The 43,301-nt window shown below is 67.9% G+C and carries 38 protein-coding genes and 1 riboswitch; of the genes, 26 read left to right on the forward strand and 12 right to left on the reverse strand.

Going from position 1 to position 43,301, the window contains the following annotated elements; genetic code table 11:
* The first annotated feature begins 196 nt into the window (after positions 1–196).
* Positions 197–1,903, forward strand: a complete 1,707-nt coding sequence (ybaL, locus tag ASC92_RS25440) for a YbaL family putative K(+) efflux transporter (RefSeq protein WP_056521393.1) — start codon at positions 197–199, stop codon at positions 1,901–1,903.
* A gap of 14 nt (positions 1,904–1,917) precedes the next feature.
* Here the strand turns inward: ybaL and ASC92_RS25445 are convergent, their stop codons facing one another.
* Positions 1,918–2,322 (reverse strand): hypothetical protein, encoded by a 405-nt coding sequence (locus tag ASC92_RS25445; protein WP_056521396.1) that lies wholly within the window; start codon positions 2,320–2,322, stop codon positions 1,918–1,920.
* Positions 2,323–2,479: 157 nt separating this feature from the next.
* Between ASC92_RS25445 and ASC92_RS25450 the strand changes: the two genes are divergently transcribed.
* The 9 genes from ASC92_RS25450 (at position 2,480) to ASC92_RS25490 (ending at position 14,760) form a co-directional block, all read left to right on the forward strand.
* A complete protein-coding gene (locus ASC92_RS25450) occupies positions 2,480–2,701 on the forward strand; it encodes a hypothetical protein (RefSeq protein ID WP_056521399.1) in 222 nt (73 codons plus the stop codon).
* An 85-nt stretch (positions 2,702–2,786) separates the two neighbouring features.
* Positions 2,787–3,067, forward strand: a riboswitch (cobalamin riboswitch).
* 125 nt (positions 3,068–3,192) lie between these two features.
* Positions 3,193–5,379, forward strand: coding sequence for a TonB-dependent receptor (locus tag ASC92_RS25455; RefSeq protein WP_056521402.1), 2,187 nt, complete (start codon positions 3,193–3,195; stop codon positions 5,377–5,379).
* A gap of 11 nt (positions 5,380–5,390) precedes the next feature.
* Complete coding sequence (locus ASC92_RS25460; protein WP_056521405.1) at positions 5,391–6,911, forward strand: PepSY domain-containing protein; 1,521 nt, start codon at positions 5,391–5,393, stop codon at positions 6,909–6,911.
* Positions 6,912–6,952: 41 nt separating this feature from the next.
* A complete protein-coding gene (locus tag ASC92_RS25465) occupies positions 6,953–7,630 on the forward strand; it encodes an energy-coupling factor ABC transporter permease (protein WP_056521407.1) in 678 nt (225 codons plus the stop codon).
* Positions 7,631–7,764: 134 nt separating this feature from the next.
* On the forward strand, positions 7,765–8,832 hold the full coding sequence (cobW, locus tag ASC92_RS25470) for a cobalamin biosynthesis protein CobW (RefSeq protein ID WP_056521411.1): 1,068 nt from the start codon (positions 7,765–7,767) through the stop codon (positions 8,830–8,832).
* Positions 8,833–8,844: 12 nt separating this feature from the next.
* On the forward strand, positions 8,845–12,666 hold the full coding sequence (gene cobN, locus ASC92_RS25475) for a cobaltochelatase subunit CobN (RefSeq protein ID WP_056521414.1): 3,822 nt from the start codon (positions 8,845–8,847) through the stop codon (positions 12,664–12,666).
* Positions 12,663–13,718, forward strand: a complete 1,056-nt coding sequence (locus tag ASC92_RS25480; protein WP_056521417.1) for an ATP-binding protein — start codon at positions 12,663–12,665, stop codon at positions 13,716–13,718. Before cobN ends, ASC92_RS25480 begins: the two co-directional genes overlap by 4 nt.
* Positions 13,719–13,921: 203 nt before the next feature.
* Positions 13,922–14,368, forward strand: coding sequence for a vWA domain-containing protein (locus ASC92_RS25485; protein ID WP_268810484.1), 447 nt, complete (start codon positions 13,922–13,924; stop codon positions 14,366–14,368).
* Between the two features lie 104 nt (positions 14,369–14,472).
* Positions 14,473–14,760: a DUF1090 family protein gene (locus tag ASC92_RS25490; protein ID WP_082519719.1), complete on the forward strand. Its 288-nt coding sequence runs from the start codon at positions 14,473–14,475 to the stop codon at positions 14,758–14,760.
* Between the two features lie 12 nt (positions 14,761–14,772).
* On the opposite strand, the gene ASC92_RS25495 is transcribed toward ASC92_RS25490, so the two are convergent.
* The 4 genes from ASC92_RS25495 to ASC92_RS25510 form a co-directional block, all read right to left on the reverse strand.
* The gene (locus ASC92_RS25495; protein WP_056521426.1) at positions 14,773–15,306 is read right to left on the reverse strand and encodes an SET domain-containing protein; all 534 of its coding nucleotides are present in this window, start codon (positions 15,304–15,306) and stop codon (positions 14,773–14,775) included.
* 25 nt (positions 15,307–15,331) lie between these two features.
* Entirely contained in the window at positions 15,332–16,267 is a 936-nt protein-coding gene (locus ASC92_RS25500) for an ABC transporter substrate-binding protein (RefSeq protein ID WP_056521429.1), read from the reverse strand.
* A gap of 21 nt (positions 16,268–16,288) precedes the next feature.
* Positions 16,289–17,140, reverse strand: a complete 852-nt coding sequence (locus ASC92_RS25505; protein ID WP_056521432.1) for a PA4780 family RIO1-like protein kinase — start codon at positions 17,138–17,140, stop codon at positions 16,289–16,291.
* A 370-nt stretch (positions 17,141–17,510) separates the two neighbouring features.
* A complete protein-coding gene (locus tag ASC92_RS25510; RefSeq protein WP_056521435.1) occupies positions 17,511–18,947 on the reverse strand; it encodes a PLP-dependent aminotransferase family protein in 1,437 nt (478 codons plus the stop codon).
* Positions 18,948–19,039: 92 nt separating this feature from the next.
* Here ASC92_RS25510 and ASC92_RS25515 point away from each other — a divergent pair, with 92 nt between their 5' ends.
* The 3 genes from ASC92_RS25515 to ASC92_RS25525 all read left to right on the forward strand — a co-directional run bounded on the left by ASC92_RS25515 (position 19,040) and on the right by ASC92_RS25525 (position 20,896).
* Positions 19,040–19,783, forward strand: coding sequence for an NAD-dependent epimerase/dehydratase family protein (locus ASC92_RS25515; protein ID WP_056521439.1), 744 nt, complete (start codon positions 19,040–19,042; stop codon positions 19,781–19,783).
* Complete coding sequence (locus ASC92_RS25520) at positions 19,780–20,310, forward strand: cupin domain-containing protein (RefSeq protein WP_056521441.1); 531 nt, start codon at positions 19,780–19,782, stop codon at positions 20,308–20,310. Before ASC92_RS25515 ends, ASC92_RS25520 begins: the two co-directional genes overlap by 4 nt.
* Positions 20,311–20,425: 115 nt before the next feature.
* Complete coding sequence (locus ASC92_RS25525) at positions 20,426–20,896, forward strand: plastocyanin/azurin family copper-binding protein (protein WP_056521444.1); 471 nt, start codon at positions 20,426–20,428, stop codon at positions 20,894–20,896.
* Positions 20,897–20,921: 25 nt separating this feature from the next.
* Here ASC92_RS25525 and ASC92_RS25530 read toward each other — a convergent pair whose 3' ends face one another.
* A complete protein-coding gene (locus tag ASC92_RS25530) occupies positions 20,922–21,311 on the reverse strand; it encodes a DUF427 domain-containing protein (RefSeq protein WP_056521448.1) in 390 nt (129 codons plus the stop codon).
* Between the two features lie 292 nt (positions 21,312–21,603).
* On the opposite strand from ASC92_RS25530, the gene ASC92_RS25535 reads away from it, so the two are divergent.
* Together ASC92_RS25535 and ASC92_RS25540 are read left to right on the forward strand one after the other, a co-directional pair.
* Positions 21,604–22,575 carry a Bug family tripartite tricarboxylate transporter substrate binding protein gene (locus ASC92_RS25535; RefSeq protein WP_056521450.1) on the forward strand — a complete coding sequence of 324 codons (972 nt, stop codon included), beginning with the start codon at positions 21,604–21,606 and terminating at the stop codon, positions 22,573–22,575.
* Positions 22,576–22,617: 42 nt separating this feature from the next.
* Positions 22,618–23,268 carry an FABP family protein gene (locus tag ASC92_RS25540; RefSeq protein ID WP_056521454.1) on the forward strand — a complete coding sequence of 217 codons (651 nt, stop codon included), beginning with the start codon at positions 22,618–22,620 and terminating at the stop codon, positions 23,266–23,268.
* Positions 23,269–23,312: 44 nt separating this feature from the next.
* Here ASC92_RS25540 and ASC92_RS25545 read toward each other — a convergent pair whose 3' ends face one another.
* Positions 23,313–24,230 (reverse strand): LysR family transcriptional regulator, encoded by a 918-nt coding sequence (locus ASC92_RS25545; protein WP_056521456.1) that lies wholly within the window; start codon positions 24,228–24,230, stop codon positions 23,313–23,315.
* A 100-nt stretch (positions 24,231–24,330) separates the two neighbouring features.
* Here ASC92_RS25545 and ASC92_RS25550 point away from each other — a divergent pair, with 100 nt between their 5' ends.
* From ASC92_RS25550 to ASC92_RS25570, 6 genes are all read left to right on the forward strand, one after another.
* The gene (locus ASC92_RS25550; protein ID WP_056521459.1) at positions 24,331–25,722 is read left to right on the forward strand and encodes an acyclic terpene utilization AtuA family protein; all 1,392 of its coding nucleotides are present in this window, start codon (positions 24,331–24,333) and stop codon (positions 25,720–25,722) included.
* Positions 25,719–26,081: a hypothetical protein gene (locus tag ASC92_RS25555; protein ID WP_056521461.1), complete on the forward strand. Its 363-nt coding sequence runs from the start codon at positions 25,719–25,721 to the stop codon at positions 26,079–26,081. The genes ASC92_RS25550 and ASC92_RS25555 overlap by 4 nt, the downstream gene beginning before the upstream one ends.
* Positions 26,082–26,128: 47 nt before the next feature.
* Positions 26,129–27,094: a Bug family tripartite tricarboxylate transporter substrate binding protein gene (locus ASC92_RS25560; RefSeq protein WP_056521465.1), complete on the forward strand. Its 966-nt coding sequence runs from the start codon at positions 26,129–26,131 to the stop codon at positions 27,092–27,094.
* Between the two features lie 59 nt (positions 27,095–27,153).
* Positions 27,154–29,241 (forward strand): alpha/beta hydrolase domain-containing protein, encoded by a 2,088-nt coding sequence (locus ASC92_RS25565; RefSeq protein ID WP_056521468.1) that lies wholly within the window; start codon positions 27,154–27,156, stop codon positions 29,239–29,241.
* Positions 29,242–29,418: 177 nt separating this feature from the next.
* On the forward strand, positions 29,419–29,580 hold the full coding sequence (locus ASC92_RS28775; protein WP_157609132.1) for a hypothetical protein: 162 nt from the start codon (positions 29,419–29,421) through the stop codon (positions 29,578–29,580).
* Entirely contained in the window at positions 29,577–30,839 is a 1,263-nt protein-coding gene (locus ASC92_RS25570) for an MFS transporter (RefSeq protein WP_056521470.1), read from the forward strand. The genes ASC92_RS28775 and ASC92_RS25570 overlap by 4 nt, the downstream gene beginning before the upstream one ends.
* A 17-nt stretch (positions 30,840–30,856) precedes the next feature.
* Here ASC92_RS25570 and ASC92_RS25575 read toward each other — a convergent pair whose 3' ends face one another.
* The gene (locus tag ASC92_RS25575) at positions 30,857–31,903 is read right to left on the reverse strand and encodes a DMT family transporter (RefSeq protein WP_056522155.1); all 1,047 of its coding nucleotides are present in this window, start codon (positions 31,901–31,903) and stop codon (positions 30,857–30,859) included.
* 86 nt (positions 31,904–31,989) lie between these two features.
* Positions 31,990–32,766: an NAD(P)H-dependent oxidoreductase gene (locus ASC92_RS25580; protein ID WP_056521473.1), complete on the reverse strand. Its 777-nt coding sequence runs from the start codon at positions 32,764–32,766 to the stop codon at positions 31,990–31,992.
* 89 nt (positions 32,767–32,855) lie between these two features.
* Here ASC92_RS25580 and ASC92_RS25585 point away from each other — a divergent pair, with 89 nt between their 5' ends.
* Positions 32,856–33,749, forward strand: coding sequence for a LysR family transcriptional regulator (locus ASC92_RS25585; protein WP_056521475.1), 894 nt, complete (start codon positions 32,856–32,858; stop codon positions 33,747–33,749).
* A gap of 12 nt (positions 33,750–33,761) precedes the next feature.
* Here the strand turns inward: ASC92_RS25585 and ASC92_RS25590 are convergent, their stop codons facing one another.
* Together ASC92_RS25590 and ASC92_RS25595 are read right to left on the reverse strand one after the other, a co-directional pair.
* Positions 33,762–35,744: an ATP-binding protein gene (locus ASC92_RS25590; protein ID WP_056521480.1), complete on the reverse strand. Its 1,983-nt coding sequence runs from the start codon at positions 35,742–35,744 to the stop codon at positions 33,762–33,764.
* Between the two features lie 163 nt (positions 35,745–35,907).
* Positions 35,908–36,402: an Lrp/AsnC family transcriptional regulator gene (locus tag ASC92_RS25595; RefSeq protein WP_200936034.1), complete on the reverse strand. Its 495-nt coding sequence runs from the start codon at positions 36,400–36,402 to the stop codon at positions 35,908–35,910.
* A gap of 65 nt (positions 36,403–36,467) precedes the next feature.
* Here ASC92_RS25595 and ilvB point away from each other — a divergent pair, with 65 nt between their 5' ends.
* Entirely contained in the window at positions 36,468–38,255 is a 1,788-nt protein-coding gene (ilvB, locus tag ASC92_RS25600; RefSeq protein ID WP_056521482.1) for a biosynthetic-type acetolactate synthase large subunit, read from the forward strand.
* A gap of 44 nt (positions 38,256–38,299) precedes the next feature.
* Here the strand turns inward: ilvB and ASC92_RS25605 are convergent, their stop codons facing one another.
* Positions 38,300–38,683, reverse strand: coding sequence for a response regulator (locus tag ASC92_RS25605; RefSeq protein WP_056521485.1), 384 nt, complete (start codon positions 38,681–38,683; stop codon positions 38,300–38,302).
* A 183-nt stretch (positions 38,684–38,866) separates the two neighbouring features.
* Here ASC92_RS25605 and panD point away from each other — a divergent pair, with 183 nt between their 5' ends.
* From panD to ASC92_RS25615, 3 genes are all read left to right on the forward strand, one after another.
* The gene (gene panD, locus ASC92_RS25610; protein ID WP_007839165.1) at positions 38,867–39,268 is read left to right on the forward strand and encodes an aspartate 1-decarboxylase; all 402 of its coding nucleotides are present in this window, start codon (positions 38,867–38,869) and stop codon (positions 39,266–39,268) included.
* A 67-nt stretch (positions 39,269–39,335) separates the two neighbouring features.
* Positions 39,336–39,482 carry a hypothetical protein gene (locus ASC92_RS28780; protein ID WP_157609133.1) on the forward strand — a complete coding sequence of 49 codons (147 nt, stop codon included), beginning with the start codon at positions 39,336–39,338 and terminating at the stop codon, positions 39,480–39,482.
* 233 nt (positions 39,483–39,715) lie between these two features.
* The coding region (locus ASC92_RS25615; RefSeq protein ID WP_200936035.1) for a beta strand repeat-containing protein at positions 39,716–43,301 on the forward strand (3,586 nt) is incomplete at its 3' end.

A 43,301-nucleotide genomic window follows, 5' to 3' on the forward strand; every position in this document is an offset into this window, starting at 1 on the left:
AACGACAGCCGCGCCCATCGTGCACAGGGCACCGGGTGCTCCCCGCAGCGAAATAAAGGAGGAGCGAAGCGGGGGACATTCGCGGAGGGGAGTACCCGGTGGCCTGCGCACGCGCCCCGAACAAGAGCGCCGAAACGCAAACACCAGAAGGCCGTGTGAAATAAAAGGGCAGACATCGTTCCTGCAGAATGCAGCGATGCCCCACAGCGTCTCCCTTATCAACACGATCGCCGCCGGCCTGGGGCTGGCGCTCGTGCTCGGGTTCCTGGCGGCCAGGCTGCGGCTGCCGGCGCTGGTCGGCTACCTGCTGGCCGGCGTGATCATCGGCCCGTTCACACCGGGCTTCGTGGCCGATGCAGGCATTGCCGCGCAGCTCGCCGAAATCGGCGTGATGCTGCTGATGTTCGGCGTCGGCCTTCATTTTTCCCTCGACGACCTGCTCGCCGTGCGCAAGATCGCGCTGCCCGGTGCGCTCGCGCAGATCGCCGTGGCCACGCTGCTCGGCGGCGGCCTCGCCCTATGGTGGGGCTGGAGCCTCGGCGCGGCGCTGGTGTTCGGGCTGGCGCTGTCGGTGGCCAGCACCGTTGTGCTGCTGCGCGCACTCGAAAGCCTGGGCATCCTCGATTCCTTCACCGGCCGCATCGCCGTCGGCTGGCTCGTCGTCGAAGACCTGGCCATGGTGCTGGTGCTCGTGCTGCTGCCGCCGCTGGCGGGTGCGCTGGGCGGCCAGAGTGCGCAGGCCGGGCCGGGCGATCCGCTGTGGCAGACGCTGGGCCTTACGCTGCTGCAGGTCGGCGGCTTCGTCGCTCTGATGCTGGTGGTCGGGCGGCGCGTGTTCCCGTGGATCCTCTGGCAGGTCGCGCGCACCGGCTCGCGCGAACTGTTCACGCTGTGCGTGGTGGCGGCCGCCGTGAGCATCGCCTTCGCCTCGGCGGCGCTGTTCGGCGTGTCGTTCGCGCTGGGCGCATTCTTCGCCGGCATGGTGATGCGCGAGTCGCAGTTCGCCCACCGCGCGGCGCAGGAATCGCTGCCGCTGCGCGACGCCTTCGCGGTGCTGTTCTTCGTGTCGGTCGGCATGCTGTTCGATCCCTCGGTGCTGATCGACCGGCCATTGCAGGTGCTGGCCGTGGTGCTCGTCATCGTACTGGGCAAGTCGCTCGCGGCCTGCGCGCTGGTGCTGGTGTTCCGCTACCCGCTGGGCACCGCGCTGACCGTCAGCGCCAGCCTCGCGCAGATTGGCGAGTTCTCGTTCATCCTGGCCGGGCTGGGCGTGTCGCTGGGCCTGCTGCCGGTGGAAGGACAGAGCCTGGTGCTGGCGGGCGCGCTGATCTCCATTGCCACCAACCCGCTGTGGTTCAGCCTGATCGTGCCGATGCAGAAATGGCTGCATGCCCGTTCGTCCTTCGCGCGCGGGCTCGAATCTCGCGACGACCCGCTGGCCGAACTGCCCACCACCACCGACGCGAAATACCTCTCGCGGCAGGTGGTGCTCGTGGGCTACGGCCGCGTCGGGCGCCGCATAGCCGCCGAACTCGACGCGCATGACATCCCGTATGTGGTGGCCGAGCAAAACCGCGAACTGGTCGAGAAGCTGCGCGAGGCCGGCACGCCGGCCGTGTGGGGCGACGCGGCCGATCCGGCCGTGCTGATCCAGGCGCACATCGCGCGCGCCCGCGTGCTGGTGGTGGCCACGCCCGACGCCATGAACGTGCGCCAGATGATGGAGACGGCACGCACCCTCAACCCCTCCATCCAGACCGTGATCCGCAGCCACAACGAGCAGGAGGCCCGGCTGCTCACGCAGGAAACCTCCGCCACCGTGTTCCTGGGCGAACAGGAACTGGCCCAGGCCATGGCGCGCGACGTGGTCCAGCGCGCCGTGTCGATGGCCGTGCCCGCTTGACGCCCGCCATGCCGTCAGAGGTCTTCGATGACCAGCGTGCGGTAGCGCTGGGCGATGGAATAGGGCACCGTGCGCACCTGCTCCATCAGGCGTTCGGCCGTCGCGCTGTCGCGGGTCCTGACCAGCAGGCCCGTGTGGCCTTCGTTCGCCAGCTTGGTATAGGCGCGTACGGTCGCGGCATCGGTGCCGGCGGACGGCAACGGATCCTCGGAGCTTTTCACGGTCGGCGTGATCTCGGCCAGCACCGTTTGCGCGGGAAGCAGGTAGACCTCGTCCCCGCTCATGCCTTTTTCGATCAGGCGGTGACCGATGCGGTTGGCATCTTCTGCGCTCGGAAACATCACCATCGAGTAGCCGGTCGGGTAAAAGGCGCCGCCGATGCTCGATCGCATGTTCGGTTCAAGGGTGAAATGCTTCATGATGCCTCCTGGCTCTTTTTGAAGGTTCTTCGAAGATCCCTGACTACAACATTAGGCCGCGCACGGGCCGGGCTCTGTAGGAGAACCCCGAAAGCACTGTCAACCGCATGGGTTCGCCGGCCATTCAGAACAGACCATCCCTGTCACGCCCACTTCCATGTCCTCATCAAGAAACGTCGCACTCACCGTCCATGAACTGGAAGCGGGCGAGTTCTATTGGGTGCTGATGGAGGCGGTCGACGACACGCCGGGCGAAACTTCCCACGTCTACATGCCGCTGGAGGCCGCCCAGGACCCCTACGCCACCTACTCGAATGCGCTGGTGGCGGGCGTGGCCGTGCTGCGGCGGCTGTTCGGGCCCGACGGGAAGCCCGCCTGACGTTCTCGGCGCGGCGCGGTGCCGCAGGCCGCTCTCTATAATTCCGCCCGCCCTGGTGTGTCAGTTCTTATTAACTGACTTGCGCCGGGCAACACGGTTCGAAGGTGCCCCGCACGCCATGTGATGGCCACGGGGTTAAACGGGAAGCAGGTGCGCCGCGTCGATCTTGACGCGTCAATTCCTGCGCTGCCCCCGCAACGGTCGGCGGATCTGGAAACCCTCACGCCCATGTCTGCTTCCACGCAGGCACGGGCAGCCACTGCGCATCGGCGTGGGAAGGCGAGGGTTTCGGCCGCGGTGTGCCATCCAACAGCACACCGCGGCGCTCCGCGAGCCCGGATACCGGCCTTCGCAACCGCCTTCGGACGCTGCGGGAGTGCGTGTCCGGGCCTGCCGCTTCGCGCCCGCGCGGACCACAGCAGTCCCTTCGCCTCTTCCGCGTCCTCTATCGGTCGGGAGCCTGCGGGGACGCGGGCCGGAGGAGAAGTCAAATGGGTCAGCAAGCATCGCCGGCGCGCGATGGCATGGGTACGCCGCTGCGTTGGGCGCGCCTTTCGGGTCTCTCATTGGGGTTAGGGCTGGCTTTCGGGCCTTCCGCAGTCTTCGCACAGTCGCCGGATGAAGCGGCCGGCGGGGGCCAGAGCCTGAAGCCGGTGCAGGTCGAAGCCGAGCGGCACACGCCGCTGGCCATCGACGAGCCCTCGCAGACCGGCAGCCGCCTCGGCCTCACACCGCTGGAAACGCCGGCCAGCATCGAGGTGCTGACGGGCGACACCATCCGCGCGCGCGGCGACGTCTCGGTGATCGACGCCGCCACCCGCGCCACCGGCATCACTGGCTCGCCCGGCCCCGGCAACGGCGGCACAGCCATGGCCGCGCGCGGCTTCTCGGGCCACGGCTCGGTGATGCAGCTGTTCGACGGCACACGCCTGTACGCGGGTGCAGGCACTGTCACTTTTCCGTTCGACACCTGGTCGGTCGACCGCGTCGAGGTGCTGCGCGGCGCGGCCTCGGTGATGTACGGCGAGGGCGCCATCGGCGGCGCGATCAACGTGGTGCCGAAGAAGCCCACGCGCGGCCCGATCCGGAATGAGGCGCTCATTACGCTCGGTTCCGACGCCACCCGCCAGGTGGCCTTCGGCAGCGGCGGGGCGATCAATGACAGGCTCTCTTACCGCTTCGACATCAGCCACCGCGCCACCGACGGTTTCATGCAGCGCGGGGAGGCCGAGAGCCTGGCCGTGGGCGCGGCCGTGCGGCTCGACGTGTCGCCGCAGCTGCAGTTCACGCTGTCGCACGACGAGGGCAGCCAGTCGCCGCAGCGCTACTACGGCGTGCCGCTGATCGACGGCCGCCTGGGCAGCCAGACGCTGCGCCAGAACTACAACGTGGACGACGCCGAGATCAAGTACCGCGACAAGTGGACCCGGCTCGACGCGCAGTGGGCGCCCAACGACGCCGTCACCGTGCGCAACCAGCTCTACCGGTTGGAGAGCAAGCGCCACTGGCGCAACAGCGAGACCTACACCTACAACGCCACCACGCGGCGCGTGACGCGCGGCGACTACCTGGAAATCGGCCACGACCAGGAGCAGATCGGCAACCGCACCGACGCCACCTTCAGGCATGGTCTGTTCGGCCTGGCCAACCAGGTGCTGGTGGGCTTCGACGTGAATCGCATCGACTTTCTAAGGTCGAGTGACGCGCCCTATGGCGGCCGCTCGGTGGTCGATCCCTTCGTCTTCAACCCCGGTTACTACGCCTCGCCCGTGGCCTATTTGTCGGACTATGAGACAAAGACCAGCACTCATGCCGTCTTCGCCGAGGACAAGCTGGCTTTCAACGAGCAGTGGTCGGTGGTGGGCAGCCTGCGTTGGGACCACGCGAAGATCGCGCGCACCGACCTACGGAATGCGGCGAACAACTTCAACAGGACCTTCGTCTACGCCACCGGCCGACTCGGCGTGGTGTATGCGCCCGATGCGTCGCAGTCTTTCTATGCGCAGGTGGCGCGCGCGGCCGATCCGCTGGGCTCGCTGGTGACCACTTCGGCCTCGCAAGCGGCCTTCGACCTCAGCACCGGCAGGCAGGTCGAGGTCGGCTACAAGCGCCAGCTGGCAGACAACCGCGGTGCCTGGACCGTGGCGGCCTATCGCATCGAGAAGAGCAAGCTGCTCTCGCGCGACGCGACCGACCCGACCCTCACCCAGCAGATCGGCAAGCAGTCGTCCGAAGGCATCGAGGCCACGCTCGACCTGGCGTTGACATCCACGCTGCGGCTCGAAGCCAACATCGCCAAGCTGCGTGCGCGCTACGACGACTTCAATGAGCTGGTTGGCCAGTCGCTGGTCTCGCGCGCGGGCAACACGCCCACGGGCGTACCGGAGGAGGCGGCCAACCTGTGGCTCGACTGGCGCTTCCTGCCGCATTGGGAGGCCGGGTTCGGCGTGCGCTACGTCGGCCCGCGCCAAGCCGACTCGGCCAACTCGCGCAAGATCGGCTCCTATACCGTGGCCGACGCCTCGGTGAGCTGGCAGGCGAACCCATCGTTGAAGCTCGCACTGCGTGCCTACAACCTGGCTGACCGGCGCTACCCGGTGTCGTTCTCGAACGGCGGCAACCAGTGGCTATTGGGCCGTCCGCGCTCGTTCGAGCTGTCGGCGCTGGTCAACTTCTGAGCGGCGCCCTCATGACTTCCGCATGGCGCCGCGCCTGGCCGCGCATCCGGCACTGGCTCTACTGGACGCACCGGTGGCTGGGCATCGGCGGCTGCCTGCTGTTCGTCATGTGGTTCGGCTCGGGCGTGGTGATGATGTACGTGGGGTATCCCCACCTCACGGACGAAGAGCGGCTGGTGGGGCTCGCGCCGCTGCGCTTCGAGCAGGCGGTGGTGTCGCCCATTGCCGCACTCGATGGACTGCTGCAGCCGCCGCAGCGCGTGGTGCTGGAGATGCAGGGCGGCAACAACCCCGAACCCGTGTGGCGCATCGTCGATGCGCGCGGCGGCCGGCACACAGTCTCGGCGCGCGACAACCATGTGCCCGGCCCGGTCGATGCTCCGGAGGCCGAGGCCATCGCGCGGGCTTTCTCGGGCCATGCCCGTGCGCATTGGGCCGAGACGCTGGAGCGCGACCAGTGGACCGTGCCGCAGGGCCTGGACCCGCTGCGCCCGTTGCACCGCATCGAGGTTGGCGACGCGGCCGGCACCGAGCTGTATGTGTCCTCGCGCAACGGCGAGGTGGTGCGCGACACCACGCGCCCGGAGCGCTTCTGGAACTGGCTGGGCTCCGTGCCGCACTGGATCTACTTCACGCCGCTGCGTGCCGATCCGCCGCTGTGGCACGACGTGGTGGTGTGGCTGTCGGCGGCGTGCATCGTCTCTGCCGTGACGGGCATCGTCATCGGCATCCTGCGGGTGCGCTTGCGGCGGCGGTTCCGCAACGGCGCGGTCACGCCTTACTCCGGCTGGATGGCGTGGCACCACATTGCGGGGCTGATCGGCGGTTTCTTCGTGCTGACGTGGATCGTGAGCGGCTGGCTGTCGATGAACCCCAACGGCTGGTTCCAACGCGGGCCGGTCGATGCGGCGGCGACGGCGCGCTACACGGGCGCCGGCACATCGCCGTTCCCGTGGCCGCCGGCTTTGCTTCCGACCGGCGAGGGCGCTGCCGCACCGCGCGAAGCCGTGCTGCTGTGGTTCGATGGCAAGCCGCTGCTGCAGCTGCGCGATGCGCAGGCCCACGTTCGCGTGATCGACGCCGCCACCGGCGCGATTGCATCGATAAGCCGCGAAGAGGTCCTGCGCGCGGCCCCGCACCTGCGGCCCGGATCGGCCGTCACGCAGGCCACGCTCCAGACCCACGAAGACTTCCATTGGTACGGCCATCACCGCGAGCGCATCGTGCCCGTATGGCGGCTTCAGTTCGACGACCCCGCGCGCAGCTGGATCTACATCGACCCCGCCAGCGGGCAGGTCGTCGGCAGCAACGACAGCAACTCGCGCCTGCGCCGCTGGCTCTTCAACGCGGCGCACAGCCTGGACTTTCCCTGGCTCATCCAGTACCGGCCGGCGTGGGATTTCGTGATGTGGCTGCTGTCGATCGTCGGCGCCGTGGCTTCTGCCAGCGGCGTGGTGATCGGCTGGCGCCGGTTGCGGCGCGCGCCTCGGCGTTCAGAACGAGGGCTTGCGCAAGCAAAGCCCATAGCCTAACAATCAACTTTCGCACTGCGGTGCATTTCAGGAGGTGCTCGATGCACATCGAACCAGGTCTCGTCGACGGATCCAAGATTTTCCTCAGCTACGCGACGGCGGCAGCCGCTCTTGCCTACACCGGCAAGGTCGCGTTCCAGATGCTCGTGAAGGACGGGCCCGCCGCGCTGGTGCTGCGCTCCGCCATCGCGGTGGCGCTGGTGTTCTGCTTCTTCGAGGTGTTCCCGCACCATCCGGTGGGCGTGTCCGAGGTGCACCTGATCCTGGGCACCACGCTGCTGTTGGTGTTCGGGCTGGCGCCCGCGGCCATCGGGCTGGCGGGCGGGCTGCTCGTGCAGGGCCTGTTCTTCGAGCCGCAGGACCTGCCGCAGTACGGCATGAACGTCACCACGCTGCTGGTGCCGCTGTTCGCAACTTCCGCGCTGGCACGGCGGATCGTTCCCGAAAAGCTGGCCTACGTGGACATCGGCTACCAGCAGGCCTTCAAGCTGTCGGTGGCCTACCAGGGCGGCATCGTGGTGTGGGTCGGCTTCTGGGCGCTGTACGGACGCGGTACCGGGCTCGAGAATCTGGGCCAGATCGCCAGTTTTGGCGCCGCCTACATGACCGTTGTGCTTGTCGAACCGCTGGTCGACCTGGGCGTGCTGGCTGCGGCCAAGGCCTGGCGCCGGCTGCAGGGCACCGCCTTCGTCGAGCGTCGCCTGTACGGCGGCGTCTGATCCGCGCTCCTCGCACGCGCTTTCTCTTCCCCGAGGGCGTCGCGGCCCACTTCGACGGTGCGCCGCCGGGCGCCCGTCTGCCGCTCATCCATCGCGCCGCCGTCATCGCCGGCGGCGTCTGAAAGATCCTTTCCATGACACAAGCAAACAACGCCAAGATCCCCGTCACCATCGTCACGGGCTTCCTCGGCAGCGGCAAGACCACGCTGCTGCGCCACATCCTCGGCAACGCGGAAGGCCGCCGCATCGCGGTGATCGTCAACGAGTTCGGCGAGCTCGGCATCGACGGCGAGATTCTTCGCGGCTGCGGAATCGGCTGCGACGACGAAGGCAACGAGCGTGCGGGCGCGCTCTACGAACTGGCCAACGGCTGCGTCTGCTGCACCGTGCAGGAAGAGTTCCTGCCCGTGATGCTGCAGCTGGCCGAGCGGCGCGGCGAGCTTGACGCGGTGCTCATCGAGACCTCCGGCCTCGCGCTGCCCAAGCCGCTGGTGCAGGCCTTCCAGTGGCCCGACATCGCCAACATCTTCACCGTGGATTCGGTGGTCACGGTGGTGGACGGCCCGGCCGCCGCCTCGGGCCAGTTCGCCGAAAACCCGCAGGCCGTCGACGAAGCACGCCGCGCCGATCCCAACCTCGACCACGAATCGCCGCTGCACGAGCTGTTCGAAGACCAGCTCTCGGCCGCCGACCTCGTGGTGCTCAACAAGACCGACCTGATGGACGACGCCACGCGCGCGAAGGTCGAGGCACTGGTGCGCGAAGAGTTGCCGCCCGAAGTGAAGATCGTCGCCGCCACCGAGGGCAGGCTGCCGCTCGCGCTGCTGCTGGGCCAGGGCCGTGAGGCCGAAGCCACCATCCACCTGCGCGAGAGCCACCACGACCACGAGGAAGACCACGACCACGACGAGTTCGACTCGCTCGTGATCGAGCTGCCGCCCGTGGACCGCGACAGCCTGCTGGCCGTGCTGGGCCAGCTGGTCGAGCAGCACACCATCTACCGCGTGAAGGGCTTCGTCGCCATTCCGGGCAAGCCGATGCGCCTGCTGGTGCAGGGCGTGGGCCGCCGCTTCGACCACCACTTCGACCGCCGCTGGCGCGATGGCGAGGCGCAGCGCACGCGCCTCGTGTTCATCGGCGAAGACCTTGACGAAGCCGCGCTGCGCAAGGCGCTGGAAGAGGTGAGTGCGGTCGCGGCCTGACCACCTGAACCGATGCACCTGCTGAGCACCCAGCCCGGACGTTTCGTCGAGGACGACAGCGTCGTCACCCGGCTCGATCAGACGCCGGGCGAGATCGTGGTGCTCAGCTCGGCCGACACCACGCTCGCGCTGCTCGCTGCCGCGCGCACGGCGCTGGGGGTCACCGACCCGAGCTATCCGTCGCTGCGGCTGGCCAACCTGATGCACCTGCGCCAGCCGGCCTCGCTCGATCTGTACATCGACGAGGTGCTGCAGCATGCGCGCGTGGTGGTGGTCGACCACCTGGGCGCGGAATCGGCCTGGGCCTACGGAATCCAGCAGCTCGAGAAGCTCGCCAAGCGCAAAGGCCAGCAACTCGCCATGTTTTCCGGCGACCTGCAGGAAGACGAAGACCTGCTCGCGCGCAGCACGGCGCCGCGTGCTGTGAGCCGCCAGCTTTGGCAGTACATGCGCAGCGGCGGCGCTGGCAATGCGATGCAGTTCCTGCGTGCGGTGGCTTTCCACGGCCTCGGCCATGGCGAAGCGCCGCTGCCGCCGCGCAGCCTGCCGCAGGTCGCGCTGCATGTGCCGCAAGGCATGGGCACGGCGCATGCCGTCGCCGGCATCGACGACCTGCGCGCCGGCTGGCGTGCGGGCGCGCCGGTGGTGGCGCTGGTGTTCTATCGCTCGCACCTGCTGTCGGGCAACACGGCGGCCTTCGATGCGCTCGCCGCGGCGCTGAGCGCCGAGGGGCTCAACCCGCTGCCGGTGGCGCTCGATTCGCTGAAAGACCCGCTGTGCCTGTCCACGCTGCGTGCGCTGTGCATCGAGCACGACGTGCAACTGGTGCTCAACACCACGGCCTTTGCGGCGCTGGGGCAGGGCGCGCAGAACGAAGAGGGTGAAGCGCTCGCGCTGGCCGGCGACGCACCCGTGCTGCAGGTGATCGTGAGTGGCGGCAACCGCGAGGACTGGCTGGCCGACAGCCAGGGCCTGCGCCCGCGCGACATCGCCATGCAGATCGCGCTGCCCGAGATGGACGGCCGCATCATCACGCGCGCCGTGAGCTTCAAGGGCCTGTCGCACCGCTGTGAACTCACGCAAACCGAGGTGGTCAGCTACCAGCCCGAGCCGGACCGCATCGCCTTCGTGGCCGAGCTGGCGCGGCGCTGGTGCCGGTTGCGCAGCCTGCGCGCCAACGAGAAGTGCATCGCGCTGATCCTTGCGAACTATCCGGGCAGCGAGGGCCGCATCGGCAGCGGCGTGGGGCTCGATACGCCCGCTTCGGTGATGGCGATCCTGCAGGCGATGGCGGCCGAGGGCTATGCGCTGGGCGAACCCGGCGCGATGCCTGCCGACGGCAATGCGCTGATGCGCAAGCTGCAGGAAGGCATTGCGAACGATCCCGTTCAGTGGGCCGCGCGGCCGGCGTGGCAGAGCTACGGGCTGGCCGAGTACCGCGTGCGGCTCGCGTCGCTGCCCGAAGGCATGGCCGACGCCATCGCCGCACGCTGGGGCCCGCCCGAGCAAGACCCGATGCTGCGGCGCGACCGCTTCATGATCGCCGGCCTGCGGCTGGGCCGCGTGTTCGTCGGCATCCAGCCCGCGCGTGCACTGGGCACTTTGGACATGGCCGACTATGCGAGCTACCACGACGCCGAACTGGTGCCGCCGCACAGCTACCTCGCGTTCTATTTCTGGCTGCGCGATGCATTTGCCATCGACGCGGTCGTGCACGTCGGCAAGCACGGCAACCTCGAATGGCTGCCGGGCAAGAGCATCGCGCTGTCGCAGGCCTGCTGGCCCGACGCGATCCTCGGGCCGCTGCCCAATGTGTACCCCTTCATCGTCAACGACCCGGGCGAGGGCGCGCAGGCCAAGCGGCGCACGCAGGCGGTCATCGTCGACCACCTGATGCCGCCGCTCACGCGTGCCGAGAACCATGGCCCGATGCAGGACCTGGAACGGCAGGTCGACGAGTACTACGACGCGCTGCTGGTCGACGCGCGACGCGCGAAGGTGCTGCGCGCGCAGATCCTGGCGGCGGTGCGGGCGCAGCATCTGGTCGAAGAGTTGGGCAGCCTGCCGGGCGCGCAAGACGATGCGGTGCTCGCGCGCGTGGATGCCTACCTGTGCGAGCTGAAGGAAACGCAGATCCGCGACGGGCTGCATGTGTTCGGCGCCTCGCCGCGCGAGCGGCTGCGGCGCGACACGCTGCTGGCGCTTGCGCGCTATCCGGCTGCGGACGGTGCGGGCGCCAATGCCGGACTGCTCGGCGCGTTGTCGCAAGACCTGCTGCCGGGCGAGGCGTTCGACCCGCTCGACATCGACGCGGCACGACCGTGGCAGGGCGCGCGTCCCGCGCTGCTGCAATCGGTGAGCACCGATGCGTGGCGGCATCAGGGCGATACGCGCGAGCGGCTGGAGCTGCTGGCGCAGCGCCTGCTGGAGCACAACACCTGTCCGTCCGGCATGCCGCATACCGCTGCGGTGATGGGCCGCGTCGAACAAGACCTCGCCCCCGCGCTTGACGCCTGCGGCACGCAGGAGCTGCTGCAGCTTTCACGCGCCCTGCAAGGCCGCTTCGTTCCGCCGGGGCCGAGCGGCTCGCCGTCGCGCGGCCGGCCCGACGTGCTGCCCACCGGGCGCAACTTCTACGCGGTCGATACCCGTGCCATTCCCACGCCCACCGCCTGGATGCTCGGCCTCAAGTCCGCCGCGCAGCTGGTCGAGCGGCACCTGCAGGAGCACGGCGACTATCCCGTGGCGCTGGGCCTCTCGGTCTGGGGCACGGCCACCATGCGCACCGGTGGCGACGATCTGGCGCAGGCCTTCGCGCTCATCGGCGTGCGGCCCAAGTGGGCGCCGGGCAGCCAGCGCGTGGTCGATTTCGAGGTGCTGCCCACGGTCGGCCTCGGTCGTCCGCGCATCGACGTGACGCTGCGCATCTCGGGCTTCTTCCGCGACGCGTTTCCCAATGCCGTGCAGATGTTCGACGCAGCCGTGCAGGCCGTCGCCGCGCAGGAAGACGAAGACGCCGAGCGCAACCCGATCCGCGCTCGCATCCTCAGCGAGGCCGTAGCGCTCGAAGCGAAGGGCGTGGCGCCCGAGGCCGCCCGCACGCAGGCGGGCTGGCGCGTGTTCGGCTCCGCGCCCGGCAGCTACGGCTCCGGCCTGCAACGGCTGTTCGATCATGGCGACTGGCAGACCGACGACGACCTGTCGAAGGCGTATGTCGGTGGCAGCGCCCACGCCTACGGCCAGGGCAGCGACGGCGTGCCCGCCACCGGCGCGCTGGTGCTCCGCCTGCGCGCGATGAACGTCGTGCTGCAGAACCAGGACAGCCGCGAGCACGACCTGCTCGACTCCAACGACTACTACCAGTTCCAGGGCGGCATGGCCGCCGCCGTGCGCCACCTGAGCGGCCGGCAGCCGGCCATGTACCACGGGGACCACGGCAACCCGCAGGCGCCGCGCGTGCGCACGCTGAAGGAAGAAATCAGCCGCGTCATCCGCGCGCGCGTGGTCAACCCGAAGTGGATCGATGGCGTGAAGCGCCACGGCTACAAGGGCGCCTTCGAGATGGCCGCGACGGTGGACTACCTGTTCGGCTTCGACGCCACCGCGCGCGTGGTCGGCGACCACCAGTACGCGATGGTCGCCGACGCCTACGTGCTCGACGAAGCCACCCGCGACTTCGTGAACGCGCACAATCCGCGCGCGCTGCACGACATGCTCAGTCGCCTGCTCGAGGCCATGCAGCGCGGCCTGTGGCAATCGCCCGGCGACTACAAGGATCAATTGGAAAACCTGCTGCTCGGCCACGAACAGCGGATGGAAGGACTATCGCTATGACCACTGCCGCCCCGATGCCGGTGCCTTTTCCCTTTGCCGCGATCGCGGGCCAACCGCAGCTGCGCCAGGCACTGCTGCTGGCCGCTGTCGATCCGGGCCTTGGCGGCGTGTTGATCGAAGGGCCGCGCGGCACCGCCAAGACCACGGCGGCGCGCGCGCTGGCCGAGCTGCTGCCGGGCGCACCTTTCGTCACGTTGCCGCTGGGCGCCAGCCTCGAAAGCCTCGTGGGCACGCTCGACCTCGGGCAGGCGCTGGCCGGCCACGAACTGAAGTTCGCGCCCGGCCTGCTGGCGCGCGCGCACGGCGGCGTGCTGTACGTGGACGAGATCAACCTGCTGCCCGATGCGCTGATCGACTCGCTGCTCGACGCGGCGGCCAGCGGCGTCAACGTGGTGGAGCGCGACGGCATCTCGCATCGGCATGCCGCGCGCTTCGTGCTGGTGGGCACGATGAACCCGGAGGAGGGCACGCTGCGCCCGCAGCTGCTCGACCGCTTCGGCCTGTGCGTGCAGCTGCGCAACATCGGCGATGCGGCCGAGCGGCAGGCCATCGTGCGTGCGCGGCTGGCTTTCGATGCCGATCCGCAGGGCTTTCGCGCGACGCATGCGCAGGCGCAAGCCGAATTGGCGGCCGCGCTGGTCCGTGCGCGTGCGCTCGTGGCCGATGCGTCGGCGCTGCCGTATGGCGACGCGGTGCATGAGGCGGTCGGTGCGCTGTGCATCGAAGCCGACGTCGATGGCTTGCGCGCCGATCTCGTGATGCTGCGCTCCGCTCGCGCGCTCGCGGCCTGGGACGGTGCGGGCGCCATCACCACCGGCCACGTGCAGCGCGTGGCCGAAGCCGTGCTGCTGCACCGGCGCAAGCCCGAAGCCGAGGCTGCGCCATCGGCAGCCCATCGCGCCGCAACGCCTGACGCGAATCCGAACGGCACCACGAACAACGCGGGAGACGAGGACTGGGGCGCCATGCCGCCTGAGCCCATTGGCATCGAGCGCGTGAAGCCGCTGCGCCCGTTGATCGCTCCCGCACAGGCCGTGCCAAAAAAAGCCTGAGCCTCCGGGACGCCGCACCCGCTGGCGCACGCCAGGGTGACCGGAGGCAGGGCTCGCAAAGGGATGCATGGCATGGCCTCGCCGCGCAGGGCGCGGCCTTCGACTGGCCGCGCACCTTTGCAGCGCGCGGTGCCGGCCATCTGCGCCCGGAGCACCTGCGCCACCGCCCGCAGCAGGCGCGCAGCGGCGCGCTGCATTGCTTCCTGCTCGACTGCTCGGCCTCGATGCGCAACGACGGCAACCTTGCGCGCGCCAAAGGCCTGCTGCTCTCGCTGATGCAGGAGGCCTACCAGCGCCGCGACCACGTGGCGCTGCTGTGCTTTGCCGGCGAGATGGTCGAACTGCGCCTGCCACCGCGCCGCGCCAGTGCCTGGAACGACGACTGGGTCGCGCCGATTGCCACCGGCGGCGGCACGCCGCTCGCATTGGGCGTGCACCGCGCTGGGCAATTGCTGGAGAAGAGCGAGTCGCGCCAACGCTGGCTGTGGCTGCTGACCGATGGCCGCAGCAGCGAGAGCCCCGCAAGGCCCGAGGCCGCGGACGTCGCCTGCGTGGTCGATTTCGAAGCGGCGCGCGTGCTCCTGCACCGTGCGCAGCAACTCGCCACGCGGTGGCAGGCGGGCTACCTCACCGCGGAACGGGCTGCCTGAATCGCCAGAACCACCACGGCCGACGAGTCTCTCGCAGGGAAGTTCGGGTACCGTACGGCATGCGTCTGAAACCCTGCTTCCTGGCCCTTGCCTCGACCCTGACAATGTCTGCCTTCGCGCAACCCGCGGAGCCATCGAACGGCGGGAATTGCAAGGCGCAGGAGGCAGCGCTCGAGCGTGACATGGCCCTCGCCCGCTCCAGGGGCCAGATGCTGCGCCGCCGGGAACTTGCCGAAACATTGAACGCACTGCAGATGCGCTGCAAGACGCCGGCGGCCGCGCAGAGCCGCGAAGTGCGCATCGAAAAGCTGGAGCAGGAAATTCGCACGCTCCGCTCGGAGCTCAGTCACGCCGAAGAGCAACTGCGCGGCCTGAAGAGCGAGTCGCCTTGACCGCTGCCCGCGTCACCACGGCAGGCCGCTGAACGGCGTCGTCGGGTCGGTTGTCGCAGCCGGGCCGTCCTGCTCCGCCACAGTCTCCGCGGGTGCCAGCATCGTCCCGCGGCAATTGGGCGAGCCGCAATGGCAGGGGTATTTCGACGGCGGCGAGCCGTCATCCGCCGTCAGCGAATAGTCGATGAACAGCTCGTCACCCGAGTCCACGGCCACCAGCGTCTGGAACTTCAGCACCATTTCGCCGCCCTCGTCGTATTCCTCGACGGCCTCGCAATTCGGCTCGCACGAGTGGTTCAGGTGGCGCGTGGCATTGCCGCCCTTGGCGCCGTCGATGGTCTCGTGGTTCGACAGCGTGAACAGGTAGGTGAGCTGGTCGTCCCAGACCTTGGTGGCGATCTCGGCCTTGGTGTAGCGGCGGCCTTCGTAGAGGCCGAGGAAGGCTTCGGGCGGCAGGTCGCGCGTGGCGAATGCGCCGAGGCCGTGCACGCCGCTGGGGCCTACCCGGACGAAAGGGGTGGAGGAGGTTTGCTTGCGATGCTTCATGGCGGAAGGGATGAGTCGTCGGGTGTCAGGGCTTCGGCTCGCCCAGCGAGGCCAGGCAGCCCACGATGGCGTCGGCCGCTTCGTCCAGCCGCGGGCCGGGGCGCATCATCAGGTCGAAGCGCGCCAAGGCGAAGCTGCACACGCGCCCGCGCTGGATGGCCGACATGGCCGACCAGCCGGGCCGCGAAGCCATGGCAGAGATTTCGCCGAGGGCCGACACCATCAGCACGTCGGGATTGGCGCGCACCACGAACTCGGGGCTCATCTTCGGGAACGGGCCGAGCGTGCCCGGCACGGCGTTGCCGAGTCCGAGGCGGGCCAGGGTCTCTCCGATGAAGGAACTCTCGCTGGCCGCGGCCATGCCGCCGTGCACTTCGAAGTACACGCGACGGCCCTGCCAGCCGGCCGGCACGCGGGCCTTGGCCGCGTCCAGCCCGGCGTCGAGCCTGCGCCAGAAGGCTTCGCCCGCGCCCGGGCGGCCGGTGGCGCGGGCCACGGTTTCCATCACGCGGCGCATGTCGGCGTGGGTCTTGGCGTCGAGCGCCAGCACCTTGATGCCCAGGCGCTCCAGCGGCTCGGCGGCGCGGCTGCGCGGACGCAGCAGCACCAGGTCGGGCTTGAGCGCGACGATGCGCTCGACGTTCGCGTCGTCGATGCCGCCGACCTGCGGCAGGCCCTTCACCGACACCGGCCAGTTGGCATGGCGGTCGATGCCCACGAGCCGGTCGCAGGCGTCGAGCGCGCAGACGGTTTCGGTCAGCGACGGCATCAGCGACACGATGCGCCTTGCCGGCGCCTGCAGCTCGAGCGTGGTGCCGCGGTCGTCTTCGAGGCGGATGCCCGCCGCGTGCGCCACCGAACCGACGCCCAGGGCCACGAAGGCCGCGGCCTTCGCGATCTGGCGGGCGGCGGAGGAAAACGGCGGGCGCGGGGCGGGGGGCGGCGGGGCGGTGGAGTTCATCGAGGCGGGCGTTGTGGGTCGCTATTGTCGCGTTGCCTGCATGCGCAGGCGCCGCGCCGCTTCTTCCTCGCGTGCGTCGTCCACCTCGCGCATCACGTTGCGCAGGTCGACCGGACCGGTCTCGCGCACGAACGTGCCCGTCAGCTCCGTCTCGGGGCGCAGCAGGCCGCGTTGGTACAGCTGCCAGATCTCTTCGCCGTAGTGCGTGCGCAGCAGCGCGGGCGCGAACTGGCCGAAGAAGTTGCGCAGGTTCTCGACGTCGCGCAGCAGCATGCGCCGCGCGTGGTTGTTGCCGGCAGCGTCCACCGCCTGCGGCAGGTCGATGATCACCGGCCCGTCTTCGGCCAGCAGCACGTTGAACTCGGAGAGGTCGCCGTGCACGATGCCGGCGCACAGCATGCGCATCACCTCTTTCAGCAGGCTGGCGTGGTGGCGCAGCGCGTCTTCGGGCGAGAAGACCACGTCGTTGAGACGCGGGGCGGCGTCGCCGTGGGCGTCGGTCACGAGGTCCATCAGCAGCACGCCCTCGAGGAAGTTGTGCGGCGTGGGCACGCGCACGCCCGCGGCGGCCAGGCGGTAGAGCGCATCGACCTCGGCGCTCTGCCAGATGGCCTCGGTCACCTTGCGGCCGAAGCGCGTGCCCTTGGCCATGGCGCGGGCCTCGCGGGTGTTCTTGACGCGCCGGTTCTCGGTGTAGTCGACGGCCTGGCGGAAGCTGCGCTTGTCGGCTTCCTTGTAGATCTTGGCGCAGCGCGTCTCGTCGCCGCAGCGCACGACGTAGACCATGGCTTCCTTGCCGCTCATGAGCTGGCGCACCACGGTGTCTATCAGGCCCTCGTCGATCAATGCCTGCAGCCGCTGGGGTGCCTTCATGGCCGTGCCTCCAGGAAGGTCCGCAGGCTTTGGGTGTCGATTTGATAGAGGCCGTCGTAAAGCCGCGCAGGCGCGGCACGGGTTTCAAGCATGGTGGTTGGCCTTGACAAGTGAACGGGCCACTGCCGGCACGTGCGTGCTCTGGCAGCGGCGTTTGAATCGGGGCGGTTTGTGGTCGACGGGGCGGGTGATGGCCGCGCTGGGCAGACCGGCTACGCGGTCGACGCGTGAACGATCAGTTCGGATGAGGCCCGGCAAACCGCACGTTGGCAGGGGCTTGAATTGCAGTGTCTTCCATCGCGCACCTCCGCTTTCTGTGTGGTTGTCGAAGCGACGAATGTAGCGGGCTTGCCGCTTGCTGTGAAGTAGGTCAGCCGAAAGCCGCGCGCAGCCTTGCCGCGAGCCGGTTCGCTTCGGCGGCGGTGGCGACGTTGGTGAAGCCCATCAGCAAGCCTGCGTCACAGTGCACCGCAATGGCGCGGCTCGACAGCGGCTGGCAGTTGAGCCCCGCCTGCTGTGCGCGGCGAGCCAGCGACACGTCGCTTTCGCGGCGCTGGTCGAAGCGCGCGATCAGGTGCATGCCGCCGCTGCGCAGGTCGATGCGAACCCCGTCGCCGAAGGCCTTCAGCAAGCCGGCCACGAGCATCGCGCGGCGCCGCGCATAGAGCAGCCGCATCTTCTTCAGATGGCGCGAAAAGTGTCCGTCGCGCATGAAGTCGGCCACCACGGCCTGCGTGATCTGCGGGCTGCCGTTCGACCATGTTCGCGCGGCTTCCTCGAAGCGCGTGCGCAGCGATTCGGGCATCACCACGTAGCCCAGCGCCAGGCCGGGGTAGAGCACCTTCGAGAAGCTGCCCGCGTACAGCACGCGGTGATGCCCGTCGAGGCTCTTGAGCGCGGGCAGCGGCGCCCCGGCATAGCGGTACTCGCCGTCGTAGTCGTCCTCGACGATCCATGCGTTCGCCTGCGAAGCCCATTCGAGCAGCTGCAGCCGGCGCGCGAGTGACATCGATACGCCCAGCGGCGCCTGGTGCGATGGCGTGACGATGGCCATGCGCGCCTTCGGCGCCTTGCGCAGGCCGCGCGCCACGACGAGCCCGTCGTCGTCCACCGGCACGGGCACCGCGTGCTGGCCGACAGCGCGCAGCACCTCCAGCGTCGGCGGAAAGCCCGGGTCTTCGACCCACACGCGGTCGTCCTTCTTCAGCAGCGTGCGTGCGACGAGCGCGAGCGAGGCGCGATAGCCGCCCGTCACCAGCACCTGCGAGGCATGGCACGACACACCGCGCGATACCAGCAGGTAGGCCGCGATGGCCTCGCGCAGCGGCGGGTGGCCGCAAGGATCGCCATAGAACATGTCGGCCGCGTTCATGGCGCGCGCTTGCCGGGCCACGAGGCGCGACCACAGCTTGCGCGGAAAGGCATCGAGCGCCGGAATGCCCAGCTGCAAAGGCGGTGGGTCGCGCGGCTGCGTGAGCGAGCCGCCGGGCACTGGCCCATCCGCGTGCCGGGGCTCTCGCCGCGCCGGCCGATGCGGTGGAAGCGAAGGCGAGACCACGGTGCCCGCCTGTCCGCGCGAAGAGAAATAGCCTTCGCCCATCAGCTGGTTGTAGGCCGCCTCGACGGTGCCGCGCGCTACGCCGAGGTCGCTGGCCAGGCCGCGCGCCGATGCCACGCGGTCGCCCGGGCGCAGCTGGCCTTGCTCGATAGCGGATCGGTAGCGCTCGTAGATCTGCCTGAACAGCGGCGTTTCTCTTGCGCGGTCGAGCTTGGGAACGTCTGTCGATGTGTGGAGCGTAGGTGTCATGGCCTGGTCAGTTTTGCGATTCTTGGCTCTTTTCGATGGGGCATCGTAGACCTAGGATCGACCTCATGAACAGCCTGGAAGGAGGAAATGCAATGAACGAGAAGGTATTTCTGGCAGGCGCCACCGGGGCGGTCGGCACCGCGCTGGTTCCGCTGCTGATCGAAGCGGGCTACACCGTGCACGGCGGCACGCGGCGCAAGGACCGCGCGCACGCGCTGGAGGCGCGGGGCGTGCATCCGGTGGTCGTCGATGTGTTCGATGCGGCGGCGTTGCGAGCCGCGCTGGTGCGCATCGCGCCGTGGAGCGTGATCCATCAGCTCACCGACCTGCCCAAAGACCTTGACCCGAGCCGCATGGCCGAGGCCTTGGTGCTCAATGCACGCGTGCGCGCCGAAGGCACGCGCAACCTCGTGGCCGCCGCGCAGGCCGCGGGCGCGAGCCGGCTGGTGGCGCAGAGCATCGCCTGGGTCTATGCCCCGGGGCCCAGGCCTTTCACGGAAACGCAGCCGCTCGACATGCAGGCCGAAGGCGCCCGCCGCCTGACTGTGGGCGGTGTGGCCGCCCTGGAGCGGTGCGTGATGGCCGCGCAGGACATGACCGCCACCGTGCTGCGCTATGGGCAGATCTACGGGCCGAACACCTCGACCGACACGCCCAAGGGCCCGAGCCCGCTGCATGTCGAAGCCGCGGCACGGGCTGCCTTGCTGGCACTGCAGCGTTCGACCGGTGGCATCTTCAACATCGCCGAAGATGGCGCCGAGGTCAGCAGCGAGAAAGCAAAGCGCGCACTGGGCTGGCGCGCCGATGCACGGTTGCAGCAAGGAGCCACGCCATGAACACGATGCCTCTTGCCCTGCGCCGCCATGCGCCCGCCGGGTTTGCGGTGCTGGCCGTCGCCGCTGCAGGCTGGGCATTGCTGCCGCACCCGAGCAGGCAATCGACCGTTCAGTTCATCGACGACCTCTGCAGCACGGTGGGCCGCCCGATGTTCGCTTCGGCGCCGGCCCCCGAGGGCTCCGCCGCTGCGGCGCGGCCCGGGGTCTCGACGAAGGTGATCTCCTGCGAGTCGCTGCCCAACGTGCCGGGCAAGTCGGTCACCACCGTCATGGTCGACTTTCCGCCGATGGCCTATTCGCCGGCCCACCGGCATCCGGGCTCGGTGACCGCCATCGTCCTCGACGGCACGGTGCGTTCGCAACTGGGCGGAGGGCCGGTGGGCGACTACAGGTCCGGCGAAACCTTCTTCGAGCCGCCGGGAACGCTGCACCTGTTCGCGGAGAACCCCGATCCGGTGAAGCCTGCGAGGCTGGTGGCGGTGTTCGTGACCGAAGAGAACTGCGGGCCGCTGGTGCTGCCGCCCTGAATGGACGGCATTACCTTGTTGTAATCGGCGTGTCAGCCGTTGGCTGGATGGGCTTTCTAGAGTGCGGCGCGTGAAGCTTCTCTTCATCGTTCGCCATCAACCTCTAGGAACAACCATGAAACACGCATTCCGCGCCACAGCCTTCGCCTCGCTGCTCGCCGTTGCTGCCGCGGGCGCAGCTGCATCGGGCACGCACGACAGCGCCATCGGCAAGCCCGGCGTGGCCACCAAGGCGGTTCGTACGGTCCAGATCGACATGGCCGACAGCATGCGCTTCACGCCGGCCGACATCAGCGTCACGCAGGGCGAGACCGTGCGCTTCGTGGTCAGGAACTCCGGCAAGCTGAAGCACGAACTGGTGCTCGGCACCGAGCAGGACTTGAAGGCGCACTACGCGGCCATGATGAAGAGCCCGGAGATGGAGCACGCCGAGCCGAACATGGTGACGCTCGCGCCGGGCAAGACCGGCGAGGTCGTCTGGCAATTCACCAAGGCGGGGAAGATCGACTTCGGGTGCCTGCAGGCGGGGCACTACGACGCGGGCATGAAGGGCGCGGTGAACGTGGCCAGCGCCAAGGGCAAATAGGCGAACGGCGAGGTGAGTTCGCGCGCTAGACGACGCGCTCTTCGATCGGCCCCACGCGATCCGGATAGAACGCCACGTGGTCCTTGATCTGCGCGACCGGCTCGTAGGGCGACTCGTAGGTCCACACCGCATTCACGGAGCGCTCGCCGCCGGCAGGAATGCTGTAGTAGTTGCACTCGCCCTTGTACGGGCAATAGGTCGCGTGCTGCGTGCGCTCCAGCAGCGACATCCTGACGTCCTTGCGGGGGATGTAGTGCACCGTTCCGAAATGCGTTTCGCGCAGTGTCAACGCTTCGCGCGTGTCGGCGATGACGCGGCCGTCGACCGACACCACCACGCGCAGCGGGTTCGGTGTGATCGTGATCGGATGATCGGGGCCGGGGGTCTTGATGGTGCGTTCCGCGGTAGCGAACATGAGAATGCTCCTTCGGTCAGTTCGGGTTGACGCAAGAATCGGCGGATGCGCATCTTGCCGCGATGCGCAGGCAGTTTGAAGCCCCTGCACAATCGGCCCAATTGCAACGTGGTTAAAGGCCATCGAACCCATCGGAGCCGCTCTGGAAGCCTTTCGACCTCATATTCGGTCCCAAACTGGCGAGGTTTCGATATGCAGGATGCGCGCGGTCACGCTTGTGTGTCGTTTGCGCATCAGTACTTGACAAATCGCAGGCCGCATCGTGCGGGTAAATCACTAGTGAAGGATTGAAGTGAAGAAGAACTACAAGCTCGCCATCTTGTTGCTTGCCAGCCTGCTGGCCGCCAGCGCATGGGCGCAGGACTGGCCCGCGAAGCCTGTGCGCGTGATCGTGCCGGCACCCGCGGGCAGCTCGCTCGATCTCATCGCGCGCACGCTGGCCGACCGCCTGCGTGTGATCTGGAAGCAGCCCGTGGTGATCGAGACCAAGGCGGGCGCGGGCGGCCTGATCGGCATGGACACCGTGGCCAAGGCGCCGCACGACGGCTACACGCTGGGCATCGGCTTCAACGGCCCGATCGCCTTCGGCCCCTACATGTATGCGCGCATGCCCTATGCGCCTTCGCGCGACCTGATGCCCATCGTGCTCACGACCTCGCAGCCTAATGTGTTGGCGGTGCAGGCGAACAACCCCGCGAACACGCTGCCCGAGTTCGTCGAATGGGCGAAGAAGCGGGGCGACAAATTCAGCTATGCGTCGGTGGGCGCGGGCAGTTCGTCGCACCTCACGATGGAGCTGTTTCGCAGCGTGGCGCACATCGAGGCGGTGCATGTGCCCTATGCAGGTTCGCCGCCCGCGGGGCTGTCGCTGGCGGCAGGCGACACGCAGGCGCTGTTCGCGGTGGCGCCCGCGCTGCTGCCGCTGATCCAGGGGCAGCGCGTGAAGCTCATCGCCATCACCAGCGACAGGCGCTCCGAGCTCATGAAAGACCTGCCCACCGTGGCCGAGTCGGGCTACCCCGGTTTCGAGGCGCTGGCCTGGAACGGTTTCTTCACCGCCAGCGGCACGCCGCCCGAGGTGGTGCGCCGCATCAACGCCGACGTCAACGACGTGCTGCGGGAGCCGGCCGTGCGCGAACTGCTGGCCAACCAGGGGCTGGTGACGGGCGGCGGCTCGCCCGAGGAGTTCAAGGCCTTCATCGACAGCGAGGGTCGCAAATGGGGTGCGATCATCGCCAAGGTCGGCATCCGCCTCGACCAGTGACATTCATCCCCACGCCACAAGAGAAGATTTCAGGAAAAGAACATGGAACAGTTTCCGCGCGACATCTACACGGAGCCCGAGCCCGATCCGCACACGCTCGCCAACCTCGGCCCGCTCACGGGCCTGGCGGGCCGCTGGGTCGGCACGGCCGGCCACGACGTGAGCCCGAAGGAAGACGGCCCCGAGGCCGAAGCCTTCATCGAGCACGCGGAGTTCCAGCCCATCGATGCGCAGACCAACGGGCCGCAGATCTTCTACGGGCTGCGCTACCACCTGCGCATCGCCAAGCCGGACGACGTGGAAACCTTTCACGACCAGGTCGGCTACTGGCTGTGGGAACCCGCCACGGGCGCGCTGATGCAGACGCTGTCGATCCCGCGCGGACTCACGGCCATGGCCACCGGCCAGGCGAAGCCCGGCGACCGCAGCTTCAGGCTCGAGGCGGTGCGCGGCGGCGAGACCAACGGCATCGTGGCCAATCCGTTCCTGGAGCATGCGTTCAAGACGCTGCGCTACAGCATCGAGGTGTCGATCCATGACGACGGCAGCTGGTCCTACGAACTCGAGACGGTGCTGAGCGTGCGCGGAAAGCCCGAGCCCTTCAGCCACACCGACCGCAACACGATGCGCAAGATCGGCGAGCCCACGCCGAACCCGACCGCGCAAGCCGCGATGGCGAGCACCGTGGCCTGAGCGACTGTTGCGAGTCGGTCCCGGTGCTTGCTGCGCGCCAGGCATCAGTCCAGCCGCAACGATCCCAGCCGCGCGACGATCAGGTCGTGCAGCGTCTGCGCCGCCACCGAGAGGCTGCCTTCGCGCCGCTGCACCATGTAGAGCGTGCGCGTGAGGGAAGGCAGGGGCAGCGGCCGCGTCACCAGCGTCTCGCGCTGGAAGTGGAACAGCGTGAGCGCGGGCACCACGCTGATGCCCAGCCCGGCTTCGACGAGGCCCATCACGGTGGCCAGGTGCTCCACCTCGAACACGGCATTCAGGCGCTGCGGATGCAGCGCCGCATCGAACGCCTGCCGCACGCTGCTGTTGCGCGCCATCTGGATGAAGGGGTAGGGCGCGATCTTCTTCGCCGTGAGGCGCGGCTCGCGCGCCAGTGGATGGTCGGCGCGGCACACGAGGTGGAAGCGGTCGGTGCAAAGCTTGCGCGCGCGCAAGTCGCCGTCGGCGGTACCCCCGGCACCCGATGCGGCGAGCGCGAAGTCGGCCTGGCCGCTGCGCACCAGCGCGATGCAGGCGTCGGACAGCGCATCGTCCAGGTCGATGCGGATGCCCGGCCAGGCCTGCATGAATTCGGCGAACACCGCGGGCAGCCAGCCGGCAGCGAGCGAGGGCAGGGCCGCCACGCGCACGCGGCCCTTGCGGCGCTCGACGTGGTCGGCGAGGTCGCCCATGGCGCTGCCCATGTCGTCGAGCAGCCGGCGCGCGGAGCCCTCGAACAGCCGGCCTTCGGGCGTGAGCTGCACGCTGCGCGTGTCGCGGTCGAACAGGCGCGCGCCGACCGCGTCTTCGAGCGTGCGGATCAACGCGCTGAACGCGGGCTGCGAAAGGTGGCTGCTCTGCGCCGCGCGCGTGAAGTTGCGGTGCTCGGCCAGCGCGAGAAAGGCGCGCAGCTGCCGCGTGGAGAGGTCGGGCGTCTTTCTCATGTCTCGGATGCCGCTGGCCGGCTTGTTATTTGAAATCCGGATCAATCGATCCGGATTTTCGATTTTACGGATGATCGGCTGCTGCCTACAGTGCACGGCAATGAACTCCATGGAACCACCCTCGCTGTTGATCGGATGCGCTGCCGGCTTCTCGGGCGACCGCACCGACGCCGCCGGGCCGGTGGTCGATACGCTGATCGCGCGGCTCGGCAGCGGCCCCGCAGGGCAGCGCGCCTTCCTCATCTTCGAGACGCTGGCCGAGCGCACGCTGGCATTGGCCCAGTTGCGCCGCCGCGCCAACTCCGACGCCGGCTACGAGCCGCTGCTCGACGACATGCTGCGGCCCGTGCTCGCGCGCTGCCTGGCGCATGGCATCCGCATCGTGAGCAACTTCGGTGCCGCCAATCCGCGTGCCGCTGCCCGGCACATCGCCCGCATGGCGCGCGAATTGGGCGCGGATGCGCCGCGCATCGCGGTGGTGGAGGGCGACGACCTCTCGGGGCCCGAACACCGCACGCTGCTGAATGAAGCGCTCGGCGCGCGGATGCAAGGGCTGCGCGTGGTCAGCGCCAATGCCTACATCGGCGCGGAACCCATTGCCGCAGCGCTCGACGCGGGCGCGCAGATCGTGGTGTGCGGCCGCGTGGCCGACCCTTCGCTCACCGTCGGGCCGGCCATGTCGCACTTCGGCTGGCGCGCCGACGACTGGGACCGGCTCGGCCGCGCGACCATGGCGGGCCATCTGCTCGAATGCGGCGCGCAGGTGTGCGGCGGCTACTTCGCCGACCCCGGCTACAAGGAGGTGCCGGGGCTTGAAGCGGTGGGCTTCCCCATCGCCGAGATCGACGCCGAGGGCCGCTGCACCGTCGGCAAGGCCGACGGCACTGGCGGCCTCGTGAGCGAAGCCACAGTGAAGGAACAACTGCTCTACGAGGTGCACGACCCGGCCGCCTACCTGACGCCCGACGTGGTCGCGGACATTGCCGATGCCGAAGTGCACGCGCTGCCCGGCGCCGACCGCGTGGCGCTCTCCGGCGTGCGCGGCCACGAACGGCCGGGCCGCTACAAGGTCAACGTCTGCCACGAGGGCGGCTGGCTGGCCGAGGGCGAGATCTCCTATGCGGGGCCACGCGCCGAGGCCCGTGCGCGGCTCGCGGCGGAGGTGCTTCGCAAGCGGCTCGACGGACTCGCGCTGCGCGTGGACCTGATCGGTGCGCTGAGCATCCTCGGCGACGATGCCGGCCGCGCGTTGGCACACACGCCCGACACCGGCCTGCGCGACGTGCGCCTGCGCGTCGCAGCCACGCACGCCGAGCGCGCGCAAGCCGAGCGGCTGGCGCGCGAGGTGATGGCGCTCTACACCTGCGGCCCGGCCGGCGGCGGCGGCGTGCGCACCGCGCTCACGCCGCGGCTCAACACGCTGTCGTGCCTGCTGCCGCGCGAGGCAGTGCCGGTGCGCTTCGAACTGCTCGATGCAAAGGCACTGGCATGAGCACCCCCGACATGATCGACGTGCCGCTCTACCGCGCCGCCCACGGCCGCACCGGTGACAAGGGCGACCGCTCCAACATCAGCGTGATCGCCTGGCACGCGGAGCTGTATCCGCTGCTGGTCGAGCAGCTCACGCCCGAGCGCGTGGCCGCGCAGTTCCAGCACCGCGCGCCGTCGCAGGTGCAGCGCTTCGTGCTGCCGAAGCTGCACGCGATGAACTTCGTGCTCGACGCGGTGCTCGACGGCGGCGTCAACGATGCGCTGAACCTCGATGCGCACGGCAAGGCGCTTTCCTTCCTGCTGCTCGACATGCCGATCCGCGTGCCTCGCGCGCTCGAACCCTTGCTGGCCGGGCCGTAGCGGTGGCTTCCTTTTTTCTTTGACCCATTCCATCCGGAGACAAAACAATGAAACGATTTCCCCTCGCCGTGCTGACCACCGCGTTGGCCCTGGCGCCGCTGCTGGGCCATGCGCAGGCCTTCCCCGAGAAGGCCATCACCTTCGTCGTGCCCTTCGCGGCCGGCACCGCCACCGACCAGATCGCGCGTGCCATCGGCAACCAGGTCGCGGCCGAGACGAAGCAGGCCGTCATCATCGACAACAAGGCCGGCGCCAGCGGCTTCATCGCCTCGCAGAACGTGGCCAAGGCGCCCGCCGACGGCTACACGGTGCTCATCACCACCAACACCACGCACGCCGCCAACGAGCACTTGTTCAAGAAGCTGCCCTACGACCCCGTGAAGGACTTCGCGCCAATCGCAGCACTCGGCAAGGGCGGCCAGATCATGGTGGTGAACCCATCGTTTCCGGCGAAGAGCGTGGCCGAGTTCATCGCGCTCGCGAAGAAGGAGCCGGGCAAGTACAGCTTCGGCAGCGGCAGTTCGTCGAGCCGCATGGCGGGTGAGCTGCTGCAGCAGATGGCTGACATCAGGCTGCTGCACGTGCCCTACAAGAGCAACACGCTCGCCGTGACCGACCTGCTGGGCAGCCAGATCAACATGATGATCACCGACACCGCTACCGGCCTGCCGCAGGTCAAGGCGGGCAAGCTGCGTGCGCTGGGCGTCTCCAGCGCCGCACGCTCGCCGCTCGCGCCCGACGTGCCCACCATCTCCGAAGCCGGCGTGAAGGGCTACGAAATGGGCTACTGGTTCGCGGCCTATGCGCCTGCGAAGACACCGCCCGCCGTGGTCAAGCGGCTCAATGAACTGCTGGTGAAGGCCGCGAAGAGCGAGGCCGCAAAGACCGGGTTCTACGAGCCGACCGGCACCGAGGTGTTCACGACCTCGCCCGAAGGGCTCGCGAAGTTCCAGGCGGCCGAGTCGCAGAAGTGGGGCCGCATCGTGAAGGCGGCCGGCATCGAGGCCGAGTAGCCCGCGCGCCGCAGCGGAGATCGGCGCCGCACCAGACACCACAACGAAGGAGACAAACCATGGAACGCTGGAGCCTTGCGGCTGCCACGGTGGCTTCGGCCGCCTTTTTTCTGAGCGGCTGCGGTGGCAGCAGCGGTGGAGGCGGGGGCATCGTGCTGCCACCCACCGCCGCACCGCCGACTACCTCGCCCCCCGCGGCTGCCACCGCACCTAAATTCACGCTCGCGATCTCGAAGACCGAGGACGTGCCCGGTACCTTCGGCAGCGTGGGTACCTACGAGAAGATCAGCGGCACCTTCACCGGCGAGGTCGACCCGAAGGACGCGCACAACGCCATCATCCAGGACCTGTCGCTCGCGCCGCTCAACGCCAACGGCAAGGTCGAGTACAGCTCCGACTTCGTGCTCTTCAAGCCCAAGGACATGGCGAAGGCCGGCGGCGTGCTGCGCTACGACGCGCCGAACCGCGGCAACATCGTGAACCTCGATCCGTACTTCGCATCGCGCGGCTACGTGTTCCTTACGGCTGCATGGCAGGGCGACGTACCGGCCGCAACGGGCAAGCTCACGCTGAAGGTGCCGGTCGCGAAGAATGCGGATGGCAGCAGTATCACCGGCACCTACCGCGCCGAGCTGCTGCCGACCGTGGCGACGAACGATTCGCTGCCCCTGCCGGGCGGCCCGTTCAACGCCGCCATGCAGGCCTACGCGACCGCGAGCCTCGACAACACCAGGCCAGGCTACGTGCTCACGCGGCGCATCAACGAAGGCGATGCACGCCAGCTCATTCCTGCGAGCGACTGGAAGTTTGCGAAGTGCGCCGCCGCCACGCCGTTCCCGGGTACGCCCGACGAGACCAACGTCTGCCTCAAGGACAAATGGGACCCGGCCTACATGTATGAACTGGTCTACGTGGCGAAGGACCCGAAGGTCATGGGCCTGGGCCTTGCTGCGGTCCGCGACATGATCGCCTTCTTTCACAACGAAGCCAGCGATTCGGCAGGCACCGCCAACCCCGTGGCCGCTGCGATCAGGAACACCATTGCTTCGGGCGTATCGCAGTGCGGCAACTTCATGAAGACCTTCGTGCACCTCGGCTTCAACGAGGACCGTGCGGGCCGCAAGGTGTTCGACGGCGTGTTCGCGCAGATCGCGGCGCGGCAGACCAACATCAACATGCGCTTCTCGATTCCGGGCGGCGGCGGTGGCGTGCGCACCGACCACACGGCCTTCGGCCAGGCCGGCACGCGCGGCCTCTCGAAGGACTACGTGGACGACGTGGCCCAGCGGCGCGGCGGCATCCTGTCGCGCTGCGGGGCGAGCGGCACCTGCCCCAAGCTCTTCATCGGCTTCAGCGGCACCGAGTTCTATGTGCTGCAAGGTTCGCCATTGCTGACTGACGCCTGGGGCACGGCAGACCTCGTGCAGCCGGATAACGCGCGCATCTACTACTACGCGAGCACGCACCATCTGCTGGGCCTGGCGTCGCTGCCGGGGACGAGCGCCGGCGCGCTCTACACGACCAACGCGAACACCGGCGTGGTGCCGGTCGTGCGCGCGCTGTACCAGAACCTCGAGGACTGGGTCGTGAGCGGCACGACGCCACCGGACAGCCAGGTGCCGAAGGTGGCCGACGCCACGCTGGTGCGGCCGGCGCAGGTCAAGTTCCCGGCCATTCCGGGGGCAAGCTACACGGGCCTCGTCAACACCTACTCGCTGCTCGACTGGGGGCCGAACTACCGGCCGCAGGACGAGAGCGGCATCGCCACGCAGGTGCCGCCGGCCTACCTGGGCCGCGACTACGCGATCCTCGTGCCGCAGGTGGACGCGGACGGCAACGACGTGGCGGGCATCCGCAGTCTCGACGTGGCCGTACCCGTGGGCACCAATACCGGATGGAACTACACGAACCAGCCGGGCCGCATCGACCAGGCGGGGTTGTTCGGGTCGTACTTTGCGTTTGCCAAGACGCCAGCGCTGCGCGGGAGCGATCCTCGCCTGTCGCTGCAGGAGCGCTATGTGGATCAGGCGGGCTACGTTGCGGCCGTGACCACGGCCGCCAACGACCTGGTGGCCAAGCGCTTCATGTTGCGCGTGGATGCCGATGCGGCGATTGCGGCCGCCGTCGCCAAACCTGTGTTGCCTTGAGCGGTGCGGATTCGGAGGCTGAATTTTGACGACCGCTAGACGGCTTGAGGACTCCTGGGCGGCACACAGCTGGCGCTCTCTGTCTGCTACGATCTCGCCACCGGGAAGACAGCCTCCCGTTCTGCAAAGTTAGACGGTGTCCCGTCCAAGCGCTGGTGACTCATAACGGAGCTATCTGTGGACACCGCCTTGCCTGACGCACAGCCCGCGCCTTCTGCGCCCATCCAGTCCATTTCATTCGCTGAAGCCTTCCGCTTCTGGCTCAAGCCGGGCTTCGGCGGACCAGCGGGGCAAATCGTGTTCATGGCACGGCCTTTTTTCCTCTCCGGCACGCAATGAGTACGCCCCCTTCGTCTCGTTCATGGGGCGGTCTCACGCGCCTGCTGCCCGCCGGCGTCGACCCCGGCGCCATGCCTCTGCTCGTCGCACGAGGGCTGCGCGCCTTTGGCGATGGGTACATGGCCGTGCTGCTACCGGCCTACCTGCTTTCGAACGGGCTGGGTACGCTGGAGGTCGGCGTCCTCAGCACGGCCACGATGCTGGGCTCTGCCTTGGCCACGCTGGCGGTTGGTGCATGGGGCTACCGCTTCGCTGGAGGGAGATTGCTGCGCATTGCCGCCTTGCTGATGGCCGCAACCGGCCTCGGCTTTGCGGGTTTGTCGGCGTTCTGGCCGTTGCTGGTCGTCGCGCTCGTTGGCACCCTTAACCCCAGTTCGGGCGATGTGAGCGTTTTCCTTCCTCTCGAGCACGCTCGGCTGGCCGCGGCGGCGCAGGGCCATGCACGAACCGCGCTGTTTGCTCGCTACAGCCTTTTGGGTGCGCTGTGTGCCGCGATGGGCGCATTGGCTGCGGCTGTGCCGGATTGGCTGGTTCAACACAGCCGGCTTGCGCGCCTCGACGCGCTGCGCGGAATGTTCCTGGTGTATGCCGCGATCGGGCTCATCGTTTTCTGGCTCTATCGAAACCTGTCGGCCCATGACGCAGGCAACAGCTCGATCAGCGCGCCTGTCGCCCCGGCACCCTTGGGGCCTTCACGCGGCGTGGTGGTGCGATTGGCGGCACTCTTCAGCGTCGACGCCTTCGCCGGCGGATTGACGGTCAATGCGTTGATGTCGCTATGGCTGCTGCAGCGATTCGGCTTCTCGCTGACCCAGGCCGGAGTGTTCTTCTTCTGGACTGGCTTGCTGGGTGCCGCATCGCAGCTCGCGGCTCCTGTGGTTGCACAACGAATCGGGTTGCTCAACACGATGGTCTTCACGCACCTGCCGGCCAACGTCTGCCTTGTGTTGGCTGCGCTGGCGCCCAGCTTGCCGATTGCGCTGGCTTTGCTGATGGTTCGCAGCGCGTTGTCATCGATGGACGTTCCTACCCGGACGGCCTATGTGATGGCCGTCGTGACCCCCGCGGAGCGCAGCGCCGCGGCGAGTTTCACTGCCGTTCCGCGGAGCTTGGCTGCGGCCATCAGTCCGACGCTCAGTGGCGCACTGTTTGCGGCCGGATGGATCTCCTTGCCGCTCATTGCGTGCGGGCTGCTCAAGATTTCCTACGATCTTGCACTGTGGCGTGCCATGCGGCGGGATCGACTTGATGCAGAGTAGCCGTTCGGCGCGCCGACTCAGTGGAGATGCCTGTGGTGAGCGTCTGGAACATGCGCGTGGGCGTGGCGAATCGGCTCGTGGACATGAGGATGGCTGTGAGCGCCCACCGGGAGCACGTCGTGGAGGTGATCGTGATGACCGTCGTCATGGCTGTGTGCGTGCTCATGCTCCATCTGCTCATGCCCGTGCTCGTGGGCGTGCGACTCCATCAGGTGCAATGCGACGCCAAGCATCATCAGGATGCCGCCGACCGCCATCGCCAATGTGCCGCTTCGATCGCCGAGCGCAATGGCAAAGGCCGCGCCGATGAACGGCGCAAAGGCGAAAACCGAGCCAGTGCGCGCGGCGCCGAAAGCCCGCTGCGCGAGCAGATAGAAGCGCAGGCTGAGTCCATAACCACTCGCGCCGACCGCGAACAGAATCAATGCCGCAGCCGGGGCCGGCATCGGTTCGTTCAACAGCCAGCCCAGCAGCGCCGTCGCCACCGCCCCGATGGCGGCCTTTCCCAGCACGACCTGCCCGGGGTCGCGCTCGGCCAGGGCACGTGAAAGCGTGTTGTCGGTGCCCCAGGCGGCAGTCGCCACGAGCACGGCGAGCATTCCCCAGAGCTGCGTGTCGCCATTGCGGCCCTGATCCAGAACCAACGCCACGCCCCCAGCAAGCAGCAGCAGCATGGCCGCCCATACGCGTCGGTCCATGGTCTCTTGGTAAAGGAGCCGCGCCAGCAGTGCCGTGAACAGCGCCTCCAACGCCAGCATCAGCGAAGCGCTGGTACCGCTCGTGTGCTGCAGTCCCCAGGCGAGGGCAACGGGGCCGAGTACCGCGCCGAAGGCCGCCATGGACAGAAGCCGCGGTAGATCGCCGCGCACCATCCGCGCTTCGCGCTCCACACTCTGGCGGGAGGCGAAGCCGACGGCAGCGGCTCCCGCATAAAGCAGCGCGGCGGTCGTGAAGGCGCCCAGTCCCTTGCCGAAATGCTGGACCAGAGGCGTGCTGACCCCGAAAAGGACCGCTGCGAGCAGGCCGCCCTTCACCGCGGGCAGGGAAAGATGCCAGGCAGTCATGACCGGATATTTGATCGTGAAACGGACTGTCATTGTCTCGCGCCCCTCGATCTGAAATTGCGAGTCAGCGAGAACCGACAACTGCCTCAGGCGCGGTGCACCCCAAAGCCCGCCTCACCCGGCGCGATGTCCTCGCGCAGCGTGAGTGCGGGAATCTCGTAGTCGCCGCCGTTCTGCCGCCGGAACGGAATCGGCTCGGCCGTGAACAGCGTGTCGAGCCGCTGGCCCAGTTCTTCGGTGATGCGCGCGTAAGCGGCCTCGTCGACCTTGTGCGTGCGATGCACCACGTAAGGCGGCAGCACGTCGAAGCCGGGGTAGTAGAGGATGCCGTGATGGATGGGGAACAGCAGGTCGTCCATCGGCCCATTGATGCCGCGCGGCGCGTAATGCGAGGCCCAGCCGCCGGTCGTCACCACCAGCATGGCGCGCTTGCCGGTCAGGGTGCCTTCGCCGAAGCGGTCGCCCCAATGCGTGTCGGAGTGTTCGCCCACGCCGTAGGCGAAGCCATACGCATAGATGCGCTCGACCCACCCCTTGAGGATGGCGGGCATCGAGTACCACCACAGCGGAAACTGCAGGATCACCGCGTCGGCCCACAGCAGTTTTTCCTGCTCGGCGGCGATGTCCGCGGTTTGCGTGCCGGCCTCGAAGGCCTGCAGCGAATCGAGGGCGGGGTCGAAGCGCGCGGCGGCATCGCGCGCGGGGAAGTCGTCGGCGTCGAGCGCGGGCTTCCAGCGCATGGCGTACAGATCCGACACGCGCACGGAGTGGCCGGCGGCCGCGAGGCGTTCTGTCATGAAGCGATGGAGCGCACCGTTGAGCGAGGCGGCTTCGGGATGGGCAAGGACCAGCAGGATGTTCACGGTTTCACAAGGGTTCGAATGAAGATGCCCGCAGGTTAGGCGCCGTGGCGATATATTGGAAATGAATAGTCTGAATTCCAGCAATTGCCATGAACAATTTCAGCCGCATCGATCTCAACCTGCTGGTCACGCTCGACACGCTCCTGGCCGAGCGCAACGTCACGCGCGCGGCCGAGCGCCTGAACCTCTCGCAGCCCTCGGTGAGCGTGCAGCTCGCCAAGCTGCGGGAAGTGTTCGGCGATCCGCTGCTGGTGCCCGCGCAGCGCGGCATGCGGCCCACCGCGCGCGCCGACGAACTGCGCGAGCCGCTGCGCGAGGCACTGGAGTCGCTGGGCCGCGCAGTGGCACCCACGCGGCCTTTCGATCCAGCCGAGGCAACCACCACCTGGCGTGTTGCCGCAGCCGATTACGCCGAGTCGGCCATCCTGTTGCCAGCCTTGGCAAGGCTGCGAGCCGAAGCACCGCACACGCGGCTGGCCGTGGTGGAGGCGGTGCCCTTACGTATGGCGCGGCAGCTGGAGCAGGGGGAGATCGACCTGTTCTTTCACACCAGCGAGGGTGCGCCGCCGGGGCTGCACCGGCGCGTGCTGTTCCATGAGCGCTACGTGCTGGCCGGGCGGGCAGGGCATCCGCGCCTGAAGCGACGGCCGACGCTGGCGCAGTTCTGCGCGCTGGAGCACGTGGTGGTGTCGCTCGGCGGCGGCGGTTTCGCCGGGCCGACTGACGAGGCGCTGGCCGAGAAGAGTCTCGCGCGGCGCGTGGTGCTATCGGTGCCGCACTTCCTTTTCATGATGTCGGTGCTGGCCTCCACCGACATGGTGGCGATGCTTCCCGAGCGGCTGGCGCGCGGCGCGCCCGGGCTGCGGGTGGTGGAAGCGCCGCTCGAGGTGGCCGGTTACGAGATGGCCATGCTCTGGCATGAGCGCCGGCACCGCGACCCGGCGCACAGGTGGCTGCGCGAGCAGATCGCAGCCAGCCTCTGAAGCCCTGCAGACTTAGAAGGCATCGACGGTCTTCTCGGCGTCGACCTCGCGGTGAAGGGGCAGCCACAGCATGAAGCGGGTTCCGGTGCTGCCGGATTCCCAGCTCACGGTGGCGCCGATGGCAAGTGCGCGCCGCTGCTGGTTGTGCAGCCCGCGGCCGCCGCGGCGCAGGGCCTCATCCACGTCGAAGCCCGTGCCGTTGTCTTCGATCGCCACGCACACGCCGTGGTCGAGCGTCGCGGTGCTCACGCAGATGGTGGTGGCCCGCGTGTGGCGCAGCACGTTGGCCACGCATTCCTGCACGATGCGCAGGATGTGCAGCGCGCTTTTCGGCTCCAGCCAGGACAGCACGGGCACGGGCTGCACCTCCCAGCGCAGCGCGATACCCGCGCTCTCGATGCGCGGGGCCAGGCGAAAGCGCAGGGTTGCCAGCAGCAGCAGCAAGTCGGCGTCCACGTTCTCCATGGAGTCGATCACCAGCTTCAGGTCTTCCATGCAGCCCTTGAGCACGTCGGAAACCTCGGCGTCGCTCATGGTGCCCCGCTCCACGGAGCGGATGGCGCTGATCAGCGACGAACCGAGCCCGTCGTGCATGTCCTGCATCAGGCGCCGGCGCTCGGCGCTGAGCATGTGCTGGGTTTCGATGGCGCGCAGCCGCCGGTAGCTTTGTCCCAGTTCGGCTTCGCGGGCCTGCAGGCGCTGGGCCAGGCCCTTGTTCAGCCGGCCCACTTCGGCGAACGCGTCCGTGTAGCGCTGGAACAGGATGTACGAAAAGACGAAGAACAGGCCGATGATGGCGTAGGGAGAGGTGTACACGCTCTCCGGGCTGACCAGGTTGTTCTGCAGGAACCCGTCGTAGGAGGTGAACGCGACGGCGAAGACGGTCCAGCCCGCCACCAGCCGCCCCTCGGGCAGTTGCACGCGCAACGCCTTGCGCAAATTCACCGCGAAGATCAGCACCGCGACGGGCAGCACCATCAGGTTGAGCAGGGGCGTGAAGAGGTAGAGGCTGACCATCCGCGTCGAGACATGAGGCAGCGTTGTGACATTGCAGGCCAGCGTCAAGGCCAGTGCCGAACGGGTCAGCCAGGCAGAAGGCTGCCGATGCAGGCGCTGCAGGAACAGGTGGATCAGGACGATCAGCCAGAGCAGGCTGGCAACGGTGATCCATTCGAACCATTCGTCCGAAATCGGGATGTAGCTGCCGCCCACGTAGTAGTGAAGCGTTCGCAGGAAGGCGAGCACGGAGATGGCGAAGAACAGCAGGTACAGCGATTCGCGCCTCTTGCCCAGCCACACGGCGAACGCGAATGCGCCAACCGCCAGGAACGCGGCGCTGCCCATGAACGGCAACTGCACCTGCAGCAGTTGGCGCATCTGGTAGCGCCAGCTCAGTGAATCCTCGTCGCCCACCCACACGGTCGAGAATCCGCTGCCGCTGTTACGCAGGCGGTCGACGCGGATCAGCACGGACGCCGGCGAAGGCGTGTTGGCGGCCGCGTTCAGCGGCAGCAGGAGCGGATGGTTGTAGCCGTTGTGGACGGGGCTGCCATGCGACTGATAGAGCAAAAGCCCGTCGCCGTACACCGCAATGTGGCCCAGGGTCTTCCAGCGCGGCAGATAAAGAAGGCGCGGCTGCGCCGATGGCGCCAGCCCGGCCAGGTCGATGCGGTACCAGTCGGTGACGGTACGCGCGCCGCTGGAAGACGTGGGCACCAGTTCGCGCGCAGCCGTATGTGGGAGGCTGATCGTCTTCCAGCCGTCGACCGGCAGCGCGGCGTCTTCCGTACGCTTCGGAGGGGCGGAATAGCCCGTGCCGGAAACGGAGAGCAGCTCGGCCTGCGTGATGTGGACGACGCCATCGCGCTGAGGCACGGCATCGGCCTCCGATGGTTCACTGGCGTGCGCACACGGCAGAACGGCGAGCGGCAAGGCCAGCCACAGCTTGGCGATCCAGCGGCTGACTCTCCAACAGCCTTTGCTGGCTGGCCTCATAGATCGCTTCTGCCTTGGAAGTCATTTTTGTAGATGCGCCTGACGAAGGTAGGCAATGTGATGCGGTTCGGCTCCTGCTCCCGCCGGTCGACCGCGAGCCGATTATGTCCTTGGCCCATTTTTCCTGCCAACCCTGGCAACCTGGGCATCGGCGCGGTCACCCTCAGATCACGGGCACGCTGGTTTCCTTCAGCACCCGCAGCACGAAGTGCGACTTGCTGTGCCGGATACCGGGGATCTTGTAGAGCTTTTCGCGCAGCAGCCGTTCGTAGTCGCGCGTATCGCGCACCGCGATGCGGATGTAGTAGTCGTAGTCGCCCGAGACGAGGTAGGCCTCCTGGATCTCCGGAATGGTCGCCAGCGTGCGGCCGAAGTCGTACAGGGTCTCGTCGGTGTGGCTTTCGAGCGTGACTTGCACGATCACCGAGTCGTGGTAGCCGAGCTTGGCCGGATCAACGTCGACCGTGTAGCGCTTGATGACGCCCGAGGCCTCGAGCTTCTTGATGCGCGTCCAGCAGCTGGTGGGCGACAGGCCGACCTCGTTGCCGATCTCCTGCAGGGTCTTGCGCGAGTCGAGCAGCAGCACGCGCAGGATGGCCAGGTCGGTCTTGTCGAAAGATCCTTCGTTGTCGTTGGTGTTTTGCCGATTGGTTTTCATGAATCGAGTTCAAAGAGCCAAAAGAAAGAAGCATATTTTGCGCTCGAACCGGAAGAATCGACGGCATGCGACTTCTCGACCTACCCCTCACGTCTTCCCTGTCCCTCCATCCGGAAGCGCCAGCCCGTATCCGCAACGGCGCCGAAGCCCTGCTCGACACGCTGGTCGAGTGCGGCGTGGACACCATCTTCGGCTACCCCGGCGGCGCGGCGCTGCCGCTGTACGACGCGCTGCACGGCGAGCCGAGGCTGCGCCACGTGCTGGTGCGCCACGAGCAGGCGGCCGTGCATGCGGCCGAGGGCTATGCGCGCAGCACCGGCCGCGTGGGCGTGGTGCTCGTTACCTCTGGGCCGGGCGTGGGCAACACCATCACCGGGCTGCTCGATGCGATGAGCGATTCGGTGCCGGTGCTGTGCATCAGCGGGCAGGTGGCCACCGCCGTCATCGGCACGCAGGCATTCCAGGAGAGCGATGCGCTCGGCATGTCGCGCCCGGTGACCAAGTGGAACCGGCAGGTGCGCTCGGCCGACGACGTGCCCTCGCTGGTGCGGCGTGCGCTGGAGATCGCCACCACCGGCCGCCCGGGGCCGGTGCTGCTCGACGTGCCGAAGGACATCCAGCTCGACCGGCTGGGCAGGGCGCCCGAGCCTTCGCCGCTGCGGGCCTTGCGCACGAGCCGCACGGCGCTGCCACCGAAGGCCATGATGCAGCGCGCTGCCGATCTGCTTTCGACCGCGCGCCGGCCGGTCATCTATGGCGGCGGCGGGCTGGTCAATTCGGGGCCTGCCGCCTGCGAGGCTTTCGCGCGGCTCGTGAACCTGCTGCATGCGCCGTGCACGCTCACGCTGATGGGGCTGGGCGCATTCCCCGCATCGGACCCGAAGTTCATCGGCATGCTGGGCATGCACGGCATGCTCGAAGCGAACCTTGCGATGCACGAGGCCGACCTCGTGATGTGCGTCGGCGCGCGCTTCGACGACCGCGTGACCGGCAAGCTCGACGAGTTCTGCCCGCACGCGCGCAAGATCCACATCGACATCGACCCCGGCAGCATCAACAAGGTGGTGCACGTGGACGTGCCGATGGTGGGCGACTGCGCGGTGATCCTCGAAGGCCTGCTGGCGCTGCTGCCGGCCGAAGGCTTCGCGCGCGCGCGGCTCGCGCCGTGGTGGGAGCGCATCGAGCGCTGGCGCGCTGAGGACTGCCTGGCCTTCGAGGCGCGGGAGGACTCGATCCTGCCGCAGCAGCTGATGTCGTCGCTGCAGCGCGCTATCGGCGCGAGCGGGCGCGACACCATCGTGTCGACCGACGTGGGGCAGCACCAGATGTGGGCAGCGCAGTACCTGCGCTTCGACAGCCCGCGCCACTGGCTCACGTCCGGCGGCGCCGGGACCATGGGTTACGGGCTGCCCGCGGCCATCGGCGCGCAGATCGGCCACCCCGAGGCGCTGACCGTGTGCGTGAGCGGCGATGCCTCGGTGCTCATGAACATCCAGGAGCTGTCGACGGCCGTGCAGCACCGCGCGCCTGTGAAGCTGGTGCTGTGCAACAACGGCTACATGGGCATGGTGCGGCAATGGCAGGAGCTGAACCACGGCAACCGCCTGAGCCACAGCTGGAACGAGGCACTGCCCGACTTCGTGGCGCTGGCAAAGGCCTTCGGCTGGGGCGCGCGGCGAGTGTCGGACCCGGCCGAGCTGGAGGGCGCGCTGGCTGAATGCCTGACGAGCGACGGGCCGTTCTTCCTCGACGTGCAGGTCGCGGCGCAGGAGAACTGCTTTCCGATGATGCCGTCGGGGCATGGGCACCACCGGGTGATGCTGGCGAAGGACCGCTGGTACGAGGAGGCGTGAATATCCTGTTCCCTCTCCCTCCGGGAGAGGGAGTAGAAGCGGGCTCAACGGCGCGGCGAGATGTTCAGCGTCCTGCAGAAGTCGTAGAAGGCTTCGAGCTCGAGCGATTTGTCGAACACCGCGTCCACGCCCGCGGACAGCGCGCCTTCGCGCACCTCGGAGCTCGCGTAGTTCATGAGGACCACCGTGCGCTGCGCCGGCGACTTGTGCGCCTGCAGGTACTGCGCCACGGCGAGCCCGTTGCCTTCGGCCAGGAAGATGTCGATGACGGCCGCATCCCAGCCATCGGGGTTGTCCTGGAGCCAGTCGATGGCACCGCGCGAAGTGGCGGCAGTCCCGATCACGTTGCATTCGGAAAATTCCTCCAGTCCGTCGGCCAGCGTGGCGGCGATCAGGGGGTTGTCTTCTATCAGGTAGATGCGGGTCATCGTGCGGGGCCGGAACTTCTTGTAACGCTCGGCTTGTCTTGTCTCGGGCCGAGGCAGGCTATTGTCCAGACCGAAGCCAGGGGGCGAGTCGGACAAAGCCGCCACCTGTCGTAGACCTCTGCAGGCTTGCGCTTAGACTGCGCCGGCCCGCACCTATCCCTTGCACGGAAACTTTCATCGATCATGTTCAGAACATTGCTCAAATCCAAGATCCACCGCGCCACCGTCACCGACTGCGAACTGCACTACGAAGGCTCCTGCGCCATCGACCAGGACCTGCTCGACGCAGCCAACCTGGCCGAGAACGAGCAGGTGCACATCTGGAACATCAACAACGGCGAACGCTTCGTAACCTATGCCATTCGCGGCGAGCGCGGCAGCGGCATCATCTCGGTCAACGGCTCGGCCGCGCGCCGGGCTGCCGTCGGCGACCTGCTCATCATTGCGGCCTTCGGCCTTGTGCCCGAAGAGCGCGTGGCCGGGTACCTGCCGAAGCTGGTGTTCGTGGACGGCGCCAACCGCATCAAGGAAGAGCGCGCGCACATTCCGGTGCAAGCCGCCTCCGGCGAGCCCGTGCCGGCATGAGCGCCTGAGGCTGTAGATCACTGGCGTACAAGACCCGGCTTCGCGGCGGTTCTATCGTGCGCGGGTCTTGAACTCGCACACCATCGTCGTGCTCGAGATCGCGGCGAAGCCCGGTGGCTGCCAGGCCCATTTCTCGCGATGGCTCCGCCGCTGCTTCGGCGTCACGCCCGGCAACTACATGGCCGCTCGGCAGCGCGTGAAAAAGACCGCGTGAGAAGCCGGGGCACTTGCCCCGCCCGATGTCAACAAGCCACACGCCCGCGCGTGCGGATGCTTCGGCAGGACAAAAGTACCAGGCTTTTCAAGCTCGTCCCGGTACTTATCGCTCAGGAAGGAAAGGGCATTCCTTCCATGTGCTCGCGCCGCTGGCGCCATCTAATTTGAACAAGAGAAACGCAGCGTCGAGACAGCTACGCGCCGGCCTTTCGGCGCCCACAAAGGAAGCACATGACCGCGATCACCGGCTCCAACGGCAACGACCTTCTCACCGGCACGGCCGGCAACGACACCATCAACAGCGGCAACGGTGACGACACCGTCAACGGCGGAGCCGGAAACGATTCATTGAATGGTGGCGCGGGAGACGACACGCTCAACGGTGGCAGCGGCAGCGACGATCTCAACGGAGGATCGGGGAACGACACCCTGATCTACAACGTCAGCGAAAACACCGCGGCCGGCACCAGAGACGTGTACACGGGCGGAGCGGGCGTCGACACGCTCCTGCTCCAGTTCACGCGGGCGCAGTGGCTGGACTCTGCCACCCAGACGCAGATCGCCGCCTACCTGGCCCATCTTGCGGCAGTGACCAATGCCAAGACCGGCGAGGTTTCCAATGGTTCGGCGAGCGATTTCGTTTTTACCTTCGGATCGTCCACGCTGACCGTCCAGATGACCGAAGTATTGAGAATCCTTGTGGACGGGGTCGAGTTGAATCCGGCCAACCAGGCGGTGACGGCGCTGGGCGATGCGGCCGCGACGACCGAAGACGGCCCGGGCGTGCAGATCCATGTGCTGCAGAACGATCTGGTCCCTGACCTTGTCAAGAACTTGACGCTGGCCTCGGGCCCGGCCCACGGGACGGCCACGCTCGTTCAACCCGCGATGGGCGATCCGTCGACCTGGTATTTCCAGTACCAGCCCCATGCGGCCGATTTCCAGTACCTGGCGGCAGGCGAGCACGCAACCGACACCTTCAGCTACCAGGTGACAGACGCCGATGGTGGGACGGGACTGGCCACGGCGACCATCACCATCACCGGCACCAACGATGGTCCGGTGATCACAGCCCAGGACCTGGCGGGTGCGGTGAGCGAGCAGGTCGCGCCGGTGGGCACGCTGAGCGACAGCGGTGTCATCGGCTTCAGCGACCTGGACCTGAGCGACGTGCACCTTGTGAGCGCCACCGGCACGCCGGTCGGCAGCGTGCTGGGGAGCCTCACGGCGGTCAAGAACGTCGACACCACAGGGACCGGCACGGGCGGCCAGCTCACCTGGACCTACACCGTGAACGCCACGGCCGTCGAGTACCTGGCCGCGGGCCAGACTCGGGTCGAGAGCTTCACCATCACGGTGAACGACCAGCACGGCGGCATCGTCACCCGTCAGATCGACGTGACCATCACCGGCACCAACGACACGCCGACGATCGGCACGGCCGATGCCGCTGCGGCGGTGACCGAGGATGCGGCGACGCCGACTCTGAGCGACAGCGGCACGATCACCTTCGACGACGTGGACCTGAGCGATGCGCACAGCGTCAGCGTCGCGGCCGGTTCAGGCAACACGCTGGGCGGGGTCTTGACGGCCGGCGTCAGCGATGCGGCCACGGGCGCGGGCGACGGCACGGTGAGCTGGAACTACAGCGTTGCCAACGCGGCCACGCAGTATCTGGCCCAGGGCCAGACGGCGACGGAAACCTTCACCGTCACCATCAACGATGGCCATGGCGGCACGGTCAATCAGCAGATCACCGTGACGGTGACCGGGACCAATGACGTGCCGGTGATTGGTGGTGTGGCCAGCGGGGCGGTGACCGAGGATGCCTCGACGCCGAACCTGAGCACCGGTGGTGCGTTGACGATCGCTGATGTCGACCAGGGCCAGTCGAACTTCGCGCCTCAGGCGAGTACGGCCGGTAGCCATGGCTATGGCAGCTTCGCATTGGCGGCCAATGGTAGCTGGACTTACACGGCCAACAACGGCCAGACGGCGATCCAGCAACTGGGCGCTGGTCAATCGATCACCGACAGCTTCACCGCCGTGTCGTCGGATGGCACTGCCAGCCAGGTGGTGACGGTGACCATCACCGGCACCAACGACGTGCCGGTGATCGGTGGCGTCGCCAGCGGGGCGGTGACCGAGGACGCCTCGATGCCGAACCTGAGCACCAGCGGCGCGCTGACGATTGTCGATGTCGACCAGGGCCAGTCGAACTTCGCGCCTCAAGCGAGCACAGCCGGCAGCCACGGCTACGGCAGTTTCGCGCTGGCGGCGAATGGCAACTGGACCTACGCGGCCGACAACAGCCAGGCGGCAATCCAGCAACTGGGCGCTGGTCAATCGATCAGTGAAAGCTTCACCGCAGTTTCCTCCGACGGCACGGCCAACCAAGTGGTGACAGTGACGATTACTGGCACCAACGATGTGCCGGTGATCGGCGGGGTGGCCAGCGGGGCGATGAACGAGGATGCCTCGACGCCGAACCTCAGTACCGGTGGTGCGCTGACGATTGCCGATGTCGACGCAGGACAGTCCAGCTTCACAGCCCAGGCCGGCACCGCCGGAAGCAGCGGCTATGGCAGCTTCACGCTCGCGGCCAATGGCAACTGGAGCTACACGGCCGACAACAGCCAGGCGGCGATCCAGCAACTGGGTGTCGGCCAGTCGATCAGCGACAGTTTCACGGCAGTCTCGTCCGATGGAACGGCCAGCCAAGTGGTGACCGTGACCATCACCGGGACCAATGACGTACCGGCAATCGGTGGCGTCGCCAGCGGCACCGTGAACGAGGATGCATCGACGCCGAATCTGAGCACCGGCGGCGCGCTGACGATCGCCGATGTGGATGCGGGCCAATCCAACTTCACGCCCCAAGCGGGCACCGCCGGCAGCAGCGGCTATGGCAGCTTCACGCTGGCGGCCGATGGCACTTGGACCTACACGACTGACAACAGCCAGTCGGCGATCCAGCAACTGGGCGCTGGTCAATCGATCAGCGACAGCTTCACCGCAGTTTCCTCCGACGGCTCGGCCAGCCAGCTCGTGACCGTAACCATTGCCGGGACCAACGATGTACCGGTGATAGGTGGCGTCGCTAGCGGCGCGGTGACCGAGGATGCTTCGACGCCGAATCTGAGCACCGGCGGTGCGCTGACGATTGCCGATGTCGACCAGGGCCAGTCCAGCTTCGCAACCCAGGCTGGCACCAGCGGCAGCAACGGCTATGGCAGTTTCACGTTGGCAGCCGACGGCAGCTGGAGCTTCACGGCCGACAACAGCCAAGCGGCGATCCAGCAGCTGGGCGCCGGGGAGTCGATCAGTGACAGCTTCACCGCCGTGTCGTCCGACGGCTCGGCCAGCCAGCTCGTGACCGTGACCATTTCCGGGACCAACGATGTACCGGTGATAGGTGGCGTCACTAGCGGCGCGGTGAACGAGGACGCCTCGATGCCGAACCTGAGCACTGGTGGTGCGTTGACGATTGCCGATGTAGATGTGGGCCAGTCGAACTTCGCGCCACAGGCGAGCACTGCCGGCAGCAACAGCTACGGCAGCTTCTCGCTAGGTGGTGCGTTGACGATTGCCGATGTAGATGTGGGCCAGTCGAACTTCGCGCCACAGGCGAGCACTGCCGGCAGCAACAGCTACGGCAGCTTCTCGCTAGCGGCCGACGGCACTTGGACCTACACGGCTGACAACAGCCAAAGCGCGATCCAACAACTGGGCGCTGGCGAGTCGATCAGTGACAGCTTCACCGCCGTGTCCTCCGACGGCACGGCCAGCCAGCTCGTGACGGTGACGATCACCGGGA

The organism is Variovorax sp. Root411 (assembly GCF_001425205.1).
GTDB lineage: Bacteria > Pseudomonadota > Gammaproteobacteria > Burkholderiales > Burkholderiaceae_C > Variovorax.

Excerpts from the sequence above, each read along its gene's own strand:
- panD (WP_007839165.1), top strand. The coding sequence starts at position 38,867 with ATGTTCAGAACATTGCTCAAATCCAAGATCCACCGCGCCACCGTCACC.
- ASC92_RS25560 (WP_056521465.1), top strand. The coding sequence starts at position 26,129 with ATGAAACGATTTCCCCTCGCCGTGCTGACCACCGCGTTGGCCCTGGCG.
- ASC92_RS25495 (WP_056521426.1), bottom strand. The coding sequence starts at position 15,306 with ATGAAGCATCGCAAGCAAACCTCCTCCACCCCTTTCGTCCGGGTAGGC.
- ASC92_RS25570 (WP_056521470.1), top strand. The coding sequence starts at position 29,577 with ATGAGTACGCCCCCTTCGTCTCGTTCATGGGGCGGTCTCACGCGCCTG.
- ASC92_RS25490 (WP_082519719.1), top strand. The coding sequence starts at position 14,473 with ATGTCTGCCTTCGCGCAACCCGCGGAGCCATCGAACGGCGGGAATTGC.
- ASC92_RS25515 (WP_056521439.1), top strand. The coding sequence starts at position 19,040 with ATGAACGAGAAGGTATTTCTGGCAGGCGCCACCGGGGCGGTCGGCACC.
- ASC92_RS25510 (WP_056521435.1), bottom strand. The coding sequence starts at position 18,947 with ATGACACCTACGCTCCACACATCGACAGACGTTCCCAAGCTCGACCGC.
- ASC92_RS25450 (WP_056521399.1), top strand. The coding sequence starts at position 2,480 with ATGTCCTCATCAAGAAACGTCGCACTCACCGTCCATGAACTGGAAGCG.
- ASC92_RS25480 (WP_056521417.1), top strand. The coding sequence starts at position 12,663 with ATGACCACTGCCGCCCCGATGCCGGTGCCTTTTCCCTTTGCCGCGATC.
- ilvB (WP_056521482.1), top strand. The coding sequence starts at position 36,468 with ATGCGACTTCTCGACCTACCCCTCACGTCTTCCCTGTCCCTCCATCCG.
- ASC92_RS25455 (WP_056521402.1), top strand. The coding sequence starts at position 3,193 with ATGGGTCAGCAAGCATCGCCGGCGCGCGATGGCATGGGTACGCCGCTG.
- ASC92_RS25540 (WP_056521454.1), top strand. The coding sequence starts at position 22,618 with ATGGAACAGTTTCCGCGCGACATCTACACGGAGCCCGAGCCCGATCCG.
- ASC92_RS25460 (WP_056521405.1), top strand. The coding sequence starts at position 5,391 with ATGACTTCCGCATGGCGCCGCGCCTGGCCGCGCATCCGGCACTGGCTC.
- ASC92_RS25595 (WP_200936034.1), bottom strand. The coding sequence starts at position 36,402 with ATGAAAACCAATCGGCAAAACACCAACGACAACGAAGGATCTTTCGAC.
- cobW (WP_056521411.1), top strand. The coding sequence starts at position 7,765 with ATGACACAAGCAAACAACGCCAAGATCCCCGTCACCATCGTCACGGGC.
- ASC92_RS25565 (WP_056521468.1), top strand. The coding sequence starts at position 27,154 with ATGGAACGCTGGAGCCTTGCGGCTGCCACGGTGGCTTCGGCCGCCTTT.
- ASC92_RS25555 (WP_056521461.1), top strand. The coding sequence starts at position 25,719 with ATGAGCACCCCCGACATGATCGACGTGCCGCTCTACCGCGCCGCCCAC.
- ASC92_RS25530 (WP_056521448.1), bottom strand. The coding sequence starts at position 21,311 with ATGTTCGCTACCGCGGAACGCACCATCAAGACCCCCGGCCCCGATCAT.
- ASC92_RS25550 (WP_056521459.1), top strand. The coding sequence starts at position 24,331 with ATGAACTCCATGGAACCACCCTCGCTGTTGATCGGATGCGCTGCCGGC.
- ASC92_RS25605 (WP_056521485.1), bottom strand. The coding sequence starts at position 38,683 with ATGACCCGCATCTACCTGATAGAAGACAACCCCCTGATCGCCGCCACG.
- ASC92_RS25505 (WP_056521432.1), bottom strand. The coding sequence starts at position 17,140 with ATGAAGGCACCCCAGCGGCTGCAGGCATTGATCGACGAGGGCCTGATA.
- cobN (WP_056521414.1), top strand. The coding sequence starts at position 8,845 with ATGCACCTGCTGAGCACCCAGCCCGGACGTTTCGTCGAGGACGACAGC.
- ybaL (WP_056521393.1), top strand. The coding sequence starts at position 197 with ATGCCCCACAGCGTCTCCCTTATCAACACGATCGCCGCCGGCCTGGGG.
- ASC92_RS25545 (WP_056521456.1), bottom strand. The coding sequence starts at position 24,230 with ATGAGAAAGACGCCCGACCTCTCCACGCGGCAGCTGCGCGCCTTTCTC.
- ASC92_RS25465 (WP_056521407.1), top strand. The coding sequence starts at position 6,953 with ATGCACATCGAACCAGGTCTCGTCGACGGATCCAAGATTTTCCTCAGC.
- ASC92_RS25520 (WP_056521441.1), top strand. The coding sequence starts at position 19,780 with ATGAACACGATGCCTCTTGCCCTGCGCCGCCATGCGCCCGCCGGGTTT.
- ASC92_RS25585 (WP_056521475.1), top strand. The coding sequence starts at position 32,856 with ATGAACAATTTCAGCCGCATCGATCTCAACCTGCTGGTCACGCTCGAC.
- ASC92_RS25590 (WP_056521480.1), bottom strand. The coding sequence starts at position 35,744 with ATGAGGCCAGCCAGCAAAGGCTGTTGGAGAGTCAGCCGCTGGATCGCC.
- ASC92_RS25575 (WP_056522155.1), bottom strand. The coding sequence starts at position 31,903 with ATGACTGCCTGGCATCTTTCCCTGCCCGCGGTGAAGGGCGGCCTGCTC.
- ASC92_RS25525 (WP_056521444.1), top strand. The coding sequence starts at position 20,426 with ATGAAACACGCATTCCGCGCCACAGCCTTCGCCTCGCTGCTCGCCGTT.
- ASC92_RS25500 (WP_056521429.1), bottom strand. The coding sequence starts at position 16,267 with ATGAACTCCACCGCCCCGCCGCCCCCCGCCCCGCGCCCGCCGTTTTCC.
- ASC92_RS25445 (WP_056521396.1), bottom strand. The coding sequence starts at position 2,322 with ATGAAGCATTTCACCCTTGAACCGAACATGCGATCGAGCATCGGCGGC.